Origin of the sequence: Noviherbaspirillum phoenicis (assembly GCF_047237965.1) — a bacterium.
Lineage (GTDB): Bacteria > Pseudomonadota > Gammaproteobacteria > Burkholderiales > Burkholderiaceae_D > Noviherbaspirillum_A.
In genome coordinates, this window is sequence record NZ_JBDFLX010000001.1 from 113,593 (window position 1) to 171,263 (window position 57,671).

Sequence of the window (57,671 nt, forward strand, 5' to 3'; positions counted from 1 at the left end):
GCATTTGAACAGCCGTCGCTGGCATGATGCTCCTGCCAGTTGTTACACCGCATGAAAACTGCGCCGGCCAGCCGGCGCGCGATGAATAAAAGGAGACCCGATATGGAAGAGACAAGTACCCACCCAAGCAAGACCCTGGCCACCTTCGCCGCCCAGCTGCAGTTCGACAGCATCCCCGAATCCGTGATGCGGCGCGCCGAAGACCTGCTGCTGGACTGGTTCGGTTCGGCACTGGCCGGCAAGATCGGCCGCCCCGTGCAGACCATTGCCAGCTTTGCCCGCCAGATGGGCCCGGCCGATGGTCCCTGTGAAATCCTGATCTCGCGTACCAGCAGCACGCCCCTGTTCGCCGCCATGGTCAATGCCGCGTCCTCGCATTTCGCCGAGCAGGACGACGTGCACAACGGCTCGGTCTTCCATCCGGCCGCCGTGGTGTTCCCGGCTGCGCTGGCAGTGGCCCAGGCCATAGGCGCCTCCGGCCGGGAACTGCTGACGGCTTCGGTGGCAGGCTACGAGGTAGGCATCCGCGTCGGCGAATTTCTGGGCCGCTCGCATTACCGCATCTTCCATACCACCGGCACCGCCGGCACCATCGCCGCCGCGGCGGCGGTAGGCCGGCTGCTGAAGCTGTCGCCGGAGCAGATGCTGCATGCCTTCGGTTCGGCCGGCACCCAGGCCGCCGGGCTGTGGGAATTCCTGCGCGACGCCGCCGACTCCAAGCAGCTGCATACCGCCAAGGCGGCCGCCGATGGCCTGATGTCGGCTTACCTGGCGCAGGAAGGTTTCACCGGCGCGCAGCGCATCCTGGAAGGCGCGCAGGGCATGGCGGCCGGCATGTCGACCGATGCCGACCCGGCCCGCCTGACCGATCGTCTCGGCCAGCGCTGGACCCTGGCCGAGACCTCGTTCAAGTTTCATGCATCCTGCCGCCATACCCATCCGGCCGCCGATGCGCTGCTCCAGGTGATCAGCGAGCACCACCTGCGCCCCGAACAGATCGGCCGTGTCACTGCGCATGTGCATCAGGGCGCAATCGACGTGCTCGGGCCTGTGGTCGATCCGCAGACCGTGCATCAGGCCAAGTTCTCGATGGGCACGGTGCTCGGCCTGATCGGCCAGTTCCACAGCGCCGGCATGAAGGAGTTCGACCAGTCGTTCAACGACATCGGTATTCGCGCCTTCCGCGACAAGGTGAAGATGGTGCTGGACCAGGAAGTCGACCAGGCGTATCCGGCGCGCTGGATCGGCAAGGTCACTGTGGAAACGGTGGATGGCCAGCGCTACGAAGGCCGTGTCGACGAACCCAAGGGCGACCCCGGCAACACGCTGTCGCGCGAGGAACTGGAGCAGAAGGCGCTGCGCCTGGCCGAGTTCAGCCAATCCGCCAGCGAAGCCGAGATGCGCGCCGCCTTCGAGCGGCTGTGGAACATCGCCCGCGCCGAGCGGGTGGGCAGACTGCTGCCATGAACCGTTCCTATCTGTTCGTGCCGGGCAACCGGCCCGAGCGTTTTGCCAAGGCGCTGGCGGCGGGCGCTGACGCCGTCATCATCGACCTGGAAGATGCGGTGGCGCCCGCCGACAAGCCTGCCGCGCGCGATGCGGTGCGCGCCTGGCTGAATCCGCAGCATCCGGTGCTGGTGCGCATCAACAGCGCCGACACGGCCTGGTTTGCCGATGACGTCGCGCTGGCCGGCCTGCCCGGCGTGGCCGGCATGGTGCTGCCCAAGGCCGAGCAGGGCGCCGACATTGCGCTGCTGCGGGAAAGGGGCGCGCCTGCGGTGCTGCCGCTGATCGAGACCGCTCTGGGCCTGCACCAGGCGCTGGCGCTGGCGCAGCAGCCGGGCGTGGAGCGGCTGCTGTTCGGCAGCATCGATTTCAGCCTGGACCTGGGTCTGCATGAAGGCGTGGAAGAGCTGCAGTATTTCCGCTCCCACCTGGTGCTGGCGTCGCGGGTGGCAGGCATCCTGCCGCCGGTGGACGGCGTCACCACCGCGCTGGATGACGCCGCCCGGATCTTGGAGGACGCCCGCCGCGCGCGGCGCAACGGTTTCGGCGGCAAGCTCTGCATCCATCCGAAGCAGCTGGCGCATGTGCATGCAGCCTTTGCGCCCACGGCCGAGGAAGTGGCGTGGGCCGAACGGGTATTGCAGGCCGTGGAAACGACCAATGGCACCGCGGTGGCATTGGACGGAAAGATGATCGATCGTCCGGTCCTGTTGAAGGCACGGGCGATCAGGGATGAAGCAAGCCGCAACACAGCGGCATGAGTCCATGCCGGGGCGCAGCAGCGCCCGGTTCACGCCGCTGTCGTCGACGGCGGCCCCAAAACGAAAAGGAGACCATCATGACATTCAAACCCCTCGCTTTCGCCATGGCCGCGGCCATGCTGTTTTCCGCCGGCGCCCATGCGCAGCAGGCGCCGATCGTGATCAAGTTCAGCCACGTGGTGGCGAACGACACGCCCAAGGGCAAGGGCGCGGAGCGTTTCAAGGAGCTGGCCGAAAAGGCCACCAACGGCCGCGTCAAGGTCGAGGTCTATCCCAACAGCACGCTGTACAAGGACAAGGAAGAGATGGAGGCGCTGCAGCTGGGCGCGGTGCAGATGCTGGCGCCGTCGCTGGCCAAGTTCGGCCCGCTGGGCGTGAAGGAATTCGAAGCCTTCGACATTCCCTACATCTTCCCGACCAGGGAGGTGCTGTACCGCGTCACCGAAGGCCCGGTCGGCAAGGATCTGTTCAAGAAGCTCGAACCCAAGGGCATCACCGGCCTGGCCTATTGGGACAACGGCTTCAAGGTGATGACCGCCAACAAGCCGCTGCGCAAGCCGGCCGACTTCAAGGGCATGAAGATGCGCATCCAGTCGTCCAAGGTGCTGGACGCCCAGTTCCGCGCACTGGGCGCGAACCCGCAGGTGATGGCGTTCTCGGAAGCCTACCAGGCGCTGCAGACCGGCGTGGTGGACGGCACCGAGAATACGCCGTCCAATATCTATACCCAGAAGATGCATGAAGTGCAGAAGCACCTGACGATTTCGAACCACGGCTATATCGGCTATGCCGTCATCGTCAACAAGAAGTTCTGGGACGGCCTGCCGGTGGACGTGCGCACCCAGCTGGAGAGCGCGATGAAGGACGCCACCAAGTACACCAACGCCATCGCCGAGCAGGAGAACCGCGATGCGCTGGAAGCGATCAGGAAGGCGGGCAAGACCGAGGTATACACGCTCAACGATGCCGAGAAGGCGGAATGGCGCAAGGCCTTGCTGCCGGTCAGGAAGGAAGTCGAAGGCCGGGTCGGGAAGGAAGTGCTGGTCGCGGTGGACAAGGAGACGGCGGCGTTGGGGGTCAAGTAAGGGAGCGTGGCGCAGTAGCAGGTTCGTAGGGTGCAATGCCCCTTCGGGGTATTGCACCAGGCCGTCGATCAAGGTGATGTTGAGCGTCTCTTGGCATCGCACCCGCCTGCAATTGATTCGGCTAGCGCAAGGTGCAATCCCCATTCGCATCGCAACGGATCGTGATTCAAGACCTTGCGTCGGGCCGTCGTTGCGCCAGCGGCGGCGCAATGCCCTTCGGGTATTGCACCCTATGTTTATCCAACCACGCCGGATTACTGGTTGACAGGTGTCGAGACGTCATTGCGTCAGTCTTCTGGAACCTTTTGCTCAGTGCGGTTTATCACGTTTGCCTAACGATGAGCGAGCAACTGGGCTACTTTTCCAACTTCTACTGAATAGCATGAACCGGCTAACCCACAAAGGCAGTGCTCTTACACCCCTCGGAAATTCGTCCATATTCACAAACGAAACCAGTTTTTCCGATGATCCTTTTCCAGGCTATGGCAAGTCAGGCGAAAAGAATGATTTTCCATATCAGCTGGACCTATGCATCGTTAATAACCAGACCGAGCACCTTCAGGCCCTGATTCAACAACAACCTGGGGATTGGTCAGCAATCACCGCTGAGGAATTGGGCAAACTGCTGCTACAAGCAGTTGACAAAAGGCGTTCAAGCATGGTTGCCGTTTTGATCCAGAAAAGTGTTCCTGGAAAAGCGGCCGCTATTCCAATAGCAATGCAACTCGAATTGGTTGAGAAGGCACGCTTCAAGCACAACGACCAATCGAAAATGTCCGAACTGCTTAACGCCTTGCTTCCAGATGCCGACTTTCCAGTGCAACAATTCGAGCAACTGGTTGCGGAAGCCCGTAAACAGGGAAAACATCCACTCATCACGGCGCTGTTCGAGTACAAAAACGACTTTATAAGAACCAGGCAACAGGGTGAGCTTCCCATCTATGACGCTGCTGCTGCCGGCAATCCTGCCGAGCTTCTCAAGGAGCTGGATGCAAGGCTCGGCATTCCTCCTCTTGATAATCGCCTTTCCGGCATTGACTGGTTCTTCAATGCGTTGCATCGCTGGGTGGCTGAACTCTTTGCCGCTGGCGCCGCCAAACGGCTGGTCAACCAGGCTATGGGAAATGTGCCGCTATTGCACGCCGCAGTGGCATCGGGAAATACGGAAACCGTCCGGCTTCTTATTGAAAGAGGAGCTGACTTGGCGGCTCGGGATAGACACGGCGATACCGCACTGTCAAAGGCAGGGGCAAACGCAGCGGGGCAGCAGAACACTGAGATCGTGGCCATGCTCATGGAACGCCATGCCCCGGATCGCAAGCGCGATTCAGATGGCATAGCGGCGATCACACAGGGCTCAAGCGGCGGGCGCAAGATTGCAGAGGAAACGGCTCCACATCAGCAGGGCATAATGGACAAGCCTGTGTATGAAGACATCGTGGCATCCTTCAAAATTCTCCTGCCAGATGTCGCATCCATCCTATCGAGGTCCGAGGATCTGGCAAAAGAGTTGAACGGCGGAAAACCCATGAGCACAGCACAGGCTGGCTTGTTCACGGCAAGCTATCTGGCGGCATTCGAACCGCCTCAAACTGTTGATCGGCAAGAGAGCCTTATGGTCTCACTGCCTCAAACGAACAATGTGGCCGACCAGCTTCACGCCAACAGCGATAAGTTCAGGGAGGTTGGCCTGGCGCTGGAAGCATCCAAGTCTGATGACATATACGGCGTGCTGGGCAGTCTGACCAGCACCGAATTCACCGATCTGTGGACTACCCCCTGGGAGATTGAGCGCCGTCTCCGAAACGCTGGTCTGTGCGACTTGCTCATAGCCTGCGTGGTGGAAGCCGTTAACTTGGGACGCGGAAACCCGGATTGGCTGTCAGCGACGGGTGAGCGTAGGAAAGAAATCTTCACGGTTTGCTTGGAGAATAAGGTGCGCGCATTGAGTAAAAAGCGTTCTCACGCAAAGGGGGAAAACACCAATCAGGCGCTTTACAAGCAACTGCTAGAACGCCAGGTTATATTGCTTCAAAGCTACTGCAAGAACGTCAAACAAGCAGAAGCAGTGCCTGCCCGGCAGCCAACCGGATTCTCTGACTCCATCTGGTAATCATCGCCGGCTTCGGCAGCACCGGGTGGCGTGGTACCCGCCTCCCATGCTGCTGCGCCAGTGCGCAATTGCGCACAGCCATGCTGACATCATTTGATCAATTCGCTGCCATTGCCCGGCATGCGGTGCGACCATAAGCCTCAACCGCATCGCATCCCACTCCACCATGGAAGAAATCCCCATCCACACCTGGCAGGAATTCATCGACCGCACGGCCGCGCTCGACGGCTGGGCATTTCGCGGCGAGCGGCATGCGCGGGCGCAGCTTTCCTCGTCGCTGTCTCGCTATTTCAACGAATTCGTGCCGGACGCCGCTTCCTGGACCGAGCGCGAGAAGCGCGCCCTGCGCATCTTCCGGCGCAAGGCGCATAACTACCTCAGCAACGAGGCTGCGCTGCAGGAAGAACTGCGCACGGTGGCGCTGATGCAGCATCACGGCGCGCCGACGAGGCTGCTGGACTTTACCAAGTCGCCGTTCGTGGCCGCCTTCTTCGCGCTGGAGCGCGCCAGCGGCACTTCGGCCGTGTATGCGCTCAACACGCCGGCGCTCTGGCACGCGGTGCCGCGCGAGCGGCCGGAGCTGACCCGCGAAACGATCGACCCGCGGCTGCCCGGCAAGTTCGAGTATTACTTCATGCAGAACATCCACGAGGTGGTCTGGGTCGGCGAGCCGATGCAGATGGACCGGCGGCTGGTGGCGCAGTCGGGCATGTTCGCGGTGCCGGGCCTCTTGGACCGTCCGATCGACCAGATCCTGGACGGCTACGCCACCGACGCGTCGCTGATGCAAAAGCTGCTGCTGCCGCCGTCAATCCGCGACGAGGCCATGCATACGCTGTATCGCATGAACATCACCCATGCCTCGCTGTTTCCCGACCTCGACGGCCTGGCGCGCTCGCTGGCGTTCGAACTGGAAATGGTATGGAGCGGCGCCGGAGTCGATCCGGAGCAGGGCGGCCTGAGCTGAAGTGGCAGCGGTCTGGCGCTCATGCCAGCCGCAGCACGCGGCTCGCTTCCAGCGCGCTGCCACGCGCGCTGATCCATTGCTGGGCCTGCTCCGCAGGGAGCGGCCGGCTGTAATGGAAGCCCTGCAGTTCATCGCAGCCGGCCGCGCACAGCTGCTCGGCCTCCGGCAGGTGTTCCACGCCTTCGGCCACCACCTTCAGCCCCAGCGTATGCCCCAGCCCGATGATGGCATTGATCACCGCCAGGTTCTTCGGCGCGCTGTGCATGCTCTGGATGAAGGAACGGTCTATCTTCAGCCTGTCGATCGGGAAGCGGTAGAGGTAATTCAGGCTGGAATAGCCCGAGCCGAAGTCGTCGATGGAAATGGCGCAGCCCAATGCCTTGATGTCGCGCAGCACGGCGATTGTGGCCGACACGTTGTCCATCAGCAGGGATTCGGTCAGCTCCAGTTCGATCTGCGCGGGGTCCACCGCGTGGCGCCGCATCGCTTCGGCCAGCGTCGCGCACAGGCCGGGCTCGCGCAGCTGCAGCGCTGACAGGTTGATGGAGATCGGCACCGCGCCCAGGCCCTGCCGTTGCCAGGCCCGATGCTGGCGGCATGCCTCGCCGATGATCCAGGCGCCGATGCCGACGATCAGCCCGGTTTCTTCCGCGATCGGGATGAAGTCGGCCGGCGATATCATGCCGCGGGACGGATGCATCCAGCGCACCAGGCTTTCCACGCCCGCCAGCGCGCCGCTTTGCGCATGGATCCTGGGCTGGTAGTGCAGCAGCAGCTCGCCGCGTTCGACCGCGTGGCGCAGGTCGTTTTCCAGCTGCAGGCGGCGCACGACCTTGTGGTTCAGCTCTTCCGTGAAGAACTGCAGGTTGTCGCGCCCGCTGTTCTTGGCCTGGTACATCGCCACGTCGGCATGCCGCATCAACTGGTCGATGTCATGGCCGTCGTCCGGAAACACCGCCACGCCGACGCTGCACGAGATATGCAGTTCCGCGCCATTGACCTGATGCGGCTGGCGCACCAGCGCGATCAGGCGCTGGTCGACGATGCGGCCGATCTCGGCGACATCGCCGATGCCGTTCAGGATCACCACGAATTCGTCGCCGCCCAGCCGGCACACCGTGTCGCCCTCGCGCACTGCCGCGGTCAGGCGGCTGGCGATGGAGCGCAGCAGGCCGTCGCCGACATGGTGGCCGAGCGAGTCGTTGATGTTCTTGAAGCGGTCCAGGTCGATGAACAGCAGCGCCACCTTCTGCCCGGTGCGGCGCGCCTGCGCCAGCGACAGCTGCAACCGCTCCTGGCACAGGCTGCGGTTGGGCAAGCCGGTCAGTGCGTCATGCTGCGCCATGTAGGCGATACGCTCTTCATTCTTCTTGCGCTCGCTGATGTCGAGCGAGATCGCGATGTAATGGCTGACCTCGCCGTGGGCGTCGCGCACCGCGTTGAGCGCCAGCCATGCCGGGTAGGGGTCGCGTCCCTTGCGCCTGACCCAGGCCTCGCCCTGCCAGCTGCCAAGATTCTGCGCGGCGGCGGTGATGTCGGCGAAGAAATGCGGCGGATTGCGCTCGTCCAGCAGTGCGCGCGGATTGGTGCGGAGGAAATCGGCAAGATCGAGGTTGGCGCTGCGGCAGAAGGCGCGGTTCACGTCAAGGATGCGGCCCTGCGGGTCGACGATGACGATGCCTTCCGACGATGCCTCGAACACCTTGGCCCACAGTTCCAGCCGCTGCTCCATCAGCTTCATCTGGTTGATCGGCGTGAAGGTCGTCAGCACGGCGCGCTGGCCCTGATAAACGATGCAGCGGGCCGACACCAGCGCCCAGGAAGGCGACTGGCCGCCGCGCCAGCAGACTTCGAACTGGTCCACCGCTTCCATGTCGGTCAGCGCCTGGAAGAAGCGGGCCCGGGTCGGGCCCGGCATGCCGGCCTTCCACGGATCGCTGCGGCAGCCATCCAGCCAGGACTGCGCTGCCTGGTTGGCATGCAGCACCTCATGGGTCGGAATCGACGTGACCATCATCGGGATGGGGATGGCTTCCACCAGTTCGCGCTGGGCGTCGGCTGCGCGGTGGCGCGCCACCAGTTCCTGCTGGCTCATGCGCTGATGGTCCAGCTGTTCCAGCATGGCGTTGAAGCCGCTCACCAGCCGGCCGATCTCGTCGCCGCTGCGCCATTCGGCGCGCAGCGTGTAGTCGCCCGAGTCGCTGACCCTGGCCGCCACCTGCGCCAGCCGCGAGATCGGCCGCACGATCTGGCTGGCCACGAAGAACACCACATTCAGGATCACGATCAGCAGCAGCGCCGCCGTGCCCAGGTGGGTCCACATCCGGGAGTAGGCCTCGGCGTTGCGCAGGGCCAGCAGGCGCTGCAGGTCTTCCTGGGCGGCATGCCATGCGTTGGCCAGCGCCTGCACCGCCGCAATGCGATGCTGCTCCAGGATGGTGCCGCTCCGGCGGTCCAGGTCGTGGCTGGCGGCGCGGAATACGGCCACGGCGTCGAGCAGCGCGGCGCGGCTGGCCGAGAGCCGCTCCCGCAGCGCCGGCCTGCTGGCGGCGAATGCCTCCTCGTAGTCGCTGGCGATGCCGTGCATCGTGGCGTCCAGCCTGCCTTCCAGCAGGAGCAGCCGGGTGCGGCCTTCCGCATCCGGCCGCGCCGCAAGACCCTGGGCCAGTTGCCCGGCTTCGCGCAGCAGGCCCAGCAGTTCGGGAAAGCGCAGCATCACCAGCGACATCGTGTAATAGCTGTCGAGGTCGGGGTCGAGTATCAGGTTGGACTGGTTGCCGATGCGGGTGAGCAGGGCGCGGCCGGCGTCGAATGCATGGTCGCTGGCGCCGGCGGCGAGCGCTTCGCTGTAGGCCCGGCCCAGGCCCTCGGCGCCCAGCGATGCGCCATAGCGGGATTGGGCGTCATCCAGGCTGGACATCGTCGCCAGCGTGGCGGCGGACGATGCGGCTGGCCGACCCTGCGCCAAAGGCACCAGGCTGCGGCTCACCGCGGCGATGTAATGGGCGCCGGCGATTTCCTTGTCGGTGAAATCGATGGCGATGTACTTTTCGCTGATCAGGATGCCCGAGACGAAAATCACCGCCGTCAGGTCGAGGAAATAGATCAGCGCCAGCTTGCGGCCGACGCTCAGCCCGCCGATCAGGCGCGATAGGTAGTTCTGCATGCACTGGCCCTGCTTGGAGGAGACCATTCATTCAAGCAATGCGCGTGCCATGTATTTCCTTCATGCAATGAGTCGCTGGCCCGCATGCAGCATGGGGCCGGCATGGGCGCGGGTCGGTTCAGAACGGTGCAGCCGCGCCGCAGTGCCGTGCACTCAAACGAAGCAGGCGGTATTGAGCACCAGTGGTCCGCCCCTCGGAGCGCCGGCGGCCAGGCGCCGCGCCACGCTGTGTATGCGGGCTTCGCAGGCGCGGTAGGTATTCATGAAGTCCATCGTGAAGCCCTGCAGCTTGCAGAGGTAGGTGAGGGCGCTCTTGAGGATCAGGAATTCACGTTCGACCGAATCGACTTCAACGGAGAACACCACGCCTTCGGTGGTGAGGCCGGGTTCCTTGTACGCTTTTTTCATGGGGGTCCTGTGCTGGTGTGTACGACTGTCTGCCAGGTGCAATGCAAGAAGAAGGCCAGCGCAAGCATACATCGCCGGCCTTGTCAATCGTCAAAGGTTAAGCGTGCTGCATGCCCGCATGGCCAGGCAGGCCGCGCGGCGGAAGGGGCGATGGGAACCGGACCGTATCGTTCTCTGGCGCGCTGCGGCCGGTGATTCTTTTGTGGCGCAGGCTCCTGGCGCGGCCTGGGCCGCCGGCCCTGATTATTCGCAATACTGCTGCGTTTAACCGGGCGTTTCCGGAACATGGCGGCCAAACCGGAATCCGAGAAACGGATACCTCCGCTCCCGCCATGGCAAGGCGGGGAGTCTTCCTTTCACTCCTTTTTCAGGAATTCACCATGGACGCAAAAAAAGCAGACAAGCAGCAAGGTGACGATGGCAACGCCGCGCCGGCGCTCAAGACCCCGACCGACCTCAGGCCGCAGGCCACCACCGAAGTGGCCGAAGCGCTCAATGCCGTGCTGGCCGACGTGTTCGCGCTCTACATGAAGACCAAGAACTTCCACTGGCACATGAGCGGCCCGCATTTCCGCGACTATCACCTGATGCTGGATGACCAGGCAACCGAACTGTTCGCCATGACCGACCCGCTGGCCGAACGCATCCGCAAGCTGGGCGGCAAGACACTGCGCTCGATCGGCCATGTGTCGCGGCTGCAGCGCATTCCGGATAATGACGAGGACTTTGTCGAGCCATCGAAAATGCTCTCCGAGCTATGCGACAACAACCGCGCGCTGGTATCCAGCCTGCGCGAAGCCCATGAAGTCTGCGATGACAACCGCGACATTGCCACCGCCAGCCTGATCGAGAACTGGATAGACGAGACCGAGGAGCGCACCTGGTTCCTGTTCGAAGCGGACCGCAACCCGGACCGTACCGGGCATTAGGAGCCTTTTGGCGCTTCCCAGGCTTCAGGGCCGCTGCAGCTGGCCCAGGCGGGCTTCGACAAAGGCCGCCAGTTCCGGGCTGAGCGTGCGGCTGGACTGCGCGCTGTGGTAGGCCTGCTGCGCCTGCGTCGCCATCTGCAGGGCCTGGTAGGAAATGCCCAGGCCCATCCACCACACCCCATTGTCGGGCGTGCTGCGCAGCGCGGCGGCGTAGTGCTCCGCGGCGGCCCGGTGCTGGTCGTCGCGTTGCAGCAGTGCGGCGAGGAAGGCATGGTAGTCGGCGCGGCCGCCGGCCTGCGGCAGCGCGCGCTGGAGGGTGTCGATGGCCTCACGCAGCGCATTGTCCTGCAACTGCTGGCGCGCCAGTTGCATCGCCATGTCCGGTGGCGGCATGGACTCGCGCACGATCTTCAGGGGTTCTGCCGCGGGTGATGGCGAAGCGACCGCAGGCTGCATCGGCCTTTCTTCATTGCGGGGTTGTGCGGGCGATGCCGGATTGGCGGGCATGGGCTGGTGCCTTGCCAGCGCGGCGACGGGCTGGTTGCTTGCGCTGGCCGACTGGAGTGCCGCTGCGGTCGATGTGGCCGGCGTGGGCTGCCTGGCCGGCTTGGCTGGTGCAGTCGCAGCGGTCGAGGTCGGCGCTGTGGATAACGGGGCCGGCGCGGCCGTCCTTGCCGGCGCCTGCATGGCAGCTGGATTATTTGCCACCGCCGGCATGGCATTGACCGTGGCGTCGCTGACCGCTTGGGTTCTGGCAGCCGGCGCATTGGTGGCCGCCGGGGGAATGGCCGCCACTGTCTCCTGCTGCGCTGCTGCCGATGCCGCGACCCCGCCCGGCGGCGCTGCCGTGGATGTTGCAGCAGGTGCTGCCGCGGGTGTCGCCGTCGGCGCCTGCCATAACCGCTGGCCCGCAACCGTCGCCACGGCCAGCAGCACCACGCCGCCGGCCGCCGCGGCCACCCTGAACTTTGCGGCCGCCGCAGACTTGACCGGCACCGCGCGCACCTGCCCCTGGAACGGCGCGGCGGCCGCGCCATCGCTGCGCCGCGCTTCCAGATCCCTCAACATGCTATTTATCAGGCTCATTGCAGATACATCCATCCTGCGCCGCACAGCGCGGCAAAAATAAGGGACGCCGTGGCGTAAAGCCAGGTCCGGCGTGGTTTTCCCGCGCTGCCGGTGTCGCCGGCGGCCGCCTGCACGTGGCGCGTGCCAACCTGCTGCCTGCCTTCGCCATAGGCCAGCATCAGGGCCTTGTGGCCCAGGATATTGACCAGGCGCGGATAGCCGCTCAATGCCCGGTGCAGCGCCCGCACCGCGCCCGGGCCGAACAGGCGGCCGCCGGCATAGCCGGCCACGCTCAGGCGGTGCGACAGATAGAACTGAAGCTCGTCGCGGTCCAGCGGGCTCAGGCGGTACTGAAAGGTGATGCGCTGCTTCAACTGGCGGATCTCGTTGATCTCGAGCTTGCGGTCCAGTTCCGGCTGGCCAAACATCACGATCTGCAGCAGCTTGCGCTTCTCGGTTTCGAGGTTGGTCAGGAGGCGCAGCGCCTCCAGGCTCTCCACCGGCATTGCCTGGGCTTCATCGATGCACAGCAGAACTTGCCGGTCTTCCCGCGCCAGGTCCAGCAGCCGCAGGTTGATCTGCCTGATCAGCTGATGTTGCTCGATGCCCGGTTCCAGCGCGATCTCCAGTTCCTCTGCCAGCGCCATGATCAGCGCACGCGGCTCCAGCGCCGGATTGGGCAGGTAGGCCGTGTAGAAGCGCTCATCCAGCGTTGCCATGAACTTGCGGCACAGCAGCGTCTTGCCGGTGCCGACCTCGCCCGTGATCTTGATGAAACCTTCGCCGTTCTGCGCCGCGATCAGGAGCGTGTTGAGCGCCTCCTGATAGCTCCTGCAGCCAAAGAAGAAGCTGGTATCCGGCGTGATGCCAAAGGGCGGCTCACGCAATCCGAAGTGGCCGGTGTACATGTCAGTTGCGCGCGGCGGGTACCGGCGGCTCCATCTGCTGGATGCGGCTCTGGCTGTCAGCCAGCGAACCGCCCCATGCGGCGCCGCTGTCGACGATGGTGGGCTTGATCAGAATGACCAGCTCGCGCTTCTGGTTCACCCGGCTGTTGTTGCGGAACAGGCCGCCGACGACGGGCGCATTGCCCGCGCCCGGCACCTGCGACTGGTCGCCGGTGCTGGCCTGCCGCATCAGGCCGCCGATCGCGATGATCTGGCCATTCTGGCCGCGCACCACGCTGTCGGTTTCCGAGGTATTGCTGGAGGCCAGCGGCAGGGTCAGATTGCCCAGCTGGCCGAGATTGACCTGCCGGTTCAGCGTGGTGACTTCGGTCACTGATGGATGCACGTGCAGGATGATGTTCTCCTGGTCGTCGATCTGCGGCGTCACGTCGAGCACCACGCCGGAGAAGAATTGCTGCAGCGTCACGTCCGGGGTGGTGGAGGTGTTGCCATTGCTGACGTTCACGGTGGAGGACACCTTGGTGACGAAGAAGTCGTCGGTGCCCACCTTCAGGATCGCCTTCTGGTTGTTCAGGGTGGCGATGCGCGGGCTGGACAGCACGTGCACGTTGCCCTGGGTTTCGAGGAAGGTCAGCAGCGCCGCAAAATTGGAGCTCTGGATCGCCACCCCGAAGATGGAGCCGGCGGCATTGCCGGCCGCCTGCACGATGCTGCCCGGCGCGGTGTTGTAGCTGGTGGTGCCGCGCAACCCCGTCAGCGGATTGATGGTGTCGGCAGCGGTGTAGAGGCCGTTTGCCACTGCCTGCCCGGTGGAAGTGGGCGCAGGCACATAGTTGCGGTTCATCAGCGTGGTGCCGGGGGCGGCAAAGCCCAGGCCGAGCGGATTGCCGAGCACCGACGCGAACGAAGCCCAGTTGATGCCCTGCTGGAAGCTGTCATTGAGCTGCACTTCCAGGATCTTCGCTTCCAGGATCACCTGGCGTTCGATCGCCAGCTGCGAGGCTTTCAGGTATTGCGCCACGGCGCGCAGTTCTTCCGGCATCGCGCGCACCACGATCACGCCGGACTGGCGGCTCACCACCACGCTGCGGCCGTCCTTGCCGACGTTCTTGTCGCGTTCGTCGATGTTGGCGATGGCCTTGATCGAGTCGCGCAGTTCGGTCCAGAAGTCGTTGTTAGCGGTGGAGCTGACGCGGCTGCTGGGCGCGATCTGGTTGTTGACCAGGCCTGGCGTGGTGGTGTTGGTCATGCCGGGCGCGGCGCTCGGGTTGACGCTGCTGGCCGGCAGGAGGCCGGTGCCGGTGACGCCGGTGTTGGGCTGCGCGGCGCCGCCCGCGCTGGCCGCCACCCGGGTATCGGACGAGCCCATGCGGATCGCATTGAGGTAATTGACCTGGAACACCCGTGTCTGCAGGGTCAGTGGCTTGATCACCACCCGGTTGCCTTCGACCGTGTAGTCGTAGCCATAGATTTCGCGGATCGCATCCAGCGCTTCGAACAGCGTGACGTTCTTCAGGTTCGCGGAAATGGTGCCGGTCACGTCCGGGTGGACCAGCACGTTGAAGCGGCTGTGGGCGCCGACTGCGGCGAAGAACTGGCGGGCATTGACTTCATTGAATGCCACGCTGAAACGTTCCTCGGCCTTCTGCGGCGCCGGCGCGGCAGGCTTGAGCGGCGGCAGCAGCGCCTCCGATACGGCGGGCGGCACCGGCGCTGCCGGGCGGGCCGCGGCGGCGGCGGTTGCCTTCTCGATTTCCTGCCTGATCATGTCGTAGGTCTGGCGTTGCGTCGGCGGCGTGGAGCAGCCGAGGAGGCCGAGGGCGGTTGCGGCGATGAGGGTTGTCTTGATCATTTGCTTTTGCTTTGCTTGGGAGAGACGGACGCGGCGGGCAGCCTGCCGTCCATGTAGCGGGTTTCCATTCCGGGATACAGCTTCAATGCTTGCAGGCCTTCTGCAGTGCGCAGCACGACTTCCCCTTCGGTGATCTTCAGCACCTGGGCATCTTCGTGGCGGTCGCCCACATGCACCACGTGGCCGCTGATGATGGCTTCACGCACGCCGTCCGCGATCATCACGGACTGCAGCACGCCGAGCCTGGATGCCGCGCCAGAGGCCGACATGGCGAGGTCGCGGGCCTGCGGCGGCCGGGTGGGGTCGGGCAGCGACTGGGCCAGCGCCGCGGCAGCCGGGAAACATGCCAGCAGCAGGGCAAGGCAACCATGACGCATACCGGTAAAACGGATCAGATGCTGAGCCATTGCTTCTCCAGGCTCAGGGTGTAGAGCGTAAGTGAAAGGGTGGCTGTGGGATAGGCGTTGACGCGCAGGGCGAGCTTGCCCCAGACCACGCGCACCGGAAGCTTTTCCAGTTGGGCCAGGTAGTTCATCAGGTCCAGGTATTGGCCCTGCAGGACAATTTCCACGCCATGCTTGTAGACCATGGCGCTGGCCTGCGGCGGCACGCCGGCCGATGGGGAAGAGGGCGTCGGCTTCGCCTGTCCCGCGCTGGTGTCAAGGCTTTGTATCGGCAGCTTGGCAAGCGACACGAGACGGAGGTTCTCCTGCCGTGCCAGCATCGATTCCAGCATGGCAGCCATCTGGTCTGGCGGCACCAGGTCATGGCTCAGCGCCGCAATCGCTTCCTGCGCCGCTGCTTCCTGGCGCTGCAGGCTTGTCAGTCGTTCCTTGTTCTCGACATCCGGATCGACCACTGGCTCCGCAGCAAGCTTGTCGATCTCGACCTGCAGCTTCCTGGCGGCGGCGATGTCGCTGGCCATCTGCTTGCCCTGCGCGGCCGCCCTGGCGGAGGCTGCATTCAGGAATAGCTGGTTCGACACGATGACCAGCAAGGCGGCGCCGGAGCAGAACAGCGCAAGGCGCTCGCCCAGGCTGCGCGCGTCGATCCACGCGGACATGCTGGCCCAGCGCTGCCTGAGCTGCCTGCTGGCTTGCGCACTCAATATCTTCATCGTTCGTTCCCGTTTCCGTTCATGTTCTGGCTGGCATTGGCGACTGCGTCGGCCGACCCAAGCGAAAAGCTGACATAGCCAGTCACCTCGCCGGCTTGTGCGTTGACGGCGGGGACGGAGGAAGAAGGCAGCGAGGGCGCACGCAGCGTCATGCTGCCCAGCGACTTGCCGGCCAGCGCGCTTTCCTGTCCCAGTGCACGGATGTAGGCAGGCAGCAGGTCAGGCGCCAGCGCGCGTCCCATGATTTCCAGGTCATGCCCGCCATCGGCGAGGCTCACGCCGGTCAGCCAGACTCCTGGCATGGTCCGCCTGGCCAACGCGCGCATGACGGCAGCATAGGATGCCTCGTTGCCGAGCTGGCCCTTCTGCACGAAGCCCAGGATCTGCTGGCTTGCAGCCAGTCTTGCGGTGGCCAGCCCAATCGCTTCTTCCACGGCCTTGTCGGCCGGGCGGGGGCGTGTTTTTTCCACCATGGCGACTAGCCTTTCCTGGGCTGCCTTCAATCTGGCCGCGGCTGCCTGCGCCTCCCGGCCGGTGTTTGCCGCCTGATAGGCGGAATAGCTTGTGAATGCGATTACCGCCACCAGAATCGCTCCCAGTCCCTGCGCCATTGCCAGCGCCGAAAACTGCTTTTCCCGTTGCAGGAAAACCGGGTTGAACAGGTTGATCTGCTGGCTCACAGCGCCTTCTCCTCATGCCGCAGCGCCAGGCCCAGCGGCAGCAGAAACCGGTGCTGCGCTGACGGATCCTTCAGTTCGGGCGCCCGGGATATGTCGAGCACCTTGTCCAGGAGGAACGGCTCCACCCTGGTCTCAAGGTTGTCGGCCAGGAAGGCGACCAGGCCGCCATCGTTGTCGCCGAAGGGGGCGACTGCCAGCAGCGAAACGGTGGTCCAGGTGAACTGGCGGTTGAAATGATCGAGCGAGCGCTGGATCTCAAGGGCCACCCGTTCATGATGGCCAGCGCGCACAGCCGGGTCCGGGTGGCCCATCTGTGCGGCCGTCAGGTCCAGCCGGCGCGCCAGGCACAGCTCGCCGCCGCTGGTAATCGTCAGCAGGCTTCCGCCTGCATCAAAGCTGATCAGGCCGACTGCATGCCCTTCGGTTTCCAGCAATGCGGCCAGGTTGCGTTGCGCCATTTCGGGAATGTCGATGGCCTTGAGCGTCAGGCGCGCCGCCTGGAAGCGACGATGATAGTCATTGGCCAGTTCGGTGCGTGCCACCACCGCATACATGCCGCGCACGCGCTGCGCGCTGTCCTTGCCATGCGGGATGCTCAGCACGTCGATGGTGTTCTCTTCCTTGTTGATATCGATCATGCTGGCCACCGTCCAGGCGATGGCCGACTTGAGCTCCGTCGCCGGCACGTTGGGTGCATCCACTGGCAGGAAGTGATAATCCGCTGCATGCAACGCCGTGGTGAAGGCATGGCGCTGGCCTTGCCAGTTCCTCGCCAGGCGGGCCAGCGCTTCGGCCGGGGCATTGTCCTGGTCCGCCTCGAAGGCAACCATGGCAACGACCGGCGCCGTGCCGGCCGGCCTGCAGACATGGGCGGCACGGATCTCGCCTGCCTGGAAGGTGACTGCGCGCCAGCCGTCGGTTTCTTTGGTTTTTCGTAATCGGAACATGCGTATTCAGGTAATGGGTTGAGATGCTTGCCGGGCAGGGGTTTCATGGCGACGTCGTTACTTCATGCCACTTGACCACCCCTGCGCCCGGGAAGCGGACCCGCGATCCGCCGCCACTGGTGCTGTCCGGCCTGACCGTGACAAGCGCGTAGGCTGCGGCCTTCTGCGTAAAGGTGTAGCCCATGCTGAAGCTGGCGCCGCTGGCGCCGGCCGGGCCGCAGAACCACGACTCGCCGGACACGTTGTTGGCGTTGCTGCTGTACAGGTTGGTTGTGGAAAGGGTGCTGCACGAAGGGCCGTTGGCGGCGCCGCCGTTGTTACGGGAGAGCGCATCGATCACCACGCCATTCGCCGGCAGCGTGACATTGCGCGAAATCGCGCTCACCGGGGTGGTTGAGGCGATCGAATCGGAGCTGGCAATCGGGCTGCTCTGGTCGACGCCGTTGAGGTTCACATTGCCCACCGCAATGCCTGCAGGGCTGGCGTCGAAGGTGATATCCACGGTGTTCGTGCCGACGGGCGGGTTGACCAGGTAGTAGATCTGCACGGCATAGGCGTCGCTCGTATTGATGGCGGGCGCCGCGGGCGCGGTGCTGGGTGCGGTGCTGAATGGCGTCGACATCGTCGATGAGCCGTACTTCACACTGAGGATCCTGGCCGGCCGGTTCGCCGCGATGGTCCAGAAGACGGTCAGCACATACAGCGGCTTTTCGCTGGCGCTGACGGTATTGGTGATGGTGTAGTGCGGGTTGCCGTTCACGGTAACCGTAGTCAGTGCCTTGGTGCCGGAGGCGTTCAGCGCCTTCTGCACCAGCAGCACTTCCAGCGTCCTGGTGTCGACCGCAGTCTGGCTATCCGCTGCAAGGGACTTGCCGGTGCTCTGCACCCTGCAGTAAGTGGTGCCGCAGACGGTTGGCGAGCAAGCGGTGCCGTCGAAATCCGAGGCGCCGAGATAGCTGAGGCCGAAGCTGCCGACGCCCGGCATCGTCAGGGTTTCATTGGAGGTGGAGGCACAGGCGGCGCCGGCCGCGAAGCGCTGGGCCGCGCGCTCGAGCCCGCTCTCTGCAAGATAGAGCGACTGCACCCGCTGGTCGGAGCCGGCTGCGTCGCGCACGACGGAACTGGTCAGCTCCTGGTTGCGCAGCAGCGCCAGGAAAACGATCGCAAACAGCAGGGCGACGATGCCCAGGCTGGCGACGCCGCGCTGCCTTCTTGATGGCCTGGAGATGGTCTTTTTCATGTCACCGGTTCCGCAAGGCGATGCGCGTGCGCTGGCTGTAGGTTTGTCCGGTGGCGGTGGACTTGACCGACAGGGTGTACTCGACCTGGCGCACGTTCGCCGCTACCAGCGTTGAAAGGCCGGACTGGTCGTAATAGGCGAATGCCAGAGAGCACAGGTTGTCGGTCAGGACGGGGAGATAGCCTGCTACCGGGGTCATTGCAGGCGTGTTGTAAGACAGCCTTACCGTGCCGTTGCACTGCCCGCTGCCTGGCGCGCTCTGGTCTATCGTGACCGTGCGGCTGGTCGTGGCGCCGGCATAGTCGACCCGGCTGAATGTCAGCGCGCTTGCGCTCAGGGCGGTGATGCTGCCGGCGCTCAGTTCACGGATCTCGAAGGCCATGCGGTCGCTGGCATAGCGCAGCCTGTCGCTGGTTGCGGCAAGGTCAGTCGTCATGCCATAGGCTTTCAGGCTCGCGACGATCACGGGCGTGCCGGCCTTGACCAGAATGCCGATGATGGCTGTCACCAGCACCAGTTCCAGCAGCGTGAAGCCGCGGCATGCAGGCAGGCGGCGCATCAATAGCTCACCAGCATCAGGGTCACGCTGGCCGTGACGGCGGTGGTGGGGCACGAGGCGCCGCTGGCGCCGGCGCATACCTTGACGACGATATCGCGGCAGGTCGCGCCATTCGGGCAGGCGGTGGTCGCGGTGCCGGTCGAGGCGGCCGGCACGGTGACGGTGCGGATGAATGAGGCCGGCGCCGGGTCGCATATCGTGCTGTTGATCAGGTTGGACGTGAAGCCGAAATCCTTGCGGGTCTGGATCACGCGTTCCGCGCATTCCTGCGCATAGCGGGAAAGCACTTGCGCATCGGCGGCCCGCTCAAGGCTGCCGTTGGCGTTGCCCCAGAGCCTGGCCGTACCCAGCATGGCGACGCTGATCATGACTATCAGGGCCACCAGTTCGAGCAGGGTGAATCCGGCGCTTGCTCGCATCTCAGTAGCTCACTTCCGCGAAGCCGGTAATGGGCCGCAGGATGACCGTCGCACTTTTCGACGCGGCGGAGAGGGTGAAGGTGCGCGCCGGATTGCTGGCGATCAGGCTGGTTCCGGACCAGGGCCTGCCGATGCTGTCGAAGTCAACGGTGCTTGCGCTCGTGGAAGAGGCATCGACGGCGCTGATGGCGACCTGTTCGTAGACGCCGAAGTTATAGGCTTCTGTTGGAAATTTGAAGTCTGCACCGGTGACCGGGTCCTTGATCGGCGCCGTGGTATTGAGGCAAAGCGTGTTGGCGATCACCCTGGGGCAACTCACCCACCAGGCAGGGCGGACGAAGCGCTTGCAGGATGAGCCAAGCGCCGGAAGCGTCGCGGCGTTGGTGGTGTAACTCGATGTGGCAACGTTATTGCACACATCCGTCATCTCGATGCCGACATTCAGACGAAGCGGAATGCCTGTTTTCATGGCGATCGCCTGAAGGCGGGCAATGCCGCGCCTTAACGCGTCAGCGTGTTCAAGCGCATCCACTTGGGAAGACGCCCTGATCCTGACCAGCGCGGTGCCGGCAAGTATGCCGATCAACACCAGTGCGGCAATCATTTCAAGCATGGTGTAGCCGTGAGTGGGCGTGCTGATCGGTTGGCGCATTTTGATAGTCGGAGCGTCGCGCACCGGCAAGGATCGTGCCCTTTTCCCGGTGCGCAGCTTCATCAGTAAATATGTCGGCGATTACGGATTGCGCTTGGTGACGCTGATCAGGGAAGGGGAGGCAACGACGCCGCCAGTGGAGGCAGCGGTGAATTCGGCCTGGGAGGTGCCGTCATTGAGTGTCACACCCGTGCATTTGATGACGTTGCCGGTGACGGTGGGGCAGAGCGGGTCGGCCATTTCGGCCGCGATCTGCACCGGCGTCGGCGATGTTTTCGCCTTGGCGTAAGCAACCGACCATGCCGACTTCAATGCGCCCAGCGTTGCGTCCTGCACGCCTTCATAGGCGGCCGTGGAAGTGCTGGTCAGCTTGGGAATCGCGACCGCCGCCAGTATGCCCAGGATGACGATAACGATGATCAGTTCGACGAGCGTGAAGCCGGACTGGACTGCCTTGTTGAGTTTTCTTGGTTTCATGATGTTTATGCCCTTTGGAAGTTTGAAAAAGTACTACCCGTTGTTACTGCAAAAAAACTCTGTTTTTGCCCGTTCAGCAGGTTGCGCGGTGCTCGCAGCAACGCTCGCTGGTCAATGGACGCGCCTGGTCTGCACCTGCCCCATGTCCCACATCGGCACGAAGACGCCCAGCGCCAGGATGAGCACCAGAATGCCAATGAAAAAAATCAGGATCGGCTCGATCCGGGCGACCAGCGTCTTGAGTTCGTATTCCACGTCCTCTTCATACATGTCCGCGATCTCGCTCATCAGCCTGCCGATCTCGCCGGTCTCCTCGCCCACGCCTATCATCTGCAGCACCCGTGGCATGAACACGCCGGTGGTGGTGGCGGTTCGCAGCAGGCTCTCGCCGCGCTCGACGCCGTCGCGCATCTGTTCGACGGCCGACGCAATGTAGGCGTTGTCCACGGTGCGGGCCACCACGCTTAGCGCGCGGCTGATGGGTACGCCGCTTTCCTCGGCCAGCGCATAGCTGCGGGCAAAGCGCGCCATGGTGCCCTTCAAGATGATGGGGCCGGCGATGGGCAGCTTGAGCTTCTGCTTGTCCCAGGCGTATCTGCCGTCCTTGCCGCCAGTCCAGCGGCGAAACAGGTAGGCCGCCGCCGCCGCAGCCGCGAGCATCAGTTGCCAGTAATTCAGCGTGAACGAAGACGCAGCAATCAGCATGCGGGTCATGAAGGGCAATTCAAAATTGGCCTTCATGAAAATCTTCGCGAACTGCGGGATCACGAAAGCGCTCACCACGCCGATGGCGCCGACGATGGCAAACACCACGAACTTCGGATAGCGCAATGCAGCCTTGATCTGTTCCTGCATCCTTCGATCGAGCTGCAGGTAGTCATGCAGCCGCGGGAAGATCGCGCCCAGCCGGCCCGTCATCTCGCCGACCTGGACCATGCTGACGTAATACTGGCTGAACACTTTCGGATGGTCGCGCATTGCCGCGGAGAGTTCGCGGCCGGCGTCGAGCGCGGCGCGCAGCGACCTGAGCACCCGGGCAAAGCTCTTGTTGGAGGCGGAGTCTTCCAGTCCCTTCAGTCCCTGCATGATGGGCACGTTTGCCCGCAGCATGGTATGCATCTGCCGGCTGAACAGTTGCACGTCCAGGCTGGTGACCGGCGGCGACATGAGCCGCTCCAGCAGGCTGGCAGGGGCGGCACCCGACTCATTACTGCTCGGCCGGATGTCGATGGGCGTGGCGCCCGTGCCCAGCAGATAGGATGCCACCGCGGCCTGGTCAGCGCCTTCCAGCGTGCCCTGCAGCAGTTCGCCCCGGCTGTTGCGTGCCTTGTAGTCGTAGTAGGCCATGGTCAATTACGCCGCTGACTGATTGCTCACCGCCATGGCCTCGGCCACGGTGGTCTTGCCTTCAACGGCCAGCTGCACTGCATGGCGTCGCAGCGTCCAGCCACCCATCTGGCGCTCGGCTTCGCGCAGGAAGGCCTGCGGATTGTTTTCCGAGGCGATGTCGGCCAGCGACTGGGTCATTTCCAGCATTTCATACACGCCCACCCGGCCGCGGTAGCCGCTGCTGTTGCAATGGCTGCATCCGCGGCCATGCCGGAAGCTGTGCTCGTCGACCCGGTTGCCCAGCTCCGCCTTGAGCCATTCCCGTTCCGACAGCGAGAGCGCATGCGGCTCGTCGCAGACGTCGCAGATCACGCGCACCAGGCGCTGCGCCAGCACCAGCTGCAATGCCGAGGCCATGATGTAGGGCGGCACGCCCATGTCGAGCAGGCGGTTCGGCGTGCTGACGGCGTCATTGGTATGCAGCGTGGAGAACACCAGGTGTCCGGTCAGCGCGGCGCGCATGCCGATCTGCGCGGTCTCCTGGTCGCGCATCTCGCCAACCAGCACCACGTCGGGGTCCTGGCGCAGCGAGGCGCGCAGCACACGGGCGAAGTCGAGTTCGATCTTGTCGTTCACCTGCACCTGGTTGACGCCCTGCAGCTTGTACTCGACCGGGTCTTCAATCGTGATGAGCTTGCGGTCCGGCGTGTTGAGCTCGGCCAGCGCGCCATACAGGGTAGTGGTCTTGCCGCTGCCGGTTGGGCCCGTTACCAGTACCAGGCCGTTGGGACGGGCCAGCACGCTGCGAAAGCGCTTGAGCATGTCGGGCGGCATGCCGATCGAATCCAGGCTGATGGCGCCGCGCGACTGGTTCAGCAAGCGCATCACGATGGATTCGCCGAACTGCGTGGGCATCGTCGACAGACGGACGTCGATTCTTTGCTGGCCAACCTTCATTGCAAAACGGCCATCCTGTGGCAGGCGCTTCTCCGAGATGTCGAGGTTGGACATGATCTTCAGGCGCAGCGCCAGCGAGGCCGCGATCCTGGGGCTGGCCTCGGTCTGGAAGTTCATCACGCCGTCGATGCGAAAGCGGATCTGCAGGCTCTCTTCCTGCGGCTCGATGTGGATATCCGACGCCTGCACTTGCGCCGCGTCATCGAAGATGCTCTGCAGCAGCCGCACCACCGGCGCGTCTTCCAGGCTGGCTGCGCTGTCGGTGAAGCCGAAGTCGACCTGCGCGTCGCCCACTTCCTGGCCGAGTTCGCGGGCCGCGTCGGTGATTTCCCCGGTCTTGCGGTACAGGCGGTTGATCGCCTCGAACAGCAGGGCTTCCGACACCACGGCGAGCTCCAGCCTTTTGCCCAGGATACGGTGCAGTTCGTCGTAGGCGTAGATGTCGGTCGGGTCGGCCAGGCCGAGCAGCAGGCTGTCGCCACGGTCTTCCAGCACCATTGCCCGGAAACGGCGGGCACGGATTTCCGGCAGCACGCGCACGCCCGACGGATCGATGTTGAAGGTCTTGAGGTTGATGTAGGGGATACGGAACTGCCGGCTCAGCGCCATGCAGATATCGTCTGCCGCGACCAGGCCCTGGTCGACGATGACCTGGCCCAGTTTGCGGCCCGAGCGCTTTTGTTCCTGCAGGCACCACTGCAGCTGGTCTGCGTTGAGCAGTCCCTGTTCGACCAGGATATCGCCGAGGCGGGCTTTAGCGGCGGCCATGCTATCCCTTGATGATCAGCGTGCCGGCGGCGCTTGCACCAGGCAACTGCGTGCGGGCGAGGGCCTTTGCATGCCCTGCGCCCAGCGTGCAGGTGAAGGAAACGACGTGGCATGTGCGGTCCGGGACATGAGGGTTCATTGCAGTTGGCCAAGCTTGAGATTCGATTGGGAAAAAAGTTGCCCCGTTTTAGTTGGGATGACTTGCGATGATTCTTTTCAAGATGAAAAAGTAACTATCGATAACAATTTTTAACCAATGGTACTGAAAAATACCTTTGCTTACAAGAAAAGTTTCTTTTGATAAAGAAAGGAAATGACCTTTATTTCCATTTGGAAATTCCAGAAATTATGTTTATGAAACATGTATTTACGGGCGTAGGCTGGCCATCGTTTGCGGCTGCCAGGTCGGCAGCGACTGCTTTTGCCTATGTAATCGACGGTTACATTGTTCTGCCGGGATCAGCCCGAAACTTGCCGAAAAGAGATGCGGCCTTGCCTACCTGCGCTGTCGCTTGACCCTGTTGCGCCGATGCAAATATATGGAAAACTTCAGGATCTTCGCGTTCAGTCAAGCCAGTTTGGTTGCTTAAAAGCAGCATAAAATGTTGCTGCATAGGCATGAATTTATTTCCTGCAAGAAATTTTCAGTAGAATAGGAGCCGTGTCCTGAACGGCATGACTTTCATTCTCTGGAATTGTGATGACCCATAACCCTGTTGCCTTCTTCTCCTCTGCTCCGGCCCCCACCATGCTCGCGCTGGCGCTTGCCGCGGCCATGTCCCTTCCGGCTGTTTCCGCCCATGCAGCGGCAGCCAATGAAGTCCGCGCCGCAGCCGCAGCTGCGGCTGGTCTGCCGCTCTATGCACCCAACCGCCTTTTGATCCAGCCGCGTGCCGGCCTGTCGAACGACGAGCTGGCCAAGCTACTGAAGGTGCATCGTGGCCTGGCGCGCCGCATCGGCAGGGGCGACGTCTTCGTGGTGGACCTGCCCAACGGCACGGCCAATGCCGTGGCCAAGATCCTGGAACACCATCCGCACCTGAAAATGGTGGAACTGGACCGCGTGGTCGTCAGTTCGGCATTGCCGAATGACCCCTACCTGGGCAGCCAGTGGCATGTTGGCAAGGTCGGCGCAGCCACGGCCTGGGACAGCGCCGTCGGCATGGGCGAGGGGGTCAAGATCGCGATCCTGGATTCCGGCGTCGACGCCAGCCATCCTGATCTCGTGGGCAACCTGGTCTCGGGCTACAACTTCGTTGACGGCAACGGCGACACCAACGACACCTGCGGGCATGGCACCGCAGTCGCCGGCACTGCCGCGGCGGTCAGCAATAACAGCGCGGGCGTGGCCGGCATTGCAGGCAAGGCCAAGATCATGCCGGTCAAGGTGGCCTTCTACAACACCAGCACCAGCGGCTGCTATGCCTATTACAGCACCGTGGTCAGCGGCATCAACTTCGCGGCGGACAACGGCGCCCGTGTCGTCAACGTCAGCTACAGCGGCGTGGCAGCCAGCCAGGCCGTGCTTAATGCGGCGCAGTACCTGAGGAGCAAGGGTGGCTTACTGTTTACTTCAGCCGGCAACAATGGCCGCGATGAAGGCGTCACGCCCACGGCCGCCATGACGGTGGTGTCGGCGACGGATGAAAACGACAATCTGGCTGGCTGGTCCAGCTATGGCAGTTTCGTGACCCTGTCCGCGCCGGGCACCAATATCTGGACCACCAGCACCGGTGGCCGCTATGGCCAGTGGAACGGCACCTCGTTTGCCAGCCCGCTGGTTGCCGGCGTCGCCGCACTGATGATGTCGGCCAATGCATCGCTGGACAATCTCACCGTCGAAAGCCTGCTGTACTCCACCGCGGTCGACCGCGGTGCGGCCGGGCGCGATCCCTACTACGGTTACGGCCGCGTCAATGCCGCCGCCGGCGTGCAGGCCGCCGTGAGCCGCCTGGTCAGGATCGACACCCAGGCGCCATCCGCCGCGCTGACCGCGCCACTGGCCGGCGACACCGTATCGGGCCTGGTCGCCGTCAATATGGCTGCCAGCGACAACGTCGGGGTGATACGCGCCGACCTCAAGGTGAACGGCACCGTGGTGGCAACCGATACGTCCGCGCCTTTCGGCTTTAGCTGGGACAGCGCCGGCGTGGCCAATGGCACGGCGACGCTGGCGGTGGTGGCCTATGACGCCGCAGGCAATGCCGGCGCATCGCCGTCGGTTGCGGTGAACGTGGCCAATGCCGTCAAGGTCGCAAGCAACTGGACCCGGTGCGCTTACGAAGGCAATGCCTGCAATTTCAGCGGCACCCGCCAGGTACGCTACGGCGCCAACAATACCTATGCCTACGTCACCGCAACCAGCACGGTTGCCTGCTCCAACGGCGTGTTCGGCGACCCGGTGTATGGCGTTGCCAAGACCTGCGATTACGGCGACGCCATCACCACTACCACAGCGCCGGCACCGGCACCGGCACCGGCGCCGGTCGTCGAGACCTGGACCAACTGCGCGGTCGAAGGCGCCAACTGCACCTTCACCGGCACCCGCACCGTGCGCTACGGCGCCAACGGCATCTACGCCACCAAGGTCGTCAACGGCTCGACGGCCTGCGCGAACTGGGTTTTTGGCGACCCGGTGTATGGCGTGACCAAGTACTGCTCTTATTCCAGCATGACGCAGTAGGCATGAAAAAGAAGGGGCGCGATGTCTTATCGCGCCCCGGCTGCTTCGGGTGGAGAGGGCAAGGGATGTTGGAAGCAGGGGTGATGGCTTGTAGACGTCGGCCTATTTTCCCGGCGGAGCCTGCCATCGATCTGCCCCATGCCCGATGCAGGAGAGCAGTGCGGTTGCACGACCGGCCGCGCAATAAAAAAACGGCCCATATCGCTAGAGGCCGTTCAATGATTGGTGCCGAGAGCCGGAATCGAACCGGCACGCTGTTTCCAGCGCGGGATTTTGAGTCCCGTGCGTCTACCTATTCCGCCATCTCGGCAACGCAGCGGGCATTATCCTCTATTTGAAGCGTTCCGGCAACACGAGGCCGGGAGTTGTCCGGCATCGGCCTCCTTATGAAGGAGGCTCTGTTGTGCCGGAGAGCGACGTGGCATAAAAGGCCTTCAACTCACTTAACAGGTAGAAGTAGCCATCCGGCGTTATCACGAAGCGTCAATGTCCAATGTGTGGCTATCTATCTCATCAATACCTTGCTGATCCGATTAAAGCGTTGAAAGTGCCGATAAACGGCTATTTACCCAACGTCCGATACTGACTCAGGCAAACACCTGCCGATACAAGGCTTCGACGTCGCTGCGTTCCTGGGCGATACGCTCCGGTGCGGCCCTGGCCCGTTCTTCGCCCTGAAGCCGGATCTGGTGCTGCAGGCGCCGGAACTTCCTGTATGCGTCCGCCACTTGCTGCGCCAGCGCGCTATCGATCAGACCAAGCTGTCCGCACAGTTTCAGCAGGGCGATGTTGCCGATATCCGCCGTCAGTTCGGGATGTTGCGCGGCATGGCGCAGCACCAGGAACTGCACCATGAACTCGATGTCGATCATGCCGCCTTCGTCGTGCTTCAGGTCGAACATGGGCGAGCGGTTCGGATGGGCATCGTGCATTTTCCTGCGCATGGACAGGATTTCCTGCCTGAGCTTGTCCGGGTCGCGCGGCAGCCGCAACACCCGTTCGCGCAGCTGTTCGAAGCGCTGGCCTATCTCTTCATCGCCGGCGCAGAATCGGGCGCGCGTCAGGGCCTGGTGCTCCCAGACCCAGGCGGAAGACAGCTGGTATTTTTCGAACGAGGCGATGGAGGAACAGATCAGGCCGCTGGCGCCATCCGGCCGCAACGCGATATCGACATCGAACAGGATGCCGGCCGGCGTGTGGCTGGTCATCCAGGTGATGAAGCGCTGGGCCAGGCGGGCATAGTTGCCCGGCGCTTCCGGGTCGTCATCGTCGTACAGGAACACCACGTCCAGGTCGGACGCATAACCCAGTTCCTTGCCGCCCAGCTTGCCATAGGCGATCACCGCAAACCGCGGCACGTCCCGATGGCGCGTGCGCACCGTCTGCCAGGCCGCCGTGACAGTGGCGCTGACCAGCACATCGGCCAGGCTGGAAAGATGGTCGGCCAGCCGTTCAACGGTCAGGTCGCCTTCCAGGTCCTGCGCCAGCAGGCGCAGCAGCTGGGCATGATGCAACTCCCGCAGCACATCCATCTGTCGCTCGGTGTCGCCCGGCACCGCATCCAGTTGCCGCTGGCATTCGGCAGCGAATGCCGCCCAGTCGGGCGGCGACCGCAAGGTTTGGTCATCCAGCAGCTCATCCAGCAGCAGGGGATGCCTTGTCAGGTAGCCGGCTGCCCACTCGCTGGCAGCCATCATCCGGATCACCCTTTGCAGGGCTTGCGGATATTCTGTCAGCAGTGCGAGATACGATGCGCGGCGGGCAATCGTGTCGAAGAAATCGAGCAGGCGGCCCAGCGTGGCCGATTTGTCGTCGGCAATCGCGGCAATCGCCGGCAGCGCACTGTTGACCAGCGAAACCATCAGGTTGCGGCTGCTTTCCGGCATGGCCTGCAAGCGCGGCGAGGTCCAGAGGTTATTCAGGCGACGCGCCGCAATCAGCGGGTTGTCATACTGGAGCGCAGTCAGGTGGGCGGCAATCGTTTCTTCGGTATCGCCATCTGTCAATGCAGCAGACAGGTCGGGGCCGGAGACGGTGCTGTCTTCCTCCGCCTGCGCCGGCTTCTTTTCGCTGAACATATCATCGAATTGCTTGGCGACGATCGAACGCTGGATTTGCAATTCGGCCATCAGCGCGGGGATGTCATCAAACCCCGCCATCCTTGCGATCGTCAGCCGGTCTTCTTCATTGGCCGGGAGGGTGTGGGTCTGGGCATCGTCGAGGTATTGCAGCCGGTGTTCCAGGTTGCGCAGGAAAGCATAGGCATGCTGCAGCTGCTCGACTTCCTGTTCGCCCAGCAGGCGTTTCTGGGCCAGTACGTCCAGCGTCCTGCGGGTGGAACGATCACGCAATTCCAGCTCGCGCCCGCCGCGTATCAGCTGGAAAACCTGGGCCAGGAATTCGATTTCCCGTATGCCGCCGCGGCCCAGCTTCACATTGTGGCTGCGCTCCGGATGGCGCGCTTCCTGGCGCCGCACTTCCGCGCGGATCTGGGCATGCATATTGCGCATCGCATCGATCGAACTGAAGTCCAGGTAGCGCCTGTAGACAAAGGGCTGCACGATATTGTCCAGCGTCGCGATATCGTCCGCATTGCCGGTGATCGCACGGGCCTTGACCCAGGCATAGCGTTCCCATTCCCGGCCCTGCACGATCAGGTATTCCTCCACCATGTTGAAGCTGGCCACCAGCGGCCCGGAGGCGCCATTCGGCCGCAACGCCATGTCGACCCGGAAGGTGAAGCCATCTTCGGTGATCTCGGACAGGTCGCCGATCAGCTTCTTGCCCAGTCGAATGAAAAATTCATGATTCGACAGTTGCCGCTGGTCGGGTTGGTCGGTCACCGTTTCGCCGTCTTCGGGGTAGACAAAGATCAGGTCGATATCGGACGACACATTGAGTTCGTCACCGCCCAGCTTGCCCATGCCCAGCACGATCAGTTCCTGCACCCTGCCGGATTCATCGCCGACCGGCGTGCCGTACAGCGCCCGCATATCGCGGGTCAGGGCCTGCAAATGGGTGTTCACTGCGAAGTCGGCGAAGCGCGACATGGTTTCCACGACTTCCGCAAGATCCGCCTGGCCGCCAAGGTCGCGGGTGATCAAAGTGGCGATCACCAGGTTGCGCACGCGCCGCATCGCGCGCGGCAACGGCATGCCGGCGTCGGTTTCTGCCTGCAGCAGCTGCGCGAACCGGTCAGCGTTCAGCGGTGCGACTGCGGCTTGCTGGAGTTGCGCCGGCCGGCTGTTTTCGGCCTGAAGCCAGCGGGCAAGGAAACGGGAAGCGGTGGTGTTGACCAAGGGAAATCTCGCTGGGAAAATGGACCCGCTATTTTAGGGCGGTTTGCGGTTTCCGGCGGCGCATCGGCGCCATCCATGAGAACATGCGCTGTCTTTTTTGCATGCCTGTCCGTTTTCCCCCGGTTCCGATGTCTACTCAACGCGCCTTCTTCCATCGCATCGCCAGCTGGGCATCCCATGCCGGGCGCCGCATCCGCTTTGGATACCGGATATTGAACCGGGTGACGCACCATGCATTGAGCTTGGCATTCACCGGGTTGCTGGTGCTGTATTTCCTGTTTTGCGGCACGGTGCTGGTGCTGCGCTACGTTGTCCTGCCGAATATCGACCGCTATAAGCCGAATGTCGAACAGATGGCCAGCAAGGCATTGTCGCGGCCGGTCAGTATTGCCACCATCCACGCCTCCTGGCACGGCCTGAATCCGCATCTGGTGCTCAATGATGTCGTGGTGCATAACCGCCATGGCCAGGCGGCGCTCAGCCTGCCGCAGGTGTCTGCCACCCTGTCCTGGACGTCGCTGATGGTGGCCGACCTGCGCCTGAACTTCCTGCAGGTCGACCGTCCGGACGTGGAAGTGGAGCGCAGCGCCGAGGGCGTCCTGTCGGTTGGCGGCGTCGACATCGAACCGGGCGGCGCGGACGACGGCAGGGGGCTGGAATGGTTGCTGTCGCAGCGCGAGATCGTGGTGCGCAACGGCTGGATCCGCTGGCGCGACGCGCAGCGCGGCGCACCCGAACTGCGGCTGGAAAAGGTGGATTTCCTGTTGCGCAACCAGTGGCGGCATCATCGTTTCGCGTTCAAGGCAACGCCGCCGGCCGAGCTGGGCGCGCCGGTGGACGTGCGCGCCGACTTCAGCCACCCGTCGTTTGCGCGCCGCGTCTCGGATGTGCGGCGCTGGACCGGCACCGTCTATGCCGACTGGCGCGACACTGAGCTGGCGCGCTGGCGTCCCTACATCGATTACCCGGTCGAACTGCGCGAGGGCAAGGGCGCGGTTCGCGCCTGGCTGGAGTTCGATCAGGCCAGGGTGGCCGGTTTCACTGCCGACCTGGCGCTGACCCGGCTATGGGCCCGACTTGCGCCCGAACTCGAGCCGCTCAGCCTGAAACAGGCGCAGGGCCGCATTTCCGCCAGCGAAGTGCTGGGCGGCGGGGAAGACGGCGTGCCCACGCTGGGGGCCTTCGGTCACGCCATTGCGCTCAGCGATTTTTCGATGGAAACCGACGATGGCCTGATCCTGCCGCCCACCACCATCAGCGAAACCCATATCGCGGCGACCGAAAAGACGCCGGCGCGCACCGAAGTGCGGGCCACGCTGCTCGATCTGCAGACCATCGCCAGCTTCGTCGGACGCCTGCCGCTGGACGAAACCCGGCGCCATCTGCTGGCCGACATCGCGCCGCGCGGCAGGCTGCAGGATTTCACGGCCAGCTGGCAGGGCGAGTTCCCGGAAATTTCCACCTACCAGGTCAAGGGCCGGTTCAGCGGCCTGTCGATCGCGCCGCGGCCCGCGAAAGACGAGCAGCCGGCCACGCCGGGTTTTGCCAATCTCACTGGTAGCATCGATGCCAGCGAACGCGGCGGCGGCATCACGCTGGCATCGAGCGATGCCAGCCTGCACCTGCCGGGTCTGCTGTCGGAAGCGGCGCTGCCGTTCGACACCCTGGGGATGCAGGCCAACTGGACAAGGCGCCAGCAGCAGTTGCAGATCGATGTCGGCTATCTGCAGTTCAGCCGGCAGCGCATGGCGGGCCAGTTGAGCGGCAAGTACCAGGCCAGCCTGGTCGATGGCCATCTCGCCGGGCCGGGCACCGCGGACCTGACCGGCAAGCTCGACGGCTTCGATGTGGCGGAGATCGGTCGTTTCCTGCCGCTTGCCACTCCGCCCAAGCTGCGGGGCTGGCTGACCGGCGCGCTGGAAGCGGGCCATGCCCGCGATGTCGCGCTGGTACTGAAAGGCGACCTGGCGCATTTTCCCTTTGCCGGCAACCAGCGCCAGAAAGGCCAGTTCCTGGTCACCGGAAAGATCGAGGAAGGCCGTCTCAACTACACGCCCGGCGACCTCGCCGACGATGCTTCCCGCCCGTTGTGGCCGCTACTGGAAAAGATCAACGGCAAGTTCACGTTCGAGCGCAGCCGCATGGAAATCCACGCGGACAGCGCCCAGACCAGCAAGGTCAGGCTGAGCAATGTCGATGCGGTGGTTGCCGACCTGGCCGATCATGCGCACGTGCTGGACATACGGGGCGCGGCCAGCGGCGCGTTGCAGGACTTCCTGCAGTTCACCAGGAACAGCCCGGTGGCGGAATGGATAGGCCACTTCACCGAGGAAAGCCAAGCCAGCGGCGACGCCAGGCTGGCGCTCAAGCTGCAGCTGCCGCTGGCGCAGATGAAGGAGACCAAGGTGCAGGGCGCGCTGCAGTTCCAGAACAATGACATCGTGCTGGAGCCGGCGATTCCGCCGCTGCTGCAAACCGCCGGCGAACTGAAGTTTCATGAAAAAGGCTTTTCGCTCAACGGCATACGCACGGCTTTCCTGGGCGGCCAGGCCAGCGTGACTGGCGGCAGCCAGCGCGACGGCACGATCGCCATCCGCGCCGAGGGAGCGATGACGGCGGACGGCCTGCGCGCTACCTATCCGGCGCCGACCATGCAGCGGCTGCTGGCGCATGTGAGCGGCGGCAGCCGCTACAGCGCCCAGATCAACGTGAAGAACAAGCGCCCTGAAATCGTGGTGGAGTCCAGCCTGCAGGGCCTGGGCCTGGACTTTCCGGCGCCGCTGAAAAAGGCCGGCGCAGATGCCTTGCCGTTGCGGTTCGACATGGCCGCAGCCCCGTCCACTCCGGGCGTCGAACTGCGGGATGAGCTCAGGCTGACGCTGGGCCGGATGATGGAAGCCCGCTACAGCCGCCGCAAGCCGGACGACAGGCAGGCGGCATGGCAGGTGGTGCGCGGCGGCATCGGCGTCAATGCGCCCGCGCCGCAGCCGGACGGCGGACTGGTCGCCAACCTGGCGGTCGACCGGCTGGACGCCGACGCCTGGCGCGCCACCGCCTCTTCCATCGTCGGCGAAAAGGGCAGCGATAGCGGAGACGGCGGCAGGCGCGCAGGCGACGGCGACATGGGCCAGTATGTCGACCCCGACATCCTGGCTGCGCGCGCGACCGAACTGATCATCATGGGCAGGAAGCTGGAAAACGTGGTGGTTGGCGCATCCCATGACGACAACGCCTGGCAGGCCAACATCGATTCGGCCCAGGCCAGCGGCCATGTCTCCTGGAACGAGTCGCGTTCGGGGCGGGGCCTGGGCAAGGTGAGCGCCCGGCTGGCGTCGCTGATCATTCCACAGGCGTCGGCATCCGACGTGTCGGATCTGACCGAAGAAAAAAGCGCCACCACGCAGATTCCTGCGCTCGACATCATCGCCGACCGGTTCGAGCTGGGCGGCAAGAAGATGGGCAGGCTGGAACTGGCCGCCAACAATGCCCGGGTCAATGGACAGCGCGAATGGCAGATCAGCAGGCTGTCGATCGCCAATCCCGACGGTGCGCTCAATGCCACCGGCAAATGGATCATCCGCAATGGCCAGAACGCGTCCAGCCTGAATTACAAGCTCGACGTCGCGGATGCCGGCCGGCTGCTGGAACGCTTCGGCTTTGCCAATGTGCTGCGTGGCGGCCGCGGCACCATGCAGGGTGACCTGAACTGGGCCGGCCTGCCGTTCTCGATCGACATGGCCAGCCTGTCTGGCCAGATGGAACTCAACATGGCGGCCGGCCAGTTCCTGAAGGTGGACCCGGGTGCTGCCAAGCTGCTTGGCGTCTTGAGCCTGCAATCCCTGCCGCGGCGCCTGACCCTGGACTTCCGCGACCTGTTTTCCGAGGGATTCGCCTTCGATGGCGTGGTGGCCAATGCCAGCATCAGCCACGGCGTGATGTACACCGACAACTTCAAGATGCGCAGCGTGACGGCGGCGGTGCTGATCGACGGCTCGGTCGACATCGTCAAGGAAACCCAGAACCTGAACGTGGTGGTGCTGCCCGAGATCAACGTGGGCGCCGCCTCCGTCGCTTATGGCCTGATGGTCAACCCGGTGATCGGTCTGGGCACCTTCCTCGCGCAGCTGGTGCTGCGCGACCCGCTGACCGCCGCCTTTACAATGGAGTACCAGATCGCCGGTTCCTGGAAAGATCCGGCCATCAGCAAGGTCGACCGTCACAATCGCAAACCGAATGCGATGGCCGGCGCCGCCGCAGACAATCAGGGGAAGCAGGCAAGATGAACAAGATCGCCGCGATACAGATGATTTCCACGCCCGACGTGGCGGAAAATACGGCCACCGCGCGCTGCCTGGTGAGCCGCGCCGCGCAGGAAGGCGCCGGCCTGGTGCTGCTGCCGGAATACTGGCCGATTTTCGGCATGCATGAGAATGACAAGCTGGCAGTGGCCGAACAGCCAGGCGCTGGCCCGATCCAGGAGGCAATGGCGTCGATGGCGCGCGAGTTCGGCATCTGGCTCGTCGGCGGCACCATGCCGCTGGTCGCCCCGGAGCCGGGCAAGGTGCTCAACACGCTGCTGGCCTACGGGCCGGACGGCGGCTGCGCCGCCCGCTACGACAAGATCCACCTGTTCGGCTTCACCCGCGGCGAGGAGAGCTATAACGAATCCCGCACCATCGCACCGGGGCGGGAAATACAGACCCTGGAGACGCCGCTGGGCCGGGTCGGGCTGTCGGTCTGTTATGACCTGCGCTTCCCGGAACTCTACCGGGCCATGGGACGATGCAACCTGATCGTGGTGCCGTCCGCCTTCACCTGGACCACCGGCCAGGCGCACTGGGAAATCCTGTTGCGCGCCCGCGCGATCGAAAACCAGTGCTACGTGCTGGCCGCCGCCCAGGGCGGTCGCCATCCCAATGGCCGCCGTACCTGGGGCCACAGCATGCTGATCGATCCCTGGGGCGAGGTGAAGGCCGTGCTGCCGGAAGGCGAGGGCGTGGTCTGCGGCGACTTCGATGCCGGCGCACTCGACACCGTGCGCGCCAACCTGCCGGCGCTGAACCATCGGGTGCTTTGATCCACTGATGCTCTTGGCTACATAAAGCGCGGCAATCGGTTAATCTGTGTGGGAAATTTCGACGACGTTTCCCGTCCGGTTCAGCCAGTCCGGTCCAGTTCAGCCCAGTCCAGTTCACTTTCCACACCATGAAACCATTCGAACCCAACATCCAGACCCTGTCTCTCGCCCGCGACGTGCTGCTGACGCCGTTCGGCCTCGATGAATCGCGGCTGATCCATGTGCTGGGCACCATGTTCACCCACAAGGTGGATTATGCCGACCTGTATTTCCAGTTCACCAAGAGCGAGGGCTGGAGCCTGGAAGAGGGCATCGTCAAGACCGGCAGCTTTTCCATCGACCAGGGCGTCGGCGTACGCGCCATTTCCGGCGAGCGCACCGCGTTTTCCTATTCCGATGACATCTCCGAACCGGCGCTGCTGGAAGCGGCGGCCGCCACCCGGACCATTGCCCGCCAGGGCGCCGGCCGGGTCAAGGTCGCCGCCAGGGTTCAGCCGTCCGGCGGCCGCTCGCTGTATCTGCCGCATGATCCGCTGAGTTCGCTGGACGCGACCGAAAAGGTCAGGCTGCTGGAGCGGGTCGAGCGCATCGCCCGTGCCAAGGATCCGCGCGTGGTGCAGGTGATGGCTGGCCTGGCCGGCGAATACGACGTGGTGCTGGTGGTGCGCAGCGACGGCGTGCTGGCCGCCGACATCCGTCCCCTGGTGCGCCTGTCCGTCACCGTGATCGCCGAGCAGAACGGCCGGCGCGAGATAGGCAGTTCCGGCGGTGGCGGCCGCTACAGCTATGCCTATTTCACCGACCAGATGCTGGAAACCTATGCCTCCGAGGCGGTGGCGTCGGCCCTGGTCAACCTCGATTCCCGTCCGGCGCCGGCCGGCCCGATGACGGTCGTGCTCGGCCCAGGCTGGCCCGGCGTGCTGCTGCATGAAGCCATCGGCCACGGGCTGGAGGGCGATTTCAACCGCAAGGGATCGAGCGCGTTTTCCGGCCGCATCGGCGACCGGGTCGCCGCAAAGGGCGTCACCGTGGTCGACGACGGCACACTGGCCGACCGCCGCGGCTCGCTCAACATCGACGACGAGGGCAACCCGACCCAGTGCACCACGCTGATCGAGGACGGCATTCTGAAGGGCTATATCCAGGACACCATGAATGCCCGCCTGATGAAGATGCCGGTCACCGGCAACGCCCGGCGCGAATCCTTCGCCCACCTGCCGATGCCGCGCATGACCAACACCTACATGCTGGGCGGCGACCGCGATCCGCGGGAAATCATCGCATCGGTGAAGAACGGCCTGTACGCGGTCAACTTTGGCGGCGGCCAGGTCGACATCACCAACGGCAAGTTCGTGTTCTCGGCCAGCGAGGCCTACATGATCGAGGACGGCAAGGTGACCTACCCGGTCAAGGGTGCGACGCTGATCGGCAACGGCCCGGATGTGCTGAACCGGGTTTCGATGATCGGCAACGACATGCGGCTCGATTCCGGCATCGGCGTGTGCGGCAAGGAAGGGCAGAGCGTGCCGGTGGGCGTTGGGCAGCCGACGCTGCGGATCGACGGCGTTACCGTCGGCGGCACCGCCTGATCGACAGGCGCTTGCCAAACCGGAAGATTTGCTGCACTATTGACCCGGAATTTTTCACAGCAAGCGCTTTACTCATGACCTTCGCCCGTTTTCACTTTTACTTTTACTTTAGCTATTCCAGCCCCAAGGCGGTGGAAAAGCGGTAAGTTCACGTAAAAGCAAGACGAACGAGACAAACCGAGATTCTGACAAAACCGCCAGCGATGGCGGTTTTTTCGTTTTACAGACTGAAGAACCTGGACTGGAGAAACCATGCCGCGCACCGATGACTTACGCATACGAGAATTGAAAGAACTGCTTCCCCCATCCCATCTGATCCGCGAATTCGCGTGTTCGGACAAGGCCGCTACCGTGGTCGCCGAGTCGCGCAACGCGCTGCATCGCATCCTGCACGGCCAGGACGACCGCATGATGGTCGTGGTCGGACCCTGCTCGATCCATGACACCGATGCCGCCATGGAATATGCGCACCGCCTGGCCGCCGAGCGTGAGCGATTCAAAGGCGACCTGGAAATCGTGATGCGGGTCTACTTCGAAAAGCCGCGCACCACGGTGGGCTGGAAGGGCCTGATCAACGACCCCTACATGGACAACAGCTTCCGCATCAACGACGGCCTGCGCATGGCCCGTGAACTGCTGCTGAACATCAACGAACTGGGCCTGCCGGCCGGCACCGAATTCCTCGACATGATCAGTCCGCAGTATGTGGCCGACCTGATCAGCTGGGGCGCGATCGGCGCCCGCACCACCGAGTCGCAGGTGCACCGGGAACTGGCGTCCGGCCTGTCGTGCCCGGTGGGCTTCAAGAACGGCACCGACGGCAACATCAAGATCGCCGTCGACGCAATCAAGGCCGCGTCGCAGCCGCACCATTTCCTGTCGGTGACCAAGGGCGGCCACTCGGCCATCGTCTCCACCGGCGGCAATGAGGACTGCCACATCATCCTGCGCGGCGGCAAGGCGCCCAATTACGACGCGGCCAGCGTGGAGGAAGCCTGCAAGGCGATCGCCGCCAATGGCCTGGCGGCGCGGGTGATGATCGACGCCTCCCATGCCAACAGTTCGAAGAAGCCGGAGAACCAGGTGCCGGTGTGCGCCGACATCGCCTCCCAGGTAGCCCGCGGCGATACCCGCATCGTCGGCGTAATGGTGGAATCCCATCTGGTGGCCGGTCGCCAGGACCTGGTGCCGGGCAAGGAACTGACCTATGGCCAGTCGATTACCGACGGCTGCATCGACTGGGATAGCAGCGTGCGTGTGCTGGAAGGCCTGGCCGAGGCGGTACGTCAGCGCCGGCTGCACGTGGAAGAAGAATAAGGACTGACGCGATGCATTGAACAAGGCCGGGCAACCGGCCTTTTTTGTGGGCGTTTGACCAACCTTGCCAGGTGCTCAGTAGCGCTTCTGCAGTGTCATCTGCTCGCCGCTGCGACGCATTTCCGTCCGGTTCAAAAAAGACATGCCCAGCAATGCCAGCGGCAGGCCCTGTTCCTGCACCAGCGCATCGACCTGGTTCAGTTCCAGGTCGCCAACGCGCACCGTATCGAGCCGCACGCGGTAGGCCGGGGCCATGCCGTTGGCGGTGCTGACCATGGCCGGCTGGCCGCGCCGGTAATCGATGCCCATGCGCTGCGCGTCCGACGCGGGCAACGCAATCAGCGATGCGCCGGTGTCGACCAGCATGCGCACTGGCTTGCCATTGACCACGGTCTCGGCAAAGAAATGGCCGCGGCCGTCGGCCTGCAGCACTGTGCTGGCCTGCGCGGCGACGGGTTGGCGATTGACGTGGCTACCCAGCGCGATCGTCTCGCGCCGGCCATTGGTTTCCAGCGTCGCGCCATTCTGGTCGGCCGCCACCAGCCGCACGCCCGATGCGATATTGCTGCCCACCGCATAGGTGCGCGGACCGGCGCCGTCGACCACCAGCACCGCCTTGCCCGGAAACAGGCCGACCACGCTGATGTCGGCTGCCCGCGCCGCCGGCAGCGCGCACAGCAGCGTCAGCAAGGCCGCGCGCAACGGCCTGGTTGCGCCTTCAGTCACGGAAGTTGTTGAATTCGAGCGGCAGGTCGGCCACTTCCTTGCGCAGCAGCGCCATGCTGGCCTGCAGGTCGTCGCGCTTGGCGCCGGTCACGCGCACCGCTTCGCCCTGGATGCTGGCCTGCACCTTCATCTTGCTGTCCTTGATCAGGCGCACGATCTTCTTGGCGGCGTCGGACTCGATGCCCTTGCGGATCTTGATGATCTGCTTGACCTTGTCGCCGCCGATCTTCTCGACCTTGCCGATGTCGAGGAAGCGCACGTCCACGTTGCGCTTGGTCAGCTTGGCGGTGAGCACGTCGCGCACCTGGCCCAGCTGGAAGTCGCTGTCGGCATAGGCGGTCAGTTCATGTTCCTTCTGCTCGATGCGGGCGTCGCTGCCCTTGAAGTCAAAACGGGTCGAGATTTCCTTGTTGGCCTGGTCGAGCGCATTGCGCACTTCCACCAGGTTGGCTTCGGATACTACGTCGAACGATGGCATGGAATGTCCTTTGCTGGCGCGCCTGGCGGCGCCGTATGGGTTGCTGCATTGATATGCGGGCGGTCATTCTAGCGGACAAAAAACCGGGTGGCTAGAATTGGCCCGGCTATAATCCCCGGCCTATGGCTTCCGTTCCCGACTTGCAATCCGGCGTATCGCTGCGCCCCTTCAATACCTTTGGCATCGATGCCCGTGCCAGGCTGCTGCTGTCGGTGTATGGCGCCGACGACCTGCGCGCCGTGCGCGAAGACCCGACGCTGCGCGGCCTGCCGCGGCTGGTGCTGGGCGGCGGCAGCAACCTGCTGCTGACTGGCGATTTTCCCGGTCTGGTGCTGCACATGCGCGGGCAGGGCATCGCCATCGTCGGCGAAAATGCCGGGGCCACGCTGGTGCGCGCCGCCGCTGGCGAGAACTGGCATGGCCTGGTGCAATGGACATTGGCCCATGGCCTGGGCGGCATGGAAAACCTGTCGCTGATACCGGGCAGCGTCGGCGCCTCGCCGATACAGAACATCGGCGCCTACGGCAGCGAACTCAAGGACTGCTTCCATTCCCTGACCGCATTCGATTTCGAGACCGGCGAGCTATTGACCCTGGATCGCGCAGCATGCGAATTTGGCTACCGCGACAGCGTGTTCAAGCACCGACTGCGCGACCGTGCGGTGATCCTGGACGTAACCTTTGCGCTGCCCAGGGCCTGGCAGCCCAACTTGCGCTATGCCGAACTGGCGCAGGAAGTCGCGGCGCGCGGGCTGGCTGCGCCGCAGCCGGCCGACATCGGCGAGGCGGTGATCGCGATCCGGCGGCGCAAGCTGCCCGACCCGGCCGTCATCGGCAATGCCGGCAGCTTCTTCAAGAACCCAGTGGTGTCATCCGCCCGGCGCGATGCCCTGCTGGCAACGCATCCGCAACTGGTGAGCTACGCGCAGGGCGATGGCAGCTACAAGCTGGCGGCGGGATGGTTGATCGACCAGTGCGGCTGGAAGGGCAGGACCCTGGGGGCGGCCGGCGTGTACGAGAAGCAGGCGCTGGTGCTGGTGAACCGGGGGGAAGCGCGTGGTGCCGATGTGGTCGCGCTGGCGATGGCGATACGGCAGGATGTCGAGCGCCGGTTCGGCGTGATGCTGGAGCCGGAGCCGGTGTTCGTCTGATGCTTCAAGGCAGGGCGCTTGGCGCGCCCTGCCTTTTTGCTGGATGCTGCCGTTCAGCCGAAATGGCAGACGTAGTCCAGCGTCTCCAGCGTCACGATGTCGAAGCTGGAATTGCCCGGCACGTTGAACTGCTGGCCGCCTTCATATTCCTTCCACTCATCCTCGCCCTGCAGGCGGATGCGGCATTTGCCGGCATTGAGTTCCATGATTTCCGGCGCGCCGGTGTTGAACACCAGGTTGGACGGGAAAATCACGCCGACCGATTTCTTGCTGCCATCGGCCATCACGACGTTGTGCGAGACGCACTTGCCGTCGAAGTAGATATTGGCCTTCTTGGTGACCGACACGTTGTCGAATTGCTCGCTCATGGTGCTTCCTTCCGTAAAAATGAAAGGGACCCGGCATGGGTCCCTTTGACGTCCGTCTGACGATTACTGGCCGCGCTTGGCTCGCGCCATGGCGGCGATGCGCATGCGCAGCGCATTGAGCTTGATGAAGCCGCCGGCATCGGCCTGGTTGTAGGCGCCGCCGTCTTCGTCGAAGGTGGCGATGTTCATGTCGAACAGCGAGTCGGTCTTGGAGTCGCGCGACACCACGATCACGTTGCCCTTGTACAGCTTGACGCGCACCCAGCCGTTGACGCTTTGCTGGGTATGGTCGATCAGGGTCTGCAGCGCGACGCGCTCCGGCGACCACCAGTAGCCGCTGTAGATCATCTGCGCATAGCGCGGCATCAGGTCGTCCTTGAGGTGCGCGACTTCGCGGTCCAGCGTGATCGATTCGATGGCGCGGTGCGCGCGCAGCATGATGGTGCCGCCCGGGGTTTCATAGCAGCCGCGCGACTTCATGCCGACGTAGCGGTTTTCCACCAGGTCCAGGCGGCCGATGCCGTGCTTGCCGCCGAGGCGGTTGAGCTCGGTCAGCACCGCGGCCGGCGACAGGCGCTTGCCGTTCAGCGCGACGATGTCGCCCTTCTCGAATTCGATGTCGAGATATTCGGCCTGGTCGGGCGCCGCTTCCGGGCTGACGGTCCAGCGCCACATCGACTCCTCGGCTTCCGCCGCTGGGTTTTCCAGGTGGCGGCCTTCGAAGCTGATGTGCAGCAGGTTGGCGTCCATCGAGTAGGGCGCGCCGCCGTTCTTGTGCTTCATGTCGACTTCGATGCCGGCGTCTTCCGCGTACTTCAGCAGCTTCTCGCGCGACAGCAGGTCCCATTCGCGCCACGGCGCGATGATCTTCACGTTAGGCATCAGCGCATAGGCGCCCAGCTCGAAGCGGACCTGGTCATTGCCCTTGCCGGTGGCGCCGTGGGAAATGGCGTCGGCGCCGGTTTCCTTGGCGATCTCGATCAGGCGCTTGGCGATCAGCGGGCGGGCGATGGAGGTGCCCAGCAGGTATTCGCCTTCGTAGACGGTGTTGGCGCGGAACATCGGGAACACGAAGTCGCGCACGAACTCTTCGCGCACGTCGTCGATGTAGATGTTTTCCGGCTTGATGCCGAACTTCAGCGCCTTCTGGCGCGCCGGCTCCAGCTCTTCGCCCTGGCCGAGGTCGGCGGTGAAGGTGACGATTTCGCAGTGGTAGTTGTCCTGCAGCCATTTCAGGATGACCGAGGTATCGAGGCCGCCAGAGTAGGCCAGCACGACTTTGTTGATGTCGCTCATTGGAGTGCTTTCTTTAAAACAGGGGTATCAATAAATTACTGCGCAGACACGCGGCCCAGCACCAGGTATTCGAGCAGGGCTTTCTGCACATGCAGCCGGTTTTCCGCTTCATCCCAGACCACCGACTGCGGACCGTCGATGACTTCGGCCGACACTTCCTCGCCACGGTGGGCCGGCAGGCAATGCATGAACAGCGCATCCGGACGGGCGCGCTGCATCTTGGCGCTGTCGACGATCCAGCCGTCAAAGGCCTTCAGGCGCTCGGCATTCTCTTCCTCGAAGCCCATGCTGGTCCAGACGTCGGTGGTGACGAGGTCGGCATCCTGGCAGGCGTCGGATGGGTTGGCGAATACGGTATAGCGGTCGTTGTCCTGCGCCACCAGGGTCTGGTCGATGTCGTAGCCGGCTGGCGTGGACACGTTCAGGTGGAAGCCGAATACCTGCGCCGCCTGCAGCCAGGAATACAGCATGTTGTTGGCGTCGCCGATCCAGGCCACCGTCTTGCCGGCGATGCTGCCGCGGTGTTCGATATAAGTGAGGATGTCGGCCAGCACCTGGCAGGGATGATGCTCGTTGGTCAGGCCATTGATCACCGGCACGCGCGAATTGGCGGCGAAACGCTCGATGATGTCCTGGCCGAAGGTGCGGATCATGATGATGTCGCACATGCGGGACATCACCTGCGCCGCGTCTTCCACCGGCTCGCCGCGGCCGAGCTGGCTGTCGCGGGTGTTGAGGTAAATGGCCGCGCCGCCCAGCTGGTGCATGCCGGCTTCGAAGGACAGCCTTGTGCGGGTGGAACTCTTCTCGAACACCATGACCAGGGTGCGGTCTTCCAGCGGATGGTAGGGCTCGTAATTCTTGAACTTGTGCTTGATCAGCCGAGCGCGTTCAAGAACGTACTCGAACTCGTCCAGCGTGAAGTCGGAGAATTGCAGAAAGTGTTTGATTGCCATAAATGAAAACGGCGGCGAGGGTGGCGCCTGCCGCCGGAGTTCGTCAATTTGCTGATTATAGGTGAGTTTTTTGCGAAAAGACACTTGTCTGCGCGCCAGCACTCCCGTGTTTTGGCAGGTCAGTAACCGATTGTCTGCATTGACTCATGCCGCAGCTGCGCATAGAGCGCATGCCGCATCGGCGCGATACGGCCTTCCTTCACGCCGGCCAGCACCGCGCAGTCGGGCTCGCTGATGTGATGGCAGTTATAGAACCGGCAATGGCCCAGGCAGGGCGCGAATTCCGGGAAGGCGCGCTCCAGCATGCCTTCGGTCAACTGGTGCAGGCCGAATTCCTGGAAGCCGGGAGAATCGATCACGGAGGTGGCGTCGTCGATCGCATAGAGTCGGGTAAAGGTGGTGGTGTGCTTGCCGGTATCGAGCGCGGCGGAAATTTCGCGCACCGCGATGTCGGCGTCCGGCACCAGCAGGTTGATCAGCGAGGATTTGCCCATGCCGGACTGGCCGATGAAGATGCTCGACTGGCCCTGCAGGACGGGCATGAGCTTCGCCACCGCCTCCTCCGGCGCGGTGCGGGCCGAGACTTCGTGCACCGGGTAGCCCAGGCCCGCATACAGCGCCAGGCGCTCGCGGGTCTTCTCCAGCGCGGCGGTGACGTCGATCTTGTTCAGGATGATGTGGGCTTCGACTCCCGCCGATTCGGCCGCCACCAGCGCGCGCGAGATCAGGTCGTCGGAAAACGCCGGCTCGGTCGCCACCACGATCAAAAGGCGCGTCACGTTGGCCGCCAGCAGCTTGGACTTGTACTGGTCGGAGCGATAGAGCAGGGTGCGGCGCTCCTCTATGCCTTCGATCACCGCCTGATCCGACGAGGTCATTTTCAGCGTGACGGTGTCGCCCACCGCCACATCGCTCTTCTTGCCGCGGGTAACGCAATGCAGCCTTTGCGAACCTGCCTGCGCCACGTAATGGCGGCCATGTGCCGCAATGATGACTCCGCTGGCGGCGCTCATGCGGTCCTTGCGTTGGCCAGCAGCCGGTTGATGCGCACGGTGGCCGGTGGATGGGAATCGTAAAACGCCGAATGCAGCGGGTCGGGCGTAAGTGTGGAAGCATTGTCCTCGTACAGCTTGACCAGCGCCGACACCAGGTCCTGCGCATTGCTGTGCCTGGCGGCGAAGGCATCGGCCTCGAATTCATGCTTGCGCGAGCTGATCGAGGTCAGCGGCGAGAACAGGAAGGTAAATACCGGCAGCGCCAGCATGAACAGCAGCAGCGCCATTGCATCATTGGGTACGCCGGGAATCGGGTCCACGCCCAGGCCGGAATAGAACCATACCTGCGTCTTCAGGTAGCCCAAGAGGGCCAGCAGCGCCAGCGATAGCGCAAACATCACGACGATGCGCTTGACGATGTGCTTCAACTTGAAATGGCCCAGCTCGTGCGCCAGCACCGCCTCGATTTCCTGCGGCGCCAGGCGCGCCAGCAGGGTGTCGAAGAACACGATGCGCTTGGCCGCGCCGAAGCCGGAGAAATAGGCATTGCCGTGGGCGCTGCGCTTGCTGCCATCCATCACGAACAGGCCCTTGGACGCGAAGCCGACGCGCTGCATCAGGTTTTCGATGCGCGCGCGCAGGCTGTCGTCGGACAGCGGCGTAAACTTGTTGAACATCGGCGCGATCACGGTCGGGTAGAGCACCAGCATCAGCAGCTGGAAGCCGCTCCAGACGAACCAGGCATACAGCCACCACAGGTCGCCCGCCTTGTCCATCAGCATCAGGATCACCCACACCAGCGGCAGGCCGATCAGCACGCCCAGCGCCGCGCTCTTCATCATGTCCGAGAAGAACAGCGCCGGCGTCATGCGGTTGAAGCCGAACTTCGCTTCCAGCACGAACTTGCGGTAGTACTCGAAGGGCAGGTCGATGATGCCGGAGATGGCGGCGAAGGCGGCCAGCAGCGCGATCTGGTAAGTCATGCCGGGGCCGGTGAGGTTGAGGATGGCCACCGACAGCCATTGCAGCCCGCCCAGCAGCGTGAAGCCAACCAGCACCGCGGTGTTGACGAACAGGGTGATCAGGCCAAAGCGGCTGCGCGCCACCGTGTAGTCGGCCGCTTTCTGATGCGCGGCCAGCGGTATCTTTTCGGCAAACTGCGACGGCACCGCGCCGCGATGGCCTTGCACATGGCGGACATGGCGCCACAGCAGCCAGCAGCGCACTACCAGCGTGGCCAGCAGAAACGCAATGAACAAAATGGAAAAGCCGTGTGTGGACATGCTATGCCTGTGAGAAAATGCGGACAAACCGGAGGAAAAACAAATTATGTCACAAGCCACCCAAGTCGACGGGCGGGCCGCCGTTCCGGCACGGCCCAATGAATTCAATCTGGTCTGGGTCGATATGGAAATGACCGGACTCAATCCCGACACCGACCGCATCATCGAAGTCGCCGTGGTCGTCACCGATCCCCTTCTCAACATCCTGGCCGAAGGCCCGGTGTTTGCGATCCACCAGAGCGACGAAATCCTCGACGGCATGGATGCCTGGAACAAGGGCACGCACGGCCGCTCCGGCCTGATCGACCGTGTCAAGGCTTCCACCGTCAGCGAAAGCGATGCCGAGACCGCGCTGATCGATTTCCTGAAGCACTTCGTGCCGGCCGGCAAATCGCCGATGTGCGGCAACACCATCTGCCAGGACCGCCGCTTCATGGCGCGCGGCATGCCCAGGCTGGAAAACTTCTTTCACTACCGCAATCTCGATGTGTCGACATTGAAGGAACTTTGCCGGCGCTGGAAGCCCGAACTGATTGCGGGCTTCAAGAAGCACCAGAAACACACCGCGCTGGCCGACATCATCGAGTCCATCGAGGAACTGCGTTACTACCGCGAGCATTTCATCAAGGCATGAGCCCTGGCGGGCCGCGGCCCGCCCATCAGTCCATCCGAAGCAGCACATGCGTCATGCCCGGGAATAGGAACTTATCGACAGTCACTATTTTTTTGGAGCGCCATGATTACCCCTGCCTTCATCTGCGATGCGATCCGCACGCCTTTCGGCCGCTACGGCGGCATTCTTTCCACGCTGCGCGCTGACGACCTGGCCGCCATTCCGCTGGCGGCGCTGATGGTGCGCAACCCTGGCGTCGACTGGGAGCAGCTGAACGATGTGCTGCTGGGCTGCGCCAACCAGGCCGGCGAGGATAACCGCAATGTCGCCCGCATGGCCACGCTGCTGGCAGGCCTGCCGGTGGGCGTGCCCGGCGCCACCATCAACCGGCTGTGTGGATCGGGCATGGATGCGGTTGGCATGGCTGCGCGCGCGATTCGGGCCGGCGAAGCGACCATGATGATTGCCGGCGGCGTCGAGGCCATGAGCCGCGCGCCGTTCGTGATGCCCAAGGCCGAGTCGCCGTTTTCACGGCATGCCGAAATCCATGACACCACGCTCGGCTGGCGCTTCGTCAACCGCCTGCTGCAGGCGGAATACGGCACCGAATCGATGCCGCAGACGGCGGAAAACGTCGCCCGCGAATTCAACATCGAGCGCGAGGCCCAGGACCGCTTTGCGCTGGCTTCCCAGCAGAAGGTGGTGCGCGCACGGCACGACGGTTTCTTCAGCGAGGAAATCACGCCGGTGACGCTGGCGCAGAAGAAGGGCGACCCGCTGATCGCGACGGAAGACGAGCATCCGCGCGTCACCACGCTGGAGGCGCTGGCCGCGCTGCCGCCGCTGCTGGGGCCGGAAGGAACCGTCACTGCAGGCAATGCGTCGGGCGTCAACGACGGCGCCTGCGCGCTGCTGCTGGCCTGCGAGAAGGCCGCTTACAAGTACACCCTGATGCCGCGCGCCCGCGTGCTCGGCATGGCCACCGCCGGCGTGCCGCCGCGGGTCATGGGCATGGGGCCGGCGCCGGCGGCGCGCCGGGTGCTGGTGCAGGTGGGCCTGACGATGGACCAGATGGATGTGATCGAACTCAACGAGGCCTTTGCCGCGCAGGCGCTGGCGGTGCTGCGCGACTGGGGACTGCAGGACGACGATCCGCGGGTGAACCAGAATGGCGGCGCCATCGCGCTGGGCCATCCGCTGGGTGCGTCGGGCGCGCGGCTGGTGATGACGGCGGTGCGGCAACTGCATCGCACCAGGGGCCGGTTCGCGTTGTGCACGATGTGCATCGGCGTGGGGCAGGGCATTGCGATCGTGCTGGAGCGGGTGTAACTCGATTGCCCGGATAAGCGGGCGGACATGCAATGGCGCACTGCATAAGGCAGTGCGCCATTTTTTTGCCGGAGTCCACCGAGGACTGCGGCCGGCTACAGCGGCGCCGGCTCCGTCGTTTCCGGCGTGGTAACGGCAATGGCGTCGATCGACTCCGGCTCGGTGTTGTCCGAACTGGTGCCTATGATCGCCTGCACCTTTGCAACGAAGGCATCGGTCGGGCCGGGATTGGCGGCCTGGCCGCCGTCGTTGTCGCTGCCATGGTCGTTGCTGGAGCCGCCGCAGGCGGCCAGCGCCAGCAGCAGCGCCAGCGCGGCATAGGATCGCTTGTTCATCATCGCCTGCTCCTTAGTTGTTGGACGAACCCGACAGCGGCGTCGTCAGGTAAGGGAAGGTGGCCTGGTAGTCGGCCGCGGTCTTGCGCACGCCATCGGTCAGCGCCAGGCCGCCGGCAGGCGCATCCGCCGGCTTGCAGCCCACCTGCAGCGCATCATTCGCGCCGGTCAGCACGCACAGCGCGCCCATTGCCACCCGCAGCGACAGGTCGGTCACGTCGTCGGCCGGGCGGCGGCCGTTGGGGAAGCCGGCGTTGTCGCCCGCGGCTACGCCCAGCGGGCTTTGCGAGGCCGCCGGCGTAGCGGCGATCGAGGTATTCAGGCGCAGCATTTCCGAGGCGGTCACGTTGGCCGGCTGGTTCACGCCCTTGATGCCCTTGAGGAAGACGGTTACCAGGTCGGTGCGCGGAAAGTTGGTAGGCGCCTTGGCTGCCGGGAACAGGGACTGGATCAGCGTGGGCAGCGTCGGGTTGGTCACATAGTTGGCGAACTGCGCGTCGTTCTGCGGCTTCGAGGCATTGAAGCGGTCCTTGTCTTCCAGGCCGATCACGACTTCATTGACCAGCGGCATGCCCAGGCGCGATACCTGGGTCCAGGCGCCGCCTTCCTTGCTGGCATTGGCCAGGCCGGAGGCCGGGGCCGGATTGGCGAGGCGTCCCTGGCGCACGCTGGCGGTGGTGTAGCCGCCGATCACCGGGTCGCCGGCGGCGGCCAGGCAGGCTGCCGGCACTTCCATTGCGATGGTGCTGACGTTCTTCTGTTCGAGGTCATTCCGGTTGCCGCCGACTTCCGGTCCGAGCGGGTTCAGGTTGACCAGGTCGAAGATCTTGCCGACCGCTATATAGAACGGTTCCTTGCGCTGGCCGACGAACACGCGGCCATTGCCGCAGCCGGGGATGGCGACGTTGTAGATGTGCTGGTTGGCATAGGCCGCATAGCCGCCCGGGAAGGACTTCTCGCCGATGTTGTCGACTGGCTTGTCGAATTCCATGCCGCCGGCGGACAGGTTGGTCAGGCTGCTGCGCTGGCCGCTGCGGCGGTCGCCGCGCACCATGTCCACCGTATAGGTTTCCCGCACGTTCAGGCTGGCCGGGTTGATGCCATTGACGGGGCCGGAATTGATCAGCGGTATCAGCACCTGCTTGTCGCCGACCGGCAGCGCGGTGCGCTTGGAGGTGCTCTTGAAGCGGAACTGGAAGGTGATGTCTTCCTTGGCGTCGCCATTGTTGTCGATGTGGATCTCATACAGCGCGTTGGGATCGAACTGGTTGAAGTTCGGGCCGCCCTGCGGATCCTGGAACGGAATGTAATTGGCCAGCAGCGTCACGTAGTCCTGCCGCCCGCTCTCGTAGCTGCGAAACATGTAGAAGTCGGTGCCGTCCACCTTGGGCGCGCCGGTAATGTAGGGGCCTTCGCGGTGGCTGGACGCGACGGCCGGCACCGCAAATGCGCCGGCCACGGCAGCGGCCAATAAGGTGGTTTTCAGCAAGGGCAGGGCAAGTCGCATGGTCATCTCCTCGGTTGGATGGAGCCGAACGGGTTCGGCACAACGGAACGCTGTGATGACTTGTATGCAAGGGTCGGCCGATCGGATTCAACTATTTTTCGCGACCCGTCCGGCGTTTGTTTTCAATCAATCCTTGTCGGCTTGCCCGGCCTTGTCCGGCCCCGAAGCAGCGCCGCAGCACTTCTTGTATTTCTTGCCGCTGCCGCAGGGACAGACGTCATTGCGGCCCGGCGCGGCGGTCTCGTGCCTGACCGTGGTCACTGCCGACTTGCGCAGCGGCGCCCAGAATTTGTGGATGTGCGGTATCGCCGCTTCGATCTCGATGGTGAGCTTGTGGCACTTGCCCGGATCGTCGACCAGCGCCAGTTCCTCTTCCTCGATCTCTTCCGCGCCCAGCAGGTAGATCGGCCGCAGCAGCGGCGCCAGCGGCGATTCATAGATGGGCTGCCAGGCGTCGGCGCGCAGCTGCATGCCTTCCCAGAAGCCCCAGGCCCAGGCCTCGCCATCCAGCACCGTGCGGCCATTCCACTGGTGCTCGCAGAACAGCGGCTCGAATTCCTTGGGCGCCACCTCGAAGGTCATCGCCACTTCGTTCATGAAGCGCGCGATCAGCGTGGTGATGCGCTGGGCTTCCTTGTCGTTCTTGAAGTCGGGCGCATCCTCGGGCGTGGCGCCCCAGACCCGCGGCAGCCATTCGGCAAACGGCACTTCCTGCGGGCCGATGGCGAGGGCGGTCAGGTAGCCGTGCAGCGCATCCATGGTCATGCAGTCGTCGCCGCAGCGGTCCGAGAGCAGGAAGGTGTCGAGTTCGTTGAATTCCTTGTCGGAAAGCGGTTCATCCAGATGCATGGCGTTTGAAATGAGAGAGAAGCGGGGCGCCTAGTTTAACCGTTCGCGCGTGACCAACGTAGAATGCGCGGATGAATCCCTCCGCCACCTCCTACGCCACGCTGTCGCCCGACCTCGTGCTCGATGCGCTCGATACGCTGGGCTTGTACAGCGATGGCCGCCTGCTGGCCCTGAACAGCTATGAAAACCGGGTCTACCAGATCGGCATGGAAGACGGTCCGCCGGTGGTGGCCAAGTTCTACCGGCCCCATCGCTGGAGCGATGCGCAGATACTGGAAGAGCATGCCTTCGTCGACGAACTGGCTGCGCGGGAAATTCCGGTGGTGCCGGCATCGCGCATCAACGGCGCCACGCTGCATCACCACGGCGGCTTTGCGTTTGCGGTGTTTCCGCGCCACGGCGGCCGCGCGCCGGAACTCGACGACCGCGACACGCTGGAATGGATGGGCCGCTTCCTGGGCCGCATCCATGCGGTGGGCGCGCTCGAACCCTACCAGCTGCGGCCGGCGCTGAACCAGGATACCTTTGGCATCGAGCCGCGCGACTTCCTGCTGGCCCACGACTTCATCCCGCCCGAACTGCTGTCGGCCTGGCGCAGCGTGGTCGACCAGGCGCTGGACGGCGTGCGCGGCTGCTATGAACGGGCCGGCGAGGCGCGCCTGCTGCGGCTGCATGGCGACTGCCATGTCGGCAATGTGCTGTGGACCCCGGATGGTCCGCACTTCGTCGACTTCGACGACAGCCGCAACGGTCCGGCGGTGCAGGACCTGTGGATGCTGCTCTCCGGCGAACGGGCCGACATGGTGCGGCAATTGTCGGACCTGCTGGCAGGCTATGAGGACTTCTGCGAATTCGATCCGCGCGAGCTGCATCTGATCGAGGCGCTGCGCACGCTGCGGCTGATTCATTATTCGGGCTGGCTGGCAAGGCGCTGGGACGACCCGGCGTTTCCGGCAGCCTTTCCCTGGTTTAATACCCAGCGCTACTGGCAGGACCGCATCCTCGAACTGCGGGAGCAGGTGGCGCTGATGGCCGAGCCGCCACTGTGGCCGGCATGACTGCAACTTTGACACGGAGCACTATGGAAGCGATACGTTTTGGCATCATCGGCGGCAGCGGGCTGTACAAGATGGAGGGCCTGTCGGAGACGCGTGAAGTCCTGCTCGATACGCCGTTCGGCAAGCCGTCCGATGCCATCGTCACCGGCCTGCTCGACGGCGTGCCGGTCGCCTTCCTTGCGCGCCATGGCCGTGGCCATTCGACGCTGCCGGGCGACCTGCCGTACCGGGCCAATATCTGGGCGATGAAGTCGCTGGGCGTCGATTACCTGATCTCCGTATCGGCGGTCGGCTCGCTCAAGGAAGTGATGGCGCCGCGCCACATGGTGCTGCCGGACCAGTTCATCGACCTGACGCGGCACCGCGCCGGCACCTTCTTCGGCGATGGCGCGGTGGCCCACGTCAGCATGGCCCATCCGGTATGCGCGGCGCTGTCGGAAGTGCTGGCCGAGTCCCATGCGGACTGCGGGCTGCCCGCGGCGGCGCTGCATCGCGGCGGCACCTATGTCTGCATCGAGGGACCGCAGTTCTCGACGCTGGCCGAGTCGCGGCTGTACCGCTCGTGGGATGCCTCGGTGATCGGCATGACCAACATGCCCGAAGCGCGGCTGGCGCGCGAAGCCGAGATTGCCTATGCCACGCTGGCGCTGGTGACGGACTACGACTGCTGGCATGAAGGACATGACGCGGTGACGGCCGAGATCGCGATCGCCAACCTGATGCATAACGCCGCCAACGCACAGAATGTGCTGCGCGCCTGCGTGCGCCGGCTGGCGGCCAATGCGCCGGCGTCGAAGGCGCATGATGCGTTGAAGCAGGCACTGGTGACGCCGCCGGCCGCGATGCCGGAGGCGACCAGGGAGAAGCTGCTGCCGTTGCTGCGCAAATATCGGTGAATCAGGAAATCAACGGCGCTTGTTGATCAGGCTGGCATCGATGTTGTTGGAGGTGAGCACCAGTCCCTTGGGTGGATTGTCTGGGCCATTGACGAGCGAGTTGATCACTTCTTCGCTGTAACCCTGGCTTCGCATGCGGTTAATCGCTTGTGTACGCGCCTCCTGCTCATAAAACGCAGACGTCATGTCGTTTGCGCTTTCCAATGCGATCGAACCGCCGACGATGCCATGGATGTCTTCGTCCGAAAGGACGAGCATGCTGTCGTCGATCAGCGCCTTGCCGCCGGCGGCAAGGTCGGCGCAATCCAGCAGGATGGCATTTTGCGCGGAAGACTCCTGCAGGGCGTCAGTCCTGTTCCCGACAGTCGTGGCCTTGCCGGGCGTCTCCCCCAGCGTCGCATCATGTGGTGCCAGTTGCAGTAGTTCGGTCAGCCTGGTCTTGATAGTCATGTTCATTTTTCCTCACGCATGGATGTTGTTGCAGCACGGGGCCGGTTTCCGGCGATCCATGAGGTTTGCCTGCTTGTAAGGGGCGCCGTCGTGAACCGCATCCCTAGTCCGTGGCATGCAACGCATCAAAGGTTCATAGAAAGGCTGACTGGAGGAATCGGCTCAGGGCGGCCTCGGCCCGGCGCGATGCGGCGGCGGTGTCGTCAGGCGCTTTCGTCCAGCAGCGCCGCGGCGCCGATGTATTGCGCCGGCAGGTCCAGTTCGACGATGCGGCAGCGGCCGATACGCCCGGCCAGGGCAGGCGACCATTCCTGCAGCGCCAGGCCCAGGCATTTCAGGCAGGCTTCATGCGCAGTCCATGCGCGGGCGAATGCAGCTTGCCGCTGCGCATCATCCATCGCCTGGAGGGCTGCCGCCGTGCGCGGGCCCAGATAGTCCCGCGCCAGGGCTTCCAGGTCGGGCAGGGCGGCATCGGTCAGGGCCATCAGGTCGATGCCGACCGGGCCGTCAGCGCGGATGGCTGCCAGCGACAGCCCAGCCTCGTGGCTGATGGAGAGATGAATCGGCGGCGCCGCTGCCGTCAGCGCCGGCGCCTGGCCCGGCTTGGTATCCAGCGGCACCGCTTCAGGCGCGCAGCCGAGCAGGCTTCCCAGCGCTTTCCGCAAGGCTGTGCGCACCAGTTCACGCGCCTGGCCGCGCAAGCTGGTATGCGGCGTCGGCACCGCAATGAGGTAAGGGCTGCCGTCGTGCGCGGGCAGCGGCATGCCCGGGCCAGCCCACCAGTGCGGCGCCAGCGCGGCGCTGGAGGCGCCGTTGCCTCTCATGCGTTGACCGGCGCCGCCGGACAGCCATGCCAGGCGCTGCCGGCGGGAATGGCTTCGCCTTTCATCACCAGGGTCAGCGCGTTCAACCGCGCGCCGTCCCCGATGCGGGCGCCATACAGCACCGCGCTGCGCGGGCCCATGCAGACGCCCGCGCCGATCTGCACATGGTCGATCTTCATCACCCGGTCTTCGAAGAGATGGGTTTGCGGGCAGGCCAGCGCATTGATCTCGCTGTGCGCGCCGATGGTCACGCAGTCGAATTCGGTGATGTCGGTGGTGTCCATGTACACGCCGGCGCCGATCCGGCTGCCCAGTAGCCGCAGCGCCAGCGGCAGCCAGGGCGTGCCGCGCAGGTAGCGCAGGAAGTTGGGCACGGTAATGCCTTCATACATGCTGGTTACCGCTTCGGACAGCCAGACGAAGGGCGTCCACATCGGCACGGTGCGGGCGCGGTAGCGGCCCATGAATAGCCACTTCAGCGCGGCCACGAAGAGCAGGGTGCCGATGCCATAGGACAGGCCGGCCAGCGCCAGGCCGCGCGTCACGTCGCCCCAGCGGCCGGCTTCTGCCGCCGGCATCAGGTCGAGCACGACCACGTAGCCGACCGCGGTCATGATGGCGTGCGGCGAGGCGATCCGGAATGCCTCGACGCCGCCGCGGCACAGGCGGCGCAGGCGGGACGGCCGGAAGGTCAGCGACTCCGGAAAGCCGGTGGTGCCTTCGCGTGCCGGCAGGTTGATCGGCGGCGTGCCCAGCCAGGTATCGCCCGGCTGCATCTGGCTGTTAGCCGGCGCGCGGCTATGGACGCCGATCAGGGTGTTTTCCGGCAATACCGTGCCGTCCGGCACATAGGCGCCGTTGCCGACGAAGCTGCGGCGCGAAATCACGGTGGGCTGCATGGTCATCCAGCCGCCGTCGATATGCTCGTCGCCCAGCATCACCGCGTCCGCAATGAAGGTCTCGTCGCCCAGGGTCAGCATGTCGGGCACCACGCCCAGCGCGGAAGAGATCTCCGCATCCCGGCCCACCTTGGCGCCGAGCAGCCGGTACCACAGCCCTGAATAGACGGTGGCATAAACGCCGTGCAGCACATGCAGGCTGGCTTCCTGGATCTGGTTCACCAGCCACTTGCGGCAATAGACGATGCTGTGCACCGGCCACGAACCCGGCTTCAGGCGCGGCAGCACGGTCCAGCGGATGCCGACCGACAGCAGCACGGTGCAGACGATCAAGAGCGCCGAGGCCGGCAGCGCCAGCAGGAAGTAGCGCGCCAGTTGGGTCGGCACGTTTTCCGACTGCAGCCAGCCGAAGCGGCCGGGCTCGCCCAGCCAGTCGATCAGCATGAAGGCGGGGAACACCGGCAGGAAGAACAGCAGCGCCACCAGCAGCGCGCCGCCGCCGAAGAACGCGGTTTCGAGGGCCAGGCGGCGCTGCGACACGGCGGGCCGCGGCGGCTGCGACGCGCGGTCGAAGGCGCCGGCGTCGCGCGCCGGGGAGCCGGTCCAGCAGCGGCCGGCGGGCACCCGCATGCCGGCCGTCAGCGCGGACTGGCCGTCGAGATGGCCGTCGGCCCCGAGCGCGGTATCGCCTTCCAGCACCGCATAGGAACCGACGAAGGCGCCCGCGCCGATGTCGATGCGCCCGAGGTGCAGCCGGCCGCCCTGCACATGGGCGTTTTCCAGGTTGACCGCATTGCCTATGCTGGCGCCGTCGCCGATGGTCAGCAGCGATGGCACGCGCAGCGTGATCGAGCCGATCAGCGCGTCGTGGCCGACCCGGGCGCCGAGCGAGCGCAGCCAGTGGACATAGAGCGAGGAGCCGGCCAGCAGATAGGTGGGCGCCGCTTCGGCCAGGCGGTCGCCCAGCCACCAGCGGAAGTAGGTCAGGCCCCAGAGCGGGTAACTGCCGGGCTTCAGATTGCTGGCGACCAGGCGCACGCCGGCCGCGGACATGGCGAAGGCCAGCAGGGTCATCAGCAGGAAGACGCCGGCCGAGGCGGCCACCGCCAGCGCGATCGAGTCGCCCGGATCGCCGGTATAGAAGTGGTAGGTGAAGAAGGGCGCCAGCCATTGCGCCATGCGCAGCGTCATCAGCGCCGGCGCGGCGATGGCCTGCGCCGCGCCGCAGCGCCAGCGGCGCCAGGCCGCGATGCGCAGCGCCGGCTGCTGCATGGCCGGCGCTGCCGTGGCGTGCGGCTGGCTGGCGGCGATGGCCGCGGCAATGCCTGACACGCTGCGATGCTGGTAGATGTCGCGCACGGTCACATGCGCGTAGCCCGGCATGGCGCGCAGCGCCGAAGCCAGGCGCGCCGCGAACAGGGAATGGCCGCCCAGGTCGGAAAAGAAATCGGCATCGCGCCGTATCGCCTGGCCGGGAAACAGCACGCGCAGCGCGTCGAACAGCGCAGCCTCTGCCGGCGTGCCGGGCAGGTCGCCGCCGGCGGGCGCGGCAACCGCGAGCGGCAGCGCGCGCAGCGCATTGCGGTCGATCTTGCCGGAAATCAGGCGTGGCATCTGCGCCAGCGCCTCGATATGGCCCGGCACCATGTAGGGCGGCAGGCTGGCGGCCAGGGCGGCGCGCAGCGCAACATGGCCGGTCGCCTGGCCGCTCTCGGCGACATAGAAGGCCACCAGCTGTTCGATGCCTTCCTCGCTGCGCAGCACCACCGCTGCCGTGCCTACGCCGGGCTGACGCGTCAGCACAGCCTCGATCTCGCCAAGTTCCACCCGGAAGCCGCGGATCTTGACCTGGTCATCGGTGCGGCCCAGGCATTGCACCTGGCCATTCCCGTCGATGCGCGCCAGGTCGCCGGTGCGGTACATGCGGGCATGGGCGGCGCTGGCGGCCCAGGGATTGGCGATGAATTTTTCGGCGGTGAGTTCGGCGCGGCCGAGATAGCCGCGGGCCACGCCGGGTCCGGTGATGCAGAGTTCGCCGGCCTCGCCGCGCGGCGCCAGCCGCGGCGCGTCGCCGCTGCCCGTCTCCAGCACCAGCAGGCCATAGTTGGGCAGGGGCGCACCGATGGTGACCGGCTCGCCCGGGCGCAGCACCGTCATGCTGGCCGAGACCGTCGCCTCGGTCGGGCCGTAGCTGTTGAAGACCTGCCGGCCTTCCCGCGCCCAGCGCGCCACCAGGGCCTGCGGACACATCTCGCCGCCCAGATTGATGATGCGCAGGCCCGGCACGTCCTGCTCGAACAAGGCCAGCAGGGTGGGAACAGCGTGCAGCACGGTGACGCCGCTGGCGGCCAGCGCGCGCGGCAGCGCCTCGGGGTCGGCGGCCACCGTGCGCGGCGCGATCCAGAGCGTGGCGCCGACCAGGTAGCTGATCCAGATTTCCTCGAACGACATGTCGAAGGCCACGGAAAAGCCCTGGTAGACGCGGTCGCTCTCGCGCACGCCCAGCACGCTGTTCTCGCTGCGCAGGAAGTGGCAGATCGCGCCCTGGCTGATCTCGATGCCCTTGGGCTTGCCGGTGGAGCCGGAGGTATAGATCACATAGGCCGGATCGGTGGGAAGCACCTGGCCGCGCCGGCGCAGCGGCGCCGTTGCCGGCCGCAGCAGATCCTCGGCCAGCCAGGCGGGCAAGGGCAGCGCTGCCAGCTGGCCGGCCGCGTCGCTGCAACTGACCAGGCCGGGCGATTGCGCGTCTTCGAGGCAGGTGCGGATGCGGGCCAGCGGCGTGTCTGCATCGAACGGCAGCCAGGCCGCGCCGGTCTTGGCGATGGCCGCCTGCATCACCAGCAGGTTCACGCCGCGCGGCAGCCACAGGCCCACGATCTGGCCGGGGCCGACGCCGGCCTCGATCAGGCGCGATGCGGCCAGGCTGGCGGCGTCATCGAGTTCCGCATAGGTCAGCGACTGCGCGCCGTCGACCAGCGCAGTCTTGTCCGGCATTTGCCGGGCAGTGGCTTCCAGCAGGTCGGCGAGGATTTCGTCGCGAAGCAAATCCGGCCGTTGCAAACCCATCAGCAGGGAAGGCCGCTGCTGGTTTTGCAACGCATCGAAGGAAAATTCCAGGCTTGCAGATTCGATATCGGAGGGCAGATCCAGGGGCATTGTTTCGTCCGTCAGAAGGATCATTCATTAGCGGACGAAAAGCCCTGCGGTTGACCTCCGTCGCGAAAATATTTTGTGCTTGCCTGACTGGCATTGCCAGGTCAATAACAGCCGCGCAGGCTCCTAGTGCGTCACTGTCTTCCAGCCGCGGCGGGGGATGGCGTCGTGCTTCCCGACCGCAGGGCCTTGCATGGATGGCTGCTTGTCCAGTTGCGATGCCGCGAAAGAGGCCAGCAGTTGCGCCTTCACCTGGTCTTCCAGCGCGTGGCGGCGTGCTGCCGCGCCGCGCTTGTTCGAGGGATAGGCATTGAGTGGCCGACGCTGATGCGAAAGCGGCAGGCTGAACAGGCCGTCCGGCGCCTCGATGCCGCCCATGTCGGTCCAGATCGCGTCATAGGACTGCACGATGCAGCGGCGCTTGCGCCAATGGCGGTAGATGTGCTGCGTGTCGCCGACGCCCGCCATGCCCGGCAGCGCACATGCTGAGGCCATGGCCTGCATGCCGGCGAAGAGCAGGTCGCGCGGGCGCAGGCCCCACAGGTCGCGGGTGGCATCCCGGATCCTGTCGCGGCTGGTCGGGCAATTGTTGCCTTGCCAGCAGCCGATGATCAGGCTGGGCAGCCCAT

Annotated in this window: 49 protein-coding genes and 1 tRNA gene (1 of these 50 running past the window's edge); 16 read left to right on the forward strand and 34 right to left on the reverse strand. The window is 64.5% G+C overall.

The genetic code is table 11. The features are described 5' to 3' along the window. Positions 1-102 precede the first annotated feature (102 nt). The 5 genes from ABC383_RS00525 to ABC383_RS00545 all read left to right on the forward strand — a co-directional run bounded on the left by ABC383_RS00525 (position 103) and on the right by ABC383_RS00545 (position 6,432). The gene (locus ABC383_RS00525) at positions 103-1,467 is read left to right on the forward strand and encodes an MmgE/PrpD family protein (protein ID WP_413010993.1); all 1,365 of its coding nucleotides are present in this window, start codon (positions 103-105) and stop codon (positions 1,465-1,467) included. Then, positions 1,464-2,267, forward strand: coding sequence for an HpcH/HpaI aldolase/citrate lyase family protein (locus tag ABC383_RS00530; protein WP_413010995.1), 804 nt, complete (start codon positions 1,464-1,466; stop codon positions 2,265-2,267). Before ABC383_RS00525 ends, ABC383_RS00530 begins: the two co-directional genes overlap by 4 nt. Before the next feature lie 77 nt (positions 2,268-2,344). After that, positions 2,345-3,352: a TRAP transporter substrate-binding protein gene (locus tag ABC383_RS00535; protein ID WP_413010997.1), complete on the forward strand. Its 1,008-nt coding sequence runs from the start codon at positions 2,345-2,347 to the stop codon at positions 3,350-3,352. Positions 3,353-3,734: 382 nt separating this feature from the next. Then, positions 3,735-5,465, forward strand: a complete 1,731-nt coding sequence (locus tag ABC383_RS00540) for an ankyrin repeat domain-containing protein (RefSeq protein WP_413010999.1) — start codon at positions 3,735-3,737, stop codon at positions 5,463-5,465. 166 nt (positions 5,466-5,631) lie between these two features. Beyond that, positions 5,632-6,432 carry an FRG domain-containing protein gene (locus ABC383_RS00545; RefSeq protein ID WP_413011001.1) on the forward strand — a complete coding sequence of 267 codons (801 nt, stop codon included), beginning with the start codon at positions 5,632-5,634 and terminating at the stop codon, positions 6,430-6,432. Between the two features lie 19 nt (positions 6,433-6,451). Here the strand turns inward: ABC383_RS00545 and ABC383_RS00550 are convergent, their stop codons facing one another. Continuing rightward, positions 6,452-9,598 carry an EAL domain-containing protein gene (locus ABC383_RS00550; RefSeq protein ID WP_413011003.1) on the reverse strand — a complete coding sequence of 1,049 codons (3,147 nt, stop codon included), beginning with the start codon at positions 9,596-9,598 and terminating at the stop codon, positions 6,452-6,454. Positions 9,599-9,751: 153 nt separating this feature from the next. Then, positions 9,752-10,006, reverse strand: a complete 255-nt coding sequence (locus tag ABC383_RS00555) for a hypothetical protein (protein WP_413011005.1) — start codon at positions 10,004-10,006, stop codon at positions 9,752-9,754. A 380-nt stretch (positions 10,007-10,386) separates the two neighbouring features. On the opposite strand from ABC383_RS00555, the gene ABC383_RS00560 reads away from it, so the two are divergent. Beyond that, positions 10,387-10,935 (forward strand): Dps family protein, encoded by a 549-nt coding sequence (locus ABC383_RS00560; protein ID WP_413011007.1) that lies wholly within the window; start codon positions 10,387-10,389, stop codon positions 10,933-10,935. Between the two features lie 24 nt (positions 10,936-10,959). On the opposite strand, the gene ABC383_RS00565 is transcribed toward ABC383_RS00560, so the two are convergent. The 16 genes from ABC383_RS00565 to ABC383_RS00640 form a co-directional block, all read right to left on the reverse strand. Next, entirely contained in the window at positions 10,960-12,003 is a 1,044-nt protein-coding gene (locus ABC383_RS00565) for a hypothetical protein (RefSeq protein WP_413011009.1), read from the reverse strand. A 14-nt stretch (positions 12,004-12,017) separates the two neighbouring features. Further along, positions 12,018-12,911, reverse strand: a complete 894-nt coding sequence (locus ABC383_RS00570) for an ExeA family protein (RefSeq protein ID WP_413011011.1) — start codon at positions 12,909-12,911, stop codon at positions 12,018-12,020. Between the two features lies 1 nt (position 12,912). Then, a complete protein-coding gene (mshL, locus tag ABC383_RS00575) occupies positions 12,913-14,763 on the reverse strand; it encodes a pilus (MSHA type) biogenesis protein MshL (protein WP_413011013.1) in 1,851 nt (616 codons plus the stop codon). After that, entirely contained in the window at positions 14,760-15,170 is a 411-nt protein-coding gene (locus ABC383_RS00580; RefSeq protein ID WP_413011015.1) for a hypothetical protein, read from the reverse strand. Before ABC383_RS00580 ends, mshL begins: the two co-directional genes overlap by 4 nt. Continuing rightward, complete coding sequence (locus tag ABC383_RS00585; protein ID WP_413011017.1) at positions 15,155-15,880, reverse strand: hypothetical protein; 726 nt, start codon at positions 15,878-15,880, stop codon at positions 15,155-15,157. Before ABC383_RS00585 ends, ABC383_RS00580 begins: the two co-directional genes overlap by 16 nt. Beyond that, positions 15,877-16,560, reverse strand: a complete 684-nt coding sequence (locus ABC383_RS00590) for a PilN domain-containing protein (protein ID WP_413011019.1) — start codon at positions 16,558-16,560, stop codon at positions 15,877-15,879. The genes ABC383_RS00585 and ABC383_RS00590 overlap by 4 nt, the downstream gene beginning before the upstream one ends. Beyond that, positions 16,557-17,507, reverse strand: a complete 951-nt coding sequence (gene pilM / locus ABC383_RS00595) for a type IV pilus biogenesis protein PilM (RefSeq protein WP_413011021.1) — start codon at positions 17,505-17,507, stop codon at positions 16,557-16,559. Before pilM ends, ABC383_RS00590 begins: the two co-directional genes overlap by 4 nt. A gap of 43 nt (positions 17,508-17,550) precedes the next feature. Next, entirely contained in the window at positions 17,551-18,747 is a 1,197-nt protein-coding gene (locus ABC383_RS00600; RefSeq protein ID WP_413011023.1) for a hypothetical protein, read from the reverse strand. Between the two features lies 1 nt (position 18,748). Beyond that, positions 18,749-19,306: a PilW family protein gene (locus tag ABC383_RS00605; RefSeq protein ID WP_413011024.1), complete on the reverse strand. Its 558-nt coding sequence runs from the start codon at positions 19,304-19,306 to the stop codon at positions 18,749-18,751. Then, positions 19,306-19,725 (reverse strand): type IV pilus modification PilV family protein, encoded by a 420-nt coding sequence (locus ABC383_RS00610; protein WP_413011026.1) that lies wholly within the window; start codon positions 19,723-19,725, stop codon positions 19,306-19,308. Before ABC383_RS00610 ends, ABC383_RS00605 begins: the two co-directional genes overlap by 1 nt. Position 19,726: 1 nt before the next feature. Continuing rightward, positions 19,727-20,440 carry a pilus assembly FimT family protein gene (locus ABC383_RS00615; RefSeq protein ID WP_413011027.1) on the reverse strand — a complete coding sequence of 238 codons (714 nt, stop codon included), beginning with the start codon at positions 20,438-20,440 and terminating at the stop codon, positions 19,727-19,729. An 18-nt stretch (positions 20,441-20,458) separates the two neighbouring features. Next, positions 20,459-20,854: a prepilin-type N-terminal cleavage/methylation domain-containing protein gene (locus ABC383_RS00620; protein WP_413011029.1), complete on the reverse strand. Its 396-nt coding sequence runs from the start codon at positions 20,852-20,854 to the stop codon at positions 20,459-20,461. A 111-nt stretch (positions 20,855-20,965) separates the two neighbouring features. Further along, positions 20,966-22,201 carry a type II secretion system F family protein gene (locus tag ABC383_RS00625; protein ID WP_413011031.1) on the reverse strand — a complete coding sequence of 412 codons (1,236 nt, stop codon included), beginning with the start codon at positions 22,199-22,201 and terminating at the stop codon, positions 20,966-20,968. Positions 22,202-22,207: 6 nt separating this feature from the next. Continuing rightward, complete coding sequence (locus ABC383_RS00630) at positions 22,208-23,908, reverse strand: GspE/PulE family protein (RefSeq protein ID WP_413011033.1); 1,701 nt, start codon at positions 23,906-23,908, stop codon at positions 22,208-22,210. A 1-nt stretch (position 23,909) separates the two neighbouring features. Continuing rightward, on the reverse strand, positions 23,910-24,047 hold the full coding sequence (locus ABC383_RS00635; protein ID WP_413011035.1) for a hypothetical protein: 138 nt from the start codon (positions 24,045-24,047) through the stop codon (positions 23,910-23,912). A gap of 301 nt (positions 24,048-24,348) precedes the next feature. Further along, a complete protein-coding gene (locus ABC383_RS00640) occupies positions 24,349-24,528 on the reverse strand; it encodes a hypothetical protein (protein ID WP_413011037.1) in 180 nt (59 codons plus the stop codon). Between the two features lie 80 nt (positions 24,529-24,608). On the opposite strand from ABC383_RS00640, the gene ABC383_RS00645 reads away from it, so the two are divergent. After that, positions 24,609-26,591: a S8 family serine peptidase gene (locus tag ABC383_RS00645; protein ID WP_413011039.1), complete on the forward strand. Its 1,983-nt coding sequence runs from the start codon at positions 24,609-24,611 to the stop codon at positions 26,589-26,591. Between the two features lie 223 nt (positions 26,592-26,814). Here the strand turns inward: ABC383_RS00645 and ABC383_RS00650 are convergent. Continuing rightward, a tRNA-Leu gene (locus tag ABC383_RS00650) sits at positions 26,815-26,901 on the reverse strand. Between the two features lie 277 nt (positions 26,902-27,178). Next, on the reverse strand, positions 27,179-29,890 hold the full coding sequence (glnE, locus tag ABC383_RS00655) for a bifunctional [glutamate--ammonia ligase]-adenylyl-L-tyrosine phosphorylase/[glutamate--ammonia-ligase] adenylyltransferase (RefSeq protein ID WP_413011041.1): 2,712 nt from the start codon (positions 29,888-29,890) through the stop codon (positions 27,179-27,181). Between the two features lie 128 nt (positions 29,891-30,018). On the opposite strand from glnE, the gene ABC383_RS00660 reads away from it, so the two are divergent. The 4 genes from ABC383_RS00660 to aroG all read left to right on the forward strand — a co-directional run bounded on the left by ABC383_RS00660 (position 30,019) and on the right by aroG (position 37,873). After that, positions 30,019-34,173 carry a YhdP family protein gene (locus tag ABC383_RS00660; RefSeq protein WP_413011043.1) on the forward strand — a complete coding sequence of 1,385 codons (4,155 nt, stop codon included), beginning with the start codon at positions 30,019-30,021 and terminating at the stop codon, positions 34,171-34,173. Then, positions 34,170-34,967, forward strand: a complete 798-nt coding sequence (locus tag ABC383_RS00665) for a carbon-nitrogen hydrolase family protein (RefSeq protein ID WP_413011045.1) — start codon at positions 34,170-34,172, stop codon at positions 34,965-34,967. The genes ABC383_RS00660 and ABC383_RS00665 overlap by 4 nt, the downstream gene beginning before the upstream one ends. A 128-nt stretch (positions 34,968-35,095) precedes the next feature. After that, positions 35,096-36,556: a metalloprotease TldD gene (tldD, locus tag ABC383_RS00670; RefSeq protein WP_413011047.1), complete on the forward strand. Its 1,461-nt coding sequence runs from the start codon at positions 35,096-35,098 to the stop codon at positions 36,554-36,556. A 252-nt stretch (positions 36,557-36,808) separates the two neighbouring features. Continuing rightward, positions 36,809-37,873 carry a 3-deoxy-7-phosphoheptulonate synthase AroG gene (gene aroG, locus ABC383_RS00675; protein WP_413011049.1) on the forward strand — a complete coding sequence of 355 codons (1,065 nt, stop codon included), beginning with the start codon at positions 36,809-36,811 and terminating at the stop codon, positions 37,871-37,873. A gap of 75 nt (positions 37,874-37,948) precedes the next feature. Here aroG and ABC383_RS00680 read toward each other — a convergent pair whose 3' ends face one another. Then, complete coding sequence (locus tag ABC383_RS00680) at positions 37,949-38,599, reverse strand: TIGR02281 family clan AA aspartic protease (protein WP_413011051.1); 651 nt, start codon at positions 38,597-38,599, stop codon at positions 37,949-37,951. Continuing rightward, positions 38,592-39,077 (reverse strand): YajQ family cyclic di-GMP-binding protein, encoded by a 486-nt coding sequence (locus tag ABC383_RS00685; protein ID WP_413011053.1) that lies wholly within the window; start codon positions 39,075-39,077, stop codon positions 38,592-38,594. Before ABC383_RS00685 ends, ABC383_RS00680 begins: the two co-directional genes overlap by 8 nt. A gap of 122 nt (positions 39,078-39,199) precedes the next feature. Between ABC383_RS00685 and murB the strand changes: the two genes are divergently transcribed. Further along, positions 39,200-40,228 carry a UDP-N-acetylmuramate dehydrogenase gene (gene murB / locus ABC383_RS00690; protein ID WP_413011055.1) on the forward strand — a complete coding sequence of 343 codons (1,029 nt, stop codon included), beginning with the start codon at positions 39,200-39,202 and terminating at the stop codon, positions 40,226-40,228. A gap of 53 nt (positions 40,229-40,281) precedes the next feature. Here the strand turns inward: murB and ppnP are convergent, their stop codons facing one another. The 5 genes from ppnP to ABC383_RS00715 form a co-directional block, all read right to left on the reverse strand. Continuing rightward, positions 40,282-40,596 carry a pyrimidine/purine nucleoside phosphorylase gene (gene ppnP, locus ABC383_RS00695; RefSeq protein ID WP_413011057.1) on the reverse strand — a complete coding sequence of 105 codons (315 nt, stop codon included), beginning with the start codon at positions 40,594-40,596 and terminating at the stop codon, positions 40,282-40,284. Positions 40,597-40,659: 63 nt separating this feature from the next. Further along, positions 40,660-41,892, reverse strand: coding sequence for an argininosuccinate synthase (locus ABC383_RS00700; RefSeq protein WP_194712799.1), 1,233 nt, complete (start codon positions 41,890-41,892; stop codon positions 40,660-40,662). 35 nt (positions 41,893-41,927) lie between these two features. Beyond that, complete coding sequence (gene argF, locus ABC383_RS00705; protein ID WP_413011059.1) at positions 41,928-42,848, reverse strand: ornithine carbamoyltransferase; 921 nt, start codon at positions 42,846-42,848, stop codon at positions 41,928-41,930. Positions 42,849-42,967: 119 nt separating this feature from the next. Then, positions 42,968-43,861: a ribosome small subunit-dependent GTPase A gene (gene rsgA, locus ABC383_RS00710; RefSeq protein ID WP_413011061.1), complete on the reverse strand. Its 894-nt coding sequence runs from the start codon at positions 43,859-43,861 to the stop codon at positions 42,968-42,970. Beyond that, positions 43,858-45,126, reverse strand: a complete 1,269-nt coding sequence (locus tag ABC383_RS00715) for a M48 family metallopeptidase (protein WP_413011063.1) — start codon at positions 45,124-45,126, stop codon at positions 43,858-43,860. Before ABC383_RS00715 ends, rsgA begins: the two co-directional genes overlap by 4 nt. A gap of 46 nt (positions 45,127-45,172) precedes the next feature. Here ABC383_RS00715 and orn point away from each other — a divergent pair, with 46 nt between their 5' ends. Further along, a complete protein-coding gene (gene orn / locus ABC383_RS00720) occupies positions 45,173-45,760 on the forward strand; it encodes an oligoribonuclease (protein ID WP_413011065.1) in 588 nt (195 codons plus the stop codon). A 102-nt stretch (positions 45,761-45,862) separates the two neighbouring features. Then, entirely contained in the window at positions 45,863-47,068 is a 1,206-nt protein-coding gene (pcaF, locus tag ABC383_RS00725) for a 3-oxoadipyl-CoA thiolase (RefSeq protein ID WP_413011067.1), read from the forward strand. A 95-nt stretch (positions 47,069-47,163) separates the two neighbouring features. On the opposite strand, the gene ABC383_RS00730 is transcribed toward pcaF, so the two are convergent. The 3 genes from ABC383_RS00730 to ABC383_RS00740 form a co-directional block, all read right to left on the reverse strand. Beyond that, positions 47,164-47,406: a hypothetical protein gene (locus tag ABC383_RS00730; protein WP_413011069.1), complete on the reverse strand. Its 243-nt coding sequence runs from the start codon at positions 47,404-47,406 to the stop codon at positions 47,164-47,166. Positions 47,407-47,416: 10 nt separating this feature from the next. Then, on the reverse strand, positions 47,417-48,910 hold the full coding sequence (locus tag ABC383_RS00735) for a DUF4331 domain-containing protein (RefSeq protein WP_413011071.1): 1,494 nt from the start codon (positions 48,908-48,910) through the stop codon (positions 47,417-47,419). Positions 48,911-49,036: 126 nt separating this feature from the next. Beyond that, positions 49,037-49,759, reverse strand: a complete 723-nt coding sequence (locus tag ABC383_RS00740) for a UPF0149 family protein (protein ID WP_413011073.1) — start codon at positions 49,757-49,759, stop codon at positions 49,037-49,039. Between the two features lie 71 nt (positions 49,760-49,830). Here ABC383_RS00740 and ABC383_RS00745 point away from each other — a divergent pair, with 71 nt between their 5' ends. Next, positions 49,831-50,817 (forward strand): serine/threonine protein kinase, encoded by a 987-nt coding sequence (locus tag ABC383_RS00745; RefSeq protein WP_413011075.1) that lies wholly within the window; start codon positions 49,831-49,833, stop codon positions 50,815-50,817. A 23-nt stretch (positions 50,818-50,840) separates the two neighbouring features. Then, positions 50,841-51,713, forward strand: coding sequence for an S-methyl-5'-thioadenosine phosphorylase (locus tag ABC383_RS00750; protein ID WP_413011077.1), 873 nt, complete (start codon positions 50,841-50,843; stop codon positions 51,711-51,713). A gap of 9 nt (positions 51,714-51,722) precedes the next feature. On the opposite strand, the gene ABC383_RS00755 is transcribed toward ABC383_RS00750, so the two are convergent. From ABC383_RS00755 to ABC383_RS00770, 4 genes are all read right to left on the reverse strand, one after another. Then, complete coding sequence (locus ABC383_RS00755) at positions 51,723-52,163, reverse strand: hypothetical protein (protein ID WP_413011079.1); 441 nt, start codon at positions 52,161-52,163, stop codon at positions 51,723-51,725. 203 nt (positions 52,164-52,366) lie between these two features. Further along, positions 52,367-52,987 (reverse strand): 4'-phosphopantetheinyl transferase family protein, encoded by a 621-nt coding sequence (locus tag ABC383_RS00760; protein WP_413011081.1) that lies wholly within the window; start codon positions 52,985-52,987, stop codon positions 52,367-52,369. After that, on the reverse strand, positions 52,984-56,955 hold the full coding sequence (locus tag ABC383_RS00765) for a Pls/PosA family non-ribosomal peptide synthetase (RefSeq protein ID WP_413016195.1): 3,972 nt from the start codon (positions 56,953-56,955) through the stop codon (positions 52,984-52,986). Before ABC383_RS00765 ends, ABC383_RS00760 begins: the two co-directional genes overlap by 4 nt. A gap of 213 nt (positions 56,956-57,168) precedes the next feature. Next, positions 57,169-57,671 carry the 3' end of a VirK/YbjX family protein gene (locus tag ABC383_RS00770; protein WP_413011083.1) on the reverse strand. It continues 535 nt past the right edge of the window, so 503 of the gene's 1,038 nt are visible here — the last part of the coding sequence; the start codon falls outside the window, past its right edge; its stop codon occupies positions 57,169-57,171.

Coding starts and splice junctions, on each gene's coding strand:
- ABC383_RS00530 (WP_413010995.1), top strand. CDS start 1,464: ATGAACCGTTCCTATCTGTTCGTGCCGGGCAACCGGCCCGAGCGTTTT.
- ABC383_RS00525 (WP_413010993.1), top strand. CDS start 103: ATGGAAGAGACAAGTACCCACCCAAGCAAGACCCTGGCCACCTTCGCC.
- ABC383_RS00765 (WP_413016195.1), bottom strand. CDS start 56,955: ATGGGTTTGCAACGGCCGGATTTGCTTCGCGACGAAATCCTCGCCGAC.
- ABC383_RS00645 (WP_413011039.1), top strand. CDS start 24,609: ATGACCCATAACCCTGTTGCCTTCTTCTCCTCTGCTCCGGCCCCCACC.
- ABC383_RS00735 (WP_413011071.1), bottom strand. CDS start 48,910: ATGCGACTTGCCCTGCCCTTGCTGAAAACCACCTTATTGGCCGCTGCC.
- ABC383_RS00715 (WP_413011063.1), bottom strand. CDS start 45,126: ATGTCCACACACGGCTTTTCCATTTTGTTCATTGCGTTTCTGCTGGCC.
- ABC383_RS00545 (WP_413011001.1), top strand. CDS start 5,632: ATGGAAGAAATCCCCATCCACACCTGGCAGGAATTCATCGACCGCACG.
- ABC383_RS00750 (WP_413011077.1), top strand. CDS start 50,841: ATGGAAGCGATACGTTTTGGCATCATCGGCGGCAGCGGGCTGTACAAG.
- ppnP (WP_413011057.1), bottom strand. CDS start 40,596: ATGAGCGAGCAATTCGACAACGTGTCGGTCACCAAGAAGGCCAATATC.
- ABC383_RS00755 (WP_413011079.1), bottom strand. CDS start 52,163: ATGACTATCAAGACCAGGCTGACCGAACTACTGCAACTGGCACCACAT.
- tldD (WP_413011047.1), top strand. CDS start 35,096: ATGAAACCATTCGAACCCAACATCCAGACCCTGTCTCTCGCCCGCGAC.
- ABC383_RS00635 (WP_413011035.1), bottom strand. CDS start 24,047: ATGAACCCTCATGTCCCGGACCGCACATGCCACGTCGTTTCCTTCACC.
- ABC383_RS00615 (WP_413011027.1), bottom strand. CDS start 20,440: ATGAAGCTGCGCACCGGGAAAAGGGCACGATCCTTGCCGGTGCGCGAC.
- ABC383_RS00620 (WP_413011029.1), bottom strand. CDS start 20,854: ATGAAACCAAGAAAACTCAACAAGGCAGTCCAGTCCGGCTTCACGCTC.
- ABC383_RS00580 (WP_413011015.1), bottom strand. CDS start 15,170: ATGGCTCAGCATCTGATCCGTTTTACCGGTATGCGTCATGGTTGCCTT.
- ABC383_RS00535 (WP_413010997.1), top strand. CDS start 2,345: ATGACATTCAAACCCCTCGCTTTCGCCATGGCCGCGGCCATGCTGTTT.
- ABC383_RS00560 (WP_413011007.1), top strand. CDS start 10,387: ATGGACGCAAAAAAAGCAGACAAGCAGCAAGGTGACGATGGCAACGCC.
- rsgA (WP_413011061.1), bottom strand. CDS start 43,861: ATGAGCGCCGCCAGCGGAGTCATCATTGCGGCACATGGCCGCCATTAC.
- murB (WP_413011055.1), top strand. CDS start 39,200: ATGGCTTCCGTTCCCGACTTGCAATCCGGCGTATCGCTGCGCCCCTTC.
- ABC383_RS00570 (WP_413011011.1), bottom strand. CDS start 12,911: ATGTACACCGGCCACTTCGGATTGCGTGAGCCGCCCTTTGGCATCACG.
- ABC383_RS00625 (WP_413011031.1), bottom strand. CDS start 22,201: ATGGCCTACTACGACTACAAGGCACGCAACAGCCGGGGCGAACTGCTG.
- ABC383_RS00630 (WP_413011033.1), bottom strand. CDS start 23,908: ATGGCCGCCGCTAAAGCCCGCCTCGGCGATATCCTGGTCGAACAGGGA.
- orn (WP_413011065.1), top strand. CDS start 45,173: ATGTCACAAGCCACCCAAGTCGACGGGCGGGCCGCCGTTCCGGCACGG.
- ABC383_RS00665 (WP_413011045.1), top strand. CDS start 34,170: ATGAACAAGATCGCCGCGATACAGATGATTTCCACGCCCGACGTGGCG.
- ABC383_RS00760 (WP_413011081.1), bottom strand. CDS start 52,987: ATGAGAGGCAACGGCGCCTCCAGCGCCGCGCTGGCGCCGCACTGGTGG.
- ABC383_RS00745 (WP_413011075.1), top strand. CDS start 49,831: ATGAATCCCTCCGCCACCTCCTACGCCACGCTGTCGCCCGACCTCGTG.
- aroG (WP_413011049.1), top strand. CDS start 36,809: ATGCCGCGCACCGATGACTTACGCATACGAGAATTGAAAGAACTGCTT.
- ABC383_RS00550 (WP_413011003.1), bottom strand. CDS start 9,598: ATGCAGAACTACCTATCGCGCCTGATCGGCGGGCTGAGCGTCGGCCGC.
- ABC383_RS00555 (WP_413011005.1), bottom strand. CDS start 10,006: ATGAAAAAAGCGTACAAGGAACCCGGCCTCACCACCGAAGGCGTGGTG.
- ABC383_RS00740 (WP_413011073.1), bottom strand. CDS start 49,759: ATGCATCTGGATGAACCGCTTTCCGACAAGGAATTCAACGAACTCGAC.
- ABC383_RS00730 (WP_413011069.1), bottom strand. CDS start 47,406: ATGATGAACAAGCGATCCTATGCCGCGCTGGCGCTGCTGCTGGCGCTG.
- argF (WP_413011059.1), bottom strand. CDS start 42,848: ATGGCAATCAAACACTTTCTGCAATTCTCCGACTTCACGCTGGACGAG.
- pcaF (WP_413011067.1), top strand. CDS start 45,863: ATGATTACCCCTGCCTTCATCTGCGATGCGATCCGCACGCCTTTCGGC.
- ABC383_RS00685 (WP_413011053.1), bottom strand. CDS start 39,077: ATGCCATCGTTCGACGTAGTATCCGAAGCCAACCTGGTGGAAGTGCGC.
- ABC383_RS00605 (WP_413011024.1), bottom strand. CDS start 19,306: ATGCGCCGCCTGCCTGCATGCCGCGGCTTCACGCTGCTGGAACTGGTG.
- ABC383_RS00640 (WP_413011037.1), bottom strand. CDS start 24,528: ATGCCTATGCAGCAACATTTTATGCTGCTTTTAAGCAACCAAACTGGC.
- ABC383_RS00700 (WP_194712799.1), bottom strand. CDS start 41,892: ATGAGCGACATCAACAAAGTCGTGCTGGCCTACTCTGGCGGCCTCGAT.
- pilM (WP_413011021.1), bottom strand. CDS start 17,507: ATGTTCCGATTACGAAAAACCAAAGAAACCGACGGCTGGCGCGCAGTC.
- mshL (WP_413011013.1), bottom strand. CDS start 14,763: ATGATCAAGACAACCCTCATCGCCGCAACCGCCCTCGGCCTCCTCGGC.
- ABC383_RS00585 (WP_413011017.1), bottom strand. CDS start 15,880: ATGAAGATATTGAGTGCGCAAGCCAGCAGGCAGCTCAGGCAGCGCTGG.
- ABC383_RS00565 (WP_413011009.1), bottom strand. CDS start 12,003: ATGTTGAGGGATCTGGAAGCGCGGCGCAGCGATGGCGCGGCCGCCGCG.
- ABC383_RS00610 (WP_413011026.1), bottom strand. CDS start 19,725: ATGCGAGCAAGCGCCGGATTCACCCTGCTCGAACTGGTGGCCCTGATA.
- ABC383_RS00660 (WP_413011043.1), top strand. CDS start 30,019: ATGTCTACTCAACGCGCCTTCTTCCATCGCATCGCCAGCTGGGCATCC.
- ABC383_RS00600 (WP_413011023.1), bottom strand. CDS start 18,747: ATGAAAAAGACCATCTCCAGGCCATCAAGAAGGCAGCGCGGCGTCGCC.
- ABC383_RS00540 (WP_413010999.1), top strand. CDS start 3,735: ATGAACCGGCTAACCCACAAAGGCAGTGCTCTTACACCCCTCGGAAAT.